This is a genomic window from Nitrosomonas sp. Is35 (genome assembly GCF_033063295.1).
In the GTDB taxonomy this organism is placed as follows: domain Bacteria; phylum Pseudomonadota; class Gammaproteobacteria; order Burkholderiales; family Nitrosomonadaceae; genus Nitrosomonas.
The window spans coordinates 1-57,671 of sequence record NZ_JAWJZH010000002.1 but is presented as its reverse complement, the minus strand read 5'-3'; the positions used below and the strand labels follow the sequence as shown (position 1 = coordinate 57,671).

The following is a 57,671-nucleotide window of genomic DNA, read 5'->3' as shown; positions in this document are numbered from 1 at the left end:
GAAGCTCCTTCTCTGCTTTCAACTTCTCAACATCAAGGAACTTAGGCGGTGATGCAATGATTCCAGCAAGTTGTTGCTGAATTCGGGCAGCTTCGGTAGCGTAGTTCGTGACGAGGTCGTCAATTGCCTTGCTGTCTGTCAGAAAGGTCTCGTCAAAATACTCGTTCAGGCTTTGAGCAAATGCGTCAGTCGTATCTTGTTGGCAGAATGGACACACTCCATCATTTACGTCGAAATATCCTATACCTCCTCGAACCCAGTCGCTGTTTCCGAGCTTCTTAATCATTGCTGCGATATCGACATCTTCTTTACCGATAACCCGCTTCTGCAGAATTGGTGCTGTTTCATACGCGAGGAGTTTGCTTGTATCGAAAGCTGGGATTGATGCCTCTTTAGTGGGGGCAGGTCCGAAGACGCTTTCCGCTTTCTTCTCCAACTCTGCCAAGGTGATGAGTGCTGCAACATTGGATGCTTGCTCCTGAAGCACTTTGCCTTTGAACTTTTCCGAACTGTTCCGGTACCCCTCGAATCCGCCTTGCAGTTTCTCATCGTACTTCTGCTTTTGCACCCAACACTTGTCCTTCAGTCCCGCCTCAAGCGTCGCCAATTCTCCTTTCTTGCCACCATTCCCTTCCGCACCCTGAAGTCCCTGAGTTAGAGTTTCGATCTTGTTTGTCAGCGCATCCAATTCACTCTTTGCCGCTGCAATCTTTGCCAGCGTATCACTTTGCTTTTCACCTAAAGTGAACACCCCTTTCAATTCTGCCGATTGTGTAAAGTTCCGTTCCACGAAATCGTGGTTGTAAACCATCGGCTGGAGTTTCGTTCCCGCTCGCCAAATGATCTTGCACGCTGGAAATTTAGTTTCTTCCGAAATTATGCGACTGATAGTGGTTTTCCCTGTGCCGTTTGAACCGAACAAATAATTGAACGCGGATAAGCCAGCCAATATCTGCGGCTCATCCCCATAAGTTGCGACCCCTTTGATTTCTATTGATTCAATCAACTTTTGTCCTTCTAAATCATTTCACCTGGTGATCACGCTTTACTTCGAATCGTAGTGATTCATTGACCGCTGTTTCCAAGAGCCGGCAATTCGAGCCCTTCAATCTCCTGCAACGATTTGCCCGCAATTCCCTGCAAGTCGCCATACATCCCAACTGTAGCCCCCATCACACGCTCAATCTGCTCTTCACGTTTGGCCCACTGTTTCATAATTGCTTTACGTTCTTTATCAAGATCTTCCTGCATAGTGGAAAACGCTTCAACAATGGCTTCCACACGCTGGCGGAAACGTGGGCCGGTGAGGTATTGATAGACCATTTCGGTTTTGGTTTGTTGGCCTTCGGATGACTGGCGTGCCAGAGCAACTTCCAGCAATGATTGGCGTAATATCATAGCTACCGGTAGAGCAGCACGCGGATGTGTGACCCAGACACCTTCGACCAATTCGAAGGTTTCAACGCCTTTCGGCAAAATCTGACTCACGATCACAGCGATTTCTGCCTTTGCAGTTCGCTGATCATCGCGCAGTTTTACCAGCCACGCGTCGCTCCAGTTCTTGGTGCGCTTGAATTCCCACAGAATGGTGCCCCCAGTTTGACCACCTGTGCCGACAACACGGTGCAGCACATCTCCGCCGTATTCTCCCTTGGGCACTGGCTCAATCGCATCGAAAGGAAATTTGCTACGCAGCAGATTCTCCAGCTCAAGTTCCTGTACTTCACCTTGTAGTTGCTGAGAACCCTGTTCAGCCCTACGCTTTAGATCTTCGATCTGCTTCTGCATCGCGGTAATGGTTTGTTCCTTTTCCATCACTTTCAGTTTCTGCTCGTCTTCAGCTTCTTTTTTGGCGAGAGTGCGGACTTCGATCAATCCGTCCTGCACTCGCTTTTCTACGGTGAGTTCCAGTTCGCGCTTGGCATCATCGAGTTCACGCTGTTTCTTGATGAGCTCAGCTTGTGCTTTCTGCGCTTCCGCCAACTTTTCGTCGCGGGATTTAAGCACTTCTTGTAATTCGGTCAGTTCACGCGCTTTGTTTTCCAGCTCGGCAGCGCTGGCCAGTTTAGCCTTCTTAGATTCTTCCGCAATCACGCGAGCACGCTCTACTTTCAACTGTTCTGCTACTTGATTGGCCACTTGGTCTTCAAGCCTGCGCTTGTCTTCTGCCAGTTGCTTTTCTTTTTCACGCATGGCTTGTTCACGCTGGATAATTTCGCTGTCTTTTTGCGCCAGTCGTTGCTCAAACTGCCTACGCGTGGATTCAATCAGCGGAGCTGCCAATGATTCGGTTAGCTTAATTTCTGTTTTGCAGTTAGGGCAGGTGATCGTTGGCTCTGTCATAACAATATTTCTCCTGTTTATAGCTATGGCTATGAAATAGTCCAGCGTATTAAAAATAATTGATCAGATCGTATACTTTGGTTCATTTTCCCTTCAATCACCGAAATCAATTCTTCACGCTGCTTGTCTACCTGATCCTGTGCATCAAAGAGTGAGCGTCGCTTCAGATTGCGCTGCGCCTCTAACGATTTGATCAGTTTTTGTCCGGAGAGCTTTTCTTCCAGAGTCAGTGCAGTTACCGCAATACGGCGCGCTTCCTTGATTTGGCGGTCAATTTCTTTAATTTCTCTTTCCAAGCCAACCTTCAAATCATCTGCCCAGCCATCCAGTTTGTCAGCTTCAGCTTCGAAGAAACGGGCATTGCGTTCTGAAATGTTGCGCTGTATTTCTAATTGGCGCTTTTGGGTTTGTGCTTCCAGAGATGTGTTCTCTAAACTAACCTGAACTTGGTTAACCACATTCCCAGGAAGTGTCAGTAGTCGTGCAGCAATTTCCTCATCCAATATTTGGCCATCATCGGTTTCCGCTGCCAAAATAAGATGATCTTCCGCTTGATCGAGTGATACAACGCTAAAAAGCGAGAGAGTTAACCAGCCGGACTTGCCAATGAACTCTTCCAGTAATGTAACCTTGCCATCGTACTGTTGATAATCAAAATGAATTTCTGCTGGAGGCAGGGTACGCATTTTGGCCTGTGCAATGAGTGTTTCAGCGAGTGGGTGATTGAGGCGATAAAGATGCGCTTCACCTGATCGCCGTGGCAGTTCATATAATCCAACTGGGATTGTTGCAGCCTGTTCCGGGAAAGGCTGTTTCTCCAGGAGGAACGAGGAATCATCCAGAAACTCGGCATGGCCGTTGAGTTCATATTGGGTAAGCTGCATCAGCAAGCGCTCGTAATGATTGAGGTAAGCTTTAGATGCCTCGTCTCGCACTTTGAGCTTTTCACGCACTTCGTCATCAAAATTATCCAATAATTGTTGGCGCGTGCGTGTCATGGATTCATTGATTTCCAAGCTCAATTCGAGCTGGAGCTGATCAAAAGCTGTTTGAATTTCTTCCTGCATACGACAGTGCTGGTAGATGGCGGCTATGCGTTTTTCGAAATCTACACCTGATTCAATAGCTCCCAATACTTCATCGCTGGCACCAAAGACACCTTCAAATAGCTTAAATTTTTCTGCCAATAATTCGAAAACCCGTTTATCGGCAGCATTCTTGCGGTTAAGGAAGTTTACAACCACTACGTCATGTTTTTGGCCATAGCGGTGACAGCGGCCAATTCGCTGTTCGATCCGTTGTGGATTCCATGGCAAATCATAATTAACGACCAATGAGCAGAATTGAAGGTTGATACCTTCGGCACCGGCTTCCGTTGCGATCATGATACGTCCCGTTTCGCGGAAATAATCGACCAGTGCCGAGCGCATATCTGCGGTACGTGATCCTGTCACTCGATCTGTACCTTTGTGACGATCAAGCCACTGATTGTAGATAACTTTGGATTGATCGTCGGTATTAGTGCCATTGAAAAGTACAATACCTTCAGAAAAAGGACTGTCTGCCAGCAAGCGCAATAAATAGTTTTGTGTACGGCGTGATTCGGTGAAGATGATTGCTTTCTCAGCTGCGCCAAGTTCTTTTGCCTTGGCAAATGCAATACCCAGCGCTTCTAGCAGCGCCTTACCCTTAGCATTATGATCGATTGAAATCGCAAGTGCGGCAAAGGCATCAAGCTCGGCAATTTCCTGTTCGAGAGCCTTACGATCATCCTCGGTGAGCAATTCGGCAGGTTCTTCTTCTGTCCATTCCTCGGCGGTTTCATCAAGTGCCTCATAGTCCTGATCCAGCTCATCTTCAAGCGATTCTGCGGATTCCTGTTTGCCCAGCTTGCGTTTGAGTCGAGTTGAAATGGAAGTCAGCGCACCCGCAATGGCAAAGGTGGATGAGGCCAATAACTTGCGTAACACCAGTGTCATCAGGGAACGTTGGCTTGATGGCAGCGCTTGTAGGTTGTCACGTTGCAGATATTCTGAAACAAGATGGTAAAGACGATCTTCGCTTTCTTCCGGAGTAAACTCTTCCACCAGCGGCAGGCGCTTGGTGTATGGGATATAGGCAGTAACCTGGCGGCGTAGCGTTCGATGGCAAACCGGCTTGAGCCGAGCCTTGAGGGTTTGAAATACTTGATCCTGATTTAGATTAGCAAATTGTTCGCGGAAACTTTTTAAATCACCGAAAGTATGCTCATCAATAAAACTCACCAATCCATAGAGTTCCAGCAGTGAATTTTGTAGTGGTGTAGCTGTAAGCAGTAGCTTATGTTTACCCGCTAATGCCAGCTTCAGCGTATTTGCTATCACATTTGATGGCTTATAAACATTGCGCAGCCTATGCGCCTCATCAATAACAACCAAATCCCAGGGTATTGCATGAACATCTGTGGCCTTACTTTTTGCAAATTGGTATGAGCAAATGATGATTTCGGATAATTCGAATGGACGAAACTTACCTTGTTTGATTGCAGCGTTATAGGATTTGGCTTCGAGAATACAGCAGGGAAGAAAGAATTTTTCAGTCAGCTCCTGATGCCACTGTTTACGCAGGTTTGAAGGTGTGATGATCAAGATACGCCGTTTACGCTCTGCCCACTTTTGGGACAGCACCAATCCGGCTTCAATGGTTTTTCCTAATCCCACTTCATCAGCCAGTAGCGCACCCTTAGAAAGCGGTGAGTTAAAAGCAAACAAGGCTGCATCGACCTGGTGCGGGTTGATATCCACTTGAGCGCTGGCTACTGCGCCTGCTAATTTCTCGGCGCTATCTGTTGAGAAACGGCGCGTTAATTCGTATGCAAAGTATTTTGCCTGGAAAGCTGTAATCATTAGCCGAAGTCCATCACCAGTTATTCCAATTCATATCGGCCAGAATGATTTAAAAGACTTTCGACTATTTCAAATATGTAGAAATGTACTGTATATCATCTAAATAATCAAATTGTTGAAGTTTATACTTGAATCTGCCAAGACAGGATGTTTGGATCATCAGCAAAAATATTTCTCTGCCATCATACCCAGACGCAACAGTTGTTCGTCGTGCTGGCTTAATACCGAAAAGTTTGATGTCGCCATTGCTATTGATTTTCCAAATACTTGGCAAATTGAGGATTCTAGTACATTTCGCACGCTATTCTCCGGCCAGTCAATTGAATACTAGGGATGGCCCTTGAGTTCATTTCATAAGAATTTGTGCCGTTATAGAGGGATAGTTTAACCACACAGCCTTCCTCAATGAACCAAGAAGAAGCCTTGCCACCACAAAAGCTACAAGATGAAGTGCTCCGCAAGGTTGGCAGAAATTTGCTGATATTTCAGCAAATCGAGGGCCTGCTTAAAATGATTCTGGGAAAATCGAAAGTGCAAGGTTATGCACGTGAATTAGCAATTAAACAGGAGCAACGAATTAACGGGATACAGAAAGACATGATGGGACAACTCATCAAGCAGTATTTTGACGAAGTATTATCTTCATCCGATGAAGAACTGCCGGGGCCGCGCGCTATGGCCGAGCCGTGGTTATCTTGCTCATTCAAAATTACCGTTGATGCTACTTTCGCTGAGAATCAGCTCGAAGCCTCTGAAATAATGCGTGAAGAGCGCAATCGACTGGTTCATCATTTCTTGTCTGATTGGCAATCCCATTCTCCTGAAGATTTACCCCTGGCCAGTAATTATCTCGATAAGCAGAGAGAAAAGATTTTGCCTGTCTGGGTGCATTTGAAATCCGTAGCCGAGACAATGCAACAAGCTAGGCGGATGCAAGCGGAGTATATGGCTTCAGATGAATTTACCCAGCAATTCGAATTATTATGCCTTCAACAAAGCCAGCTAATTCAATTGTTTTGCGACATTGCAATGCAGATTGGTCGTTCTGACGGGTGGGCTTGCCTTGCACATGCAGGGAAACTGGTGCATATGCAATTGGCCGATGATGAAGCTCATATGAAAGCAAGATATGGTCATCATTCCTTCAAAAATCAATTGATTGCACCCGGTCTGTTCGAGATGTGGGATAAACCATTGCTAAACAGAAGATCCAGGACATTCTATCGAATACGTAAATCTTGATCACAATTGAAATCGAATTGATGGGAGGAACCAATGGCTAGAAGAAAAAATGGCATTGCTGAAGACATATTCAAAATAACTGCGGCACTGCCTTGGTGGATGGGAATCGTTCTTGCTGTTGCGGTTTACGTTCTTTTGCAACCTTATGCTGTTCTTGAGACGTCACTCCAGGCAACTCCTGGACAAATCAGCCGCGCGGTTGCCGGGCAAATGAGCAGAACGTTTGCTTATTACGGCCAATATATTTTGCCGCTACTATTTTTATCCGGTGCGCTGGCTTCTTTTTTCAAACAACGTAAACGTAAGAATCTTGTCCGGATTGCCGGTAGCGGAAAAACAGATGACCCGTTGCACGATATCAATTGGAGAGATTTCGAGTTACTTGTAGGCGAGGTTTTCCGGATGCGGGGCTTTACGGTTATTGAAAATGACGGTGGCGGAGCGGATGGGGGAATTGACTTGGTACTGAAAAAAGAGGGCGAAGTATTTCTTGTGCAGTGCAAGCAATGGCGCGCCTATAAAGTATCGGTCAGTGTCGTGCGTGAGCTATTGGGTGTGATGGTTACAAAAGGGGCAGTGGGAGGATTTCTCGTCACTTCGGGCATTTTTACAGCGGAAGCACAATCTTTTGCAAAAGAGCAGAATATCGAATTGATTGATGGACCTATGCTGACGGCGATGATTGAAAAAACGCATTGGATGTTTTCAAATAAGGTAGACAGAACCAAAAAGAATATCTCGGAATCGACACCTTCTACAGCTAGTGCGGAACCGATTTGTCCTCAGTGCGGAAATTCTATGGTTAAGCGTGTTGCAAGGAAGGGAGCAAATTCAGGTAAAAACTTCTGGGGTTGTGTTGAGTTTCCAAGATGCCGAGGTGTTAGGGCAATTGGTTTGACTAGTTAAATTCCGCACTCTGCGGGTGAGCCAATTGCGTAGATTTTATTAATTTGGTATTCAAAAGAAAGGTGCCCGACAAGCAGGTTTAGCAGAAATACAACGGCCCATGGTTGATCCGGAAGAAATCCTGTCGGGTTTTAAAAAGTAAAAGCCCATTGAATCGGCTTGATGAATTGATTAAGAAATAATGGTTATGCGTGAGATGAAAGAAACCCAGCACGCAAAGGAGGAAGAAATGTGCTGGGCTGTAAGCAAGGAATGGGAAAAAGTACATTAGTAGGAGCTACCATCCGTCTACGCAAGAATTAATGCGCTGGTAGCCGCGGTCTGCAACTACGAAGATACGTAAGTGCAAATGAATCATACTCTTTACTCTTACTAGATGCAAATAATAATGATTCTCATTAAATGATTTGAGTTTCTTTCAACTATGCTGAATCGCGCAAACTTTTTTTGCGTAATTCCAGACTTACTTGCAAGTTATCGGGTATTTTTTGGTCAATTTCCTATATATGAGCCAAGAATAAGCTCTCAAAAACGATTATTTCTGAATTCAATGGAGCGATGAAGCCACACCGCAGCACTTTTTGAATTTTAGTCCACTACCACAAGGACAAGGATCATTACGTCCGGTCTTTGGATGACTTCGTTTGATGGTCTTAGCAACATTACGTTCATAAATTGCTTGCCGGTAGGGTAGCCAATAACGATAAATTTGTGCCACACAAGTTGGAATTTGCTTGGTTAGTTTTTCTCTTTGCTTCGGAGTTTGGGTCAGTAATTCTTCTTCCGGGGAGATTTCATCAAAGCCAAGTAAATGAATGGGTTTTAATATTTCCCTGTTATTGGGGTCATCGAAAAATGGCTGCCATTGTTCGCGAGACAATGTAAGCCCTTGAATATAGCCATAGGCCCAACCTTCACCATCCATATACTCTCGATTCCGGTACTTGAAAGCGGAAAGCACAGGCTCAAAACCTTCCGGGTCATCCTGCAGCATCCAGATAATGCCGTTCATGTGACGCAGGATCAGTTGTAGGATATGTTCCGCCTGTTTCATCGATACGAACCTGGGTTTATGTTCTTCGCTTGATCCCCAAATACCTGGCAACCAGTCATTAAGCGACAATGTAACAGGCCCAGACACTATAGCGGTCAAATAGCCATCCAATATATCAAGCGTCATCGTTTCATCAGAGGTAATATCCGATATTAGGAAATTGTCGAGCTCGTCCATTTCCTCTTGCGACAATGGCAGTAGCTCTTTGGGGATTTTGCTATCTTCAGGCATGGAAAAGATTTGGTTCGAGTAAATGCTTCATTCAGGTTCCGTTATCATCTCAACAGTTTATCAAACCATTAAATTGTCGGTTTCAGCTAGTTTACACTGATCAACAGCAAACCCTTCAGCTCAAATATCAGATAGATATTCTGCATATTTGAATTATAGGCAAAGACATTCGCCGGAAATTTAAGGATACCTACAAATCAACTATGATGGTTAAAGCTTGCTTGATCGCGTGCAAATATTCATTCTCAACGATTCCTTGCTTTTTGCCAATTCGAGAGATATCAATTGCACGCAATTGTTTGAGATTGATATGACGATCCATATCTAACCCATTATCATTTGTTGGCGTCAAATTTACTGCAAATGGCCAAGGCCTATGATTAGGAAGCAAAGGCGCCACAATCAACGTTTTTGATTGTATATTCACCAGATCATTTTGAATGATCACGCATGGTCGCAGTTTTTGAGTTTCAGCACCGAGAGATGAGTCCAAATCCACCCAGTAAATATCAAGTTGCTTAAACTCTGTCATTCGTTAGCCCGTCCGATAGAGCTGTGTCCCATTCTTTTAATTCATCCTGATACTCAGAATCAGCAGCTTCTTCTTGGTTTGCTTTTAGCAGAGCTTGCTTAAGATGATTCATTCGTTCCTGTTTTAGTAGCTCATTAATATATGCGCTACGATTTTCACCGGCAATACTATTAAGAAATATAAAACTCTCATCATCCAATGTAATTGTCGTTCGGTGGGTCATTATAAACTCCCGCTAAAGTGAATATATTTTTATCATACTATATGGTGATTTAGTTTTACACTCTATCAATTAGTAAAATGACATTTATATATGTGATAATGTCCTTTATCACATGTATGAATAAGTGTAAAATTCACTCATCACGATTGCATTTTGTCCTAACCAAAAATGTCGAATCTAACTTCTCTGACAAAATTTTCCTGCCCGACATTAGTCACTGCATCCGGTGAACGAGCCAGAATTCGTTTTCTGGAATTCTTTGCATCCAATATTCGAAATCCTCATACTCGTCGTGCATATGTTCGCGCAGTTTTGGATTTTTTGAATTGGTGTCAGACCGAGGCTCAGGTTGCCGCATTGATTGATATTGAGCCATTACATGTAGCCGCTTGGATTGAATTACAAACCAGACGACTATCGGCACCCAGTGTCAAGCAACATTTGGCGGCTATACGGCATTTATTTGATTGGCTCGTAATCGGCCAAATTGTAGCCACCAATCCAGCCTCGTCCGTTAGAGGCCCTGCTCATCGCGTTAAAACCGGTAAAACTCCCATTTTAGATAGTGAAGATACCCGGCAATTATTGAACAGCATCGATGTCAGCAAACCTTCAGGCTTAAGAGATCGGGCGCTGATTGCATTGATGGTTTACTCATTTGCTCGGATTGGTGCGGCTTTAGCGATGAAAGTTGAGGATGTTTATACGCAAAACAGAAGGCTCTGGGTACGTTTGCACGAAAAAGGTGGCAAACGACATGAAATGCCCTGTCACCATAATCTGGAAGAGTATTTAAGTGCCTATATTAATGAGACTAATCTGCGTGATGATCCGAAGGGTTTTCTTTTTCGTACCATTGGCCGCGGAACCGGACAACTAACCTCTTCTCCTTTAGTACAAGCCAATGCTCATGCCATGATACAAAGACACATTAATAAATCAGGTATCGCAACAAAAGTTGGCAATCATAGTTTTAGGGCTACCGGCATTACTGCTTACCTTAAAAATGGCGGAACTTTAGAAAAAGCGGCAATTATGGCGAACCACTCCAGTACACGTACCACACAGCTATATGACCGGCGCCGCGATGATATGACGCTTGATGAAGTGGAAAGAATTATGATCTAAATGTTTTTCAGAATGCACTGACGATGCTATTCATAACGATGAGCCAAAACTTTCTCTTATGCAATCACATCGTTTTGTCCAACTGCCGCTGACGGGATATACTATAACGTGCAATTGGCCGCCGGGCCTGAGTACTCGGAATGCTTCCGTAAGCGCTCGTCGCTTATCTTGCGATGGCAGGTGATGCAGCATCAGACTGATAAATGCACGGTCAAAACTTTCGTTCGGATAGGGTAGATTAATCGCCGTTCCTTGTTGCAGCAGGATAGTTTTATCTGCTTGCTTGGCTTTTCTTTGAGCGATATTCAATATCTCAGGATCTACGTCGAGTCCATACACTAATGCATCCGAATGAGTGTGTTTGATCTGCAAAGTAAGAGTGCCTGTGCCGCAGCCTATATCTAATATTTCATGACCTGGTTGAATACTGGCTTGCGCAATCAATGCAGACTTTAATGCTTCCTCAGGAAATAAGTGCCGCATGACCGGATCATACCAACGCGTCAGCCAGTGAAAATAAAACACAGGGATATAACGGGGGTCTCTCTTCATCGCGACCGTCCTCTCAATTTTTATGTTTTTAGTGAGCGCTTAATCGATATTTCCTTAACTAGTACATAAATTGCAGGAAAAATAATCAGCGTCAATATCGTCGCTGAAACCATGCCACCAACCATCGGAGCCGCGATTCGCCGAGTCAGCTCGGAACCCGTGCCACTACTCAGCATAACGGGCAGCAGACCTAGAATACTTCCGGCAATAGTCATCATGACAGAACGTATCCGAGTAACAGCGCCTTCAGTCACTGCAAAGTAAAGGTCTTCAATGGTGATTTCCTCACCTGCGGCTTGACGCTTCTCGCGCATCTCCGTCAGAGCCTGATCGAGAAACTCCAGCATCACCATACCGGACTCAGCCGCAATGCCGACCAAACCGATGAAACCTACTGCCACCGCGATACTTATATTATAGTCGAGCCAAAACATCAGCCAGATACCGCCGACCAGAGAAAAGGGAACTGATAGCATAACGATCATAGTTTCGGTCAGTCGGTTGAAATTTAAATAGATTAGAATGAATACAAGGAGAAGGGTAATAGGAATCACCACTTTCAACTTCTCTGTTGCGCGTTCCATGTATTCAAATTGGCCGCTCCAGGTTGCGTAATATCCTGATGGAAATTCTACTTGTTCAAGCACAGCTTTTTGCGCATCAGCAATATAACTGCCGATATCTCTACCTCGAATATCAACAAAGATATAGGCAGCAAGCAATGCGTTCTCTGTACGAATACTGGGTGGACCTTGGATCAACTTGATTTTAGCCAATTGACCCAACGGGATCATGATTCCATTCATGGATGGAACCAGCACTTGTGTAGCAATAGCTTGGGGGTCACTTCTAAGTTCACGTGGGTAACGCACAGTCACGCCATAGCGCTCGCGCCCTTCCACCGTTGTGGTAATCGTTTCACCCCCAAGCGCTACTGTAATGACTTCGAGCAGATCACCTACTGCTAATCCATAACGTGCAAGCGCCATACGATCTGGTTCTATATCGAGGTAATAACCGCCCGTGGTCCGCTCTGCAAATGCGCTCGTAGTGCCGGGTACAGTTTTTATAGCCGCCTCAATCTCTCTGCCTAACTTTTCTATTTCACCGAGATCATTGCCGAAGACTTTGATACCAATCGGCGTACGAATACCGGTCGCCAACATATCCGTTCTATTTTTGATAGGCATAGTCCAGGCATTGGCTACCCCAGGAATTTGTAATGCCTGATCTAATTCTGCAACGAGTTTTTCAAGCGATATATTAGGCCGCCATTCACTTTCAGGTTTTAAGTTAATAATTGTTTCTGTCATTTCCAAAGGTGCCGGATCGGTAGCGGTATTTGCACGTCCCGCCTTACCAAATACTGACGCAACTTCAGGAAAATTTTTGATAATCTTGTTCTGCGTTTGCAACAATTCTGCTGCTTTTGTAATAGAGACACCCGGGAGTGTCACGGGCATATAAAGCAATGTGCCTTCATTTAGCGGCGGCATGAACTCAGTACCTAGTTTTAGAGCTGGATAAATAGTCACTCCCAATACTGCAATGGCGATAACAAGAATGCTTTTCTTCCATTTAATAATCCAGGGGATGACCGGTTCATACAAGCGGATCAGCAGCTTTCCCAATGGATTATCCTGTTCACGCGGAATACGACCTCGGAGCAATAACAACATCAGCGCTGGAACCAAAGTAATGGAAAGTAGAGCCCCGCCCGCCATAGCAAAGGTTTTGGTAAAAGCGAGCGGTTGAAACATACGCCCTTCCTGGGCTTCAAGTGCAAATATCGGTAAAAATGACACAGTGATAATCAGCAAACTGAAAAATAGGGTAGGACCAACTTCTTGACATGCTTTGATAATTGCATTCCTGCGCTCAGAAGCAGGAGCCTGGGGCTCGAGCCTCGAAAGATGCTTGTGAGCATTTTCGATCATTACAATGGCTGCGTCGGTCATTTCAGCAATAGCCAGTGCTATGCCTGCCAAGCTCATAATGTTGGAATTGATCCCCAAATGAAACATAACAATGAATGCGATGATTACGCCAATTGGCAACATAATGATCGCAATCAATGTACTGCGGACATGCATAAGAAATGCCACGCATATCAACGCCACGATAACGACCTGTTCAATCAATACTTCATTAAGCGTTGCGATGGCTCGTTCAATTAATTCAGAGCGATTGTAAACCGACTGAATTTCGACTCCCCCCGGTAAACCAGGTTTGAGTTCGTCGATTTTTGCTTCAACATTGTGGATGACCTCTAACGCATTTTCTCCATAACGCGCTACAGCAATGCCGGAAACAGCTTCACCTTCGCCATTAAATTCGGTAATACCTCGCCGCTCATCCGGTGCCAGTTCTATGCGAGCTACATCGCGTAGCAACACTGGCATACCTTCATGGGCTTTTACAACTAGATTTTCCAGGTCGCTGATCCCGCGCAAATAGCCTTTACCGCGCACCATGTACTCGGTTTCGGTGAGCTCGATCACTCGCCCGCCAACATCGCGATTACTTTGAGCGACCACATTGATTACTGTTCTGAGGGAGATGCCATATGTTTGCAAACGCCTTGGCTCTACCGTGATCTGATAGGTTTTCTGAAATCCACCTACACTAGCTACTTCGGATACTCCATCTACTGCGACCAATTGAAAACGTAAAAACCAATCCTGGAGACTGCGTAATTCATCCAATGTGCGGTCTTTAGCGGTAACAATATACTGATAAACCCATCCTAACCCGCTTGCGTCCGGGCCGAGTGAGGGTCTGACACTTTCCGGTAATTTATTAGCTGCAAAGCTTAGGTATTCCAATACCCGTGAGCGAGCCCAGTAAATATCCGTTCCATCTTCAAAAATGACATAGACAAACGATACCCCAAATGCAGACAACCCGCGCACCACCTTGGATTTAGGCACACTCAGCATCGCTGTAGTCAGCGGGTAAGTCACTTGATCTTCGACTACTTGAGGAGCCTGTCCCGGGTATTCGGTATAGACGATGACTTGTACATCGGATAGGTCAGGAATTGCATCTACTGGAGTTTTTGAAACAGCATATACTCCCCAGGCAATGATTGAGAAAGTAGCCAGTAATACCAAAAAAACATGCCGTACTGACCATTCGATAATTTGCTTAACCATGTTAATGTTCTTGGAGAGGGCCGAGATTGTGGCCTGCAGCAGGATATATGTGAGTAATTACATATGCTCCAGGAGATTCCTCAATAAATTCAAATATTACCTTCTGTCCAGGTTTTAAAGAACTCAGCAATGAAGGATTCTTTAAGCTGAAATCCATAGTCATGGACGGCCAATTAAGGCTAGGGACTGGGCCATGCGCAAGCTTGATAACACTTCGCGAGGAGGCTATTTCTTTAATGATTCCATCCGCTTGATGAACAGTAGTTGTACTTGTTGTAGGCTTACTTGAACTGACGGGCATTAGCTCGTCTGTTTTGAAATTATGTGAAGCATGACTAAAATTGCTTATCGCCGCTTTCATATTACTTTCGGCATCAATTAGAAAATTAGCCTTAACCACCACAAATTCACCGGCTTGAATCCCACCTAGTACTTCAGTAAAACCATCCGCATGCATACCCAACTTCACCGTACGCGGTTCATATCGGCCTTCCCCTAGATCAACCAACACCATCCGACGCGCGCCTGTATCAAGTACTGCCGAATCGGGAATGGTTAATACTTTATTATCATTATGAAATGAAGCAAACTCTACGTTTGCATACATATCGGGTTTGAGTAAGCCATCTGGGTTATGAAGGATAATACGTACGATTGCCGTACGAGTCTCAGGCGTTACTTTAGGGTAAATAAAAGCAACTTTTCCAGTAAATATTTTTTCTGGATAGGCGTCGACTCTAATGGTTGCCTTTTGTCCAGGATGAATCAGACCTAAATCTTGCTCAAAAACATCTGCCAGCACCCATACTCGAGAAAGATCTGCGATTTGAAAAAGCACTTCTCCAGGTGCAAAGCGTTTTCCTTCAATGGAAGGTTTTTCCAAAACTACGCCATTGGCTAAAGATCTTAATGTGACATACTCTTTGGTAACACCACCGCGCTGTAAATGCTGTAATTCAATTTCAGAGATATCCCAATTACGCAAACGCTGTAAAGCACTTTTAGCCAATCTTTGCATAGCAGCCTTGGTATCTGTATCGCTGTTTGCAACTGCTTGCAACCCTTTCTCAGCAATAAGATACTCCTGTTGAGCCGTAATTAATTCAGGACTATAAACATCCATCAACATATCGCCTTTCTTAACCGCTTGGCCAGTCGTATTGATGTAAAGACGTTGAATCCATCCTTCAAATTTAGTAACTTGAGTATGTAACTTTTGTTCATCTGCTTGTATCGTTGCAACAGCCCTGACGGTACGGATAAGCTGGCGCATTGATGCCGCTTCAGCTCGCACCCCTAATTTTTGAATTTTTTCTGTACTAATCCTGATTAAGGATTTATCAGTTTGGGATTCTTCGCCTTCATAAACAGGCAAATAATCCATCCCCATTGGATCTTTCTTGGGAATGGGAGAAGTATCGGGCAGTCCCATCGGATTACGATAATAAAGAATCTTTTTATCAAAGTTGTTTGTTTGGTGAGAAATAGCCGCGGTTTTCGTCTGGGATTGTGTATAACCCCACCAGAAACCCGCAAAAATCGCGACTGCCAGTGTAATACGGGTGCATTTAAACAAACGACACCAAAGTCCCATAGGATTTTTTTCAACACCACAGCTGACGTGGCTTTGAACCAAATCAGAGCTTCCCAATTTTAGTCCGATTTCCAGTCCGGATTTTTGGGAACTGCCAAGCCCATCGAATCGACCATTCGCTCATCCGAGAAGTCGAACTCACCGTGCAGGTTGAAATGCTTCCAGGTGGCGACCGATCCGTTACGAATCGCTTCGATCAGTTCCGCCCTGCGTTCCTCGTTTTTTTCTGATGCAAGCTCCTGTGAGAGATAGAGGTAATTCCAGCATACAGCAGCGTTCTTGATCAGTCGTCGGCAAGCTTCGGCAATCTCCTGGTCTTCTTTTTCGCTTTGAATGAACTCCTGGTTATGACCGAAAGAAACGGCCTTGGAAAATTTGTTCGAGCCCTCGACCTTGTTGAGCTGTTTTTCGATTGCCTGCCTGAATTGAAGATCGTCACAGTATTTTAAAATAAAGAGCGTCTTTGGGATCTTCCCGAATTCCTTCAAGGCTCGGTACAGCGGGTGCTGCTTGGAGTAGGAATTTAGGCGCTTGAAAAGCTGTGAGGCGGTCGTGACCTTCAATCGGATGGTTGCGATAAAGCGCAAAACATCATCCCATTGATCCTCGAAGTAATTTTCTCGAATATAGTGGTCTGGCAGTATCAAGTATCCTTGTTCCTCGTAATGTTTTCGGTGCTTGAAAGCATAGAGTTGCTGCCGACTAACGCCCTTGATTCGCGGTGCGAACTCAAAATCCAGGAGATAGGTTGACGCAAATATGACTTCTGAGTAGCCATGTGTGTCGGTCGAATGTATGTCGCTTTTGATGACGTCGTTGTGCATCAATCCGTCGATCACGTAGGCGGCCTCCCGTTCAGCGGAGCTGATCACCGTGGAATGCCACATTAGATCGCGCATGTCGATGAACGTCACCACACTAACGCCCTTGTCTTTGCCTAAATATTTGTAAGAGTAATTGGCGTTCAGGGAATCCACTGCCACCTCGATTTTCTGCCCATCGCTGGAGGTGTGCAGCACATCGGACTGATTACGGTAGATGTTCGGCAGGCTCATCCGATTGGTCAATCGCAGGATGCGATCATTGGCGCCCTGGACGTTCTGTAGCGAGAAGTACCAGTTGACCGCGTTGTCCAGCTCGCCATCATCGATTTGCTTGGAAATTTCCGCCAGTTTGCTGTGGCCAATATCACAGCCATAACCGATAATGCCGGCAAAGAGAATCTTCTTGACTGGCCGGGCTCGTTGATACTTGATCTGCCAATGCTCAAATTCGTCGAGAAAATTTGTAGCATGATCCACTGTCGCCAACATCTCAAGCATGGAAATATATTTCCGTTCCGGGAAGAAAGTTCCAAGAGACAAGCATTCCACCTCTTCCTGTTTGGGGGTGCTGACATGGAAGCTGCCGTCAGCCCGTATCGTCAGGCAAGGATTATTGCCTGCTATCAAGTTCTGGTTGGTTTCCTTATAACGGGCATCAAGCGTTTTTTCCAGGGCTTTTAAGGTGGCCTTGCAGTCGGCAAAGCCTTCGAGCCGAGCTCGTTGCAGATATTCGGCCCGATTGGCTTCCCAATCCGCCTTCTGGATCATGTATTCATCGAGAGAGCGGAATTTTTCAGAGTGTAACAGATTCAACGCACCGGACTTGATGGTCTCGGCGACCTCGACAAAGAACAGCGCCTTGTACAACGAAACGCGAAATTTGCCATCGGTAGCGGTCAGTGCCGCGCGCTGATCCTCGGCCAGAAAGTCCACGGGAGCGCTCTTGTCAACATTGCCGTCCTGTTGCTGATAATGGCATAATGCAGCCCACAATGCAGGTTTGCTACAGTTCGGCGCAAACTGCACCTGGCGGATAATGTAGGCAACGCGATGTTGCAATTTTAGTGAACGTGTTTCCAATAACGCAAAGTAGTCTTGGCCCTGCTGAATCTTTACCGCAGATTGCTTGAACTCGTCGATTTGCTGTTCGACCTGCGCTGGCTTGGCCGATTTCTCATTCAGCACGCCGTCGATCAAAACAACTTTCTGGCTGTCGTTCAGTTTCGCATCGGCGACGATAGTCCTGATTGCCGATAGTGTCTCTTGGACGTTCTGCCGAAACTGCTCAACCAGCGTGGTGAAGGACTGGTTACGCTGATCGCGTTCTCGGAAATAGACTTCCTTTTGTTCTTTCTCTGCGGCATTGACTGCCGCTTGCACGGCGCTTAACAGGATATCAATCAAAATGTCGTTCAGCTTGAAGGTCTGATACACGATGAAGGCAATCAGGTGCAGGAAGCGGTCTTCGTCCGCTCGACGCGAAACCTGGGGAATCTGGGCCTTGATGACCGAATAGGCGTAGTAGCGGATGCTTTCGTAGCTCAAGTCCAGGCGCTGCACAACTGGCATGAGGTCAAGATACAGTGTCTGCACGGTACCCAGGTCTGCCAAATTGGCTCTAATTTTCGCTGGCCGGGTCGATTGGTTGGGCTTCTTCAGCAAGGTGAGGCGGTAACGCCAACCCTCTTCGGTGCTGTTACTGGGTTCTTTTTCCAGCAAAGTGTCGAGATTGGTGCGTTGATTTTCCGTGAGGCAGGCCTCGATGATTTTGCTGAGGGTGCGTTGGTGGCTATTAAGAGCAGCTACGATCAGGTCGGCCAGCACATTGTAGCTGGGGATCGCAATTTTCTTAACTGTCAGCACCTGAATGATTTCCAGCAGAACCAGCTTGGGTCGGAACTGGACGCGGATCAGAGCGGCAATCTCATTGATAATGATGGTCTTCGCTGCTTCGTCGAACGGGCTATAGCCGAAGTAGCTCAGGATCGCTCGCTGATGGCGGGCATAGGTTTCCTTACTATAAGACTCAATGCAAACCTCAGATGGATTGATGCCTATTTGACGGGCGACATACTCAATATCCGTGTGGTGGAACTGCCGGGCAAAGAATTTGCGCCGTGCCTTGAAGTAGCCTGCCACCACTAGAAAACAGACTTTATTAATAGGCGTCCGCAAGTTCACCATTGAATCTTCGAGCAACAAAGGCAAGGAGAAAAACCGTTTTCGCTCAGAGCTGTTGAACACCGGTGGAGATTCGAATGCTTCCTCCTCCGGGGTGTTGAAAATTTTCATTCTTGCCATGGGGCGAACTCACTAGATGAAAAATGTACAGAAATTCTTTATACTTTAAACGATCATTTATACGATAAGAAAAATTAGACAAAAATACTTGATATTCCTATCGATATGTTTATCTTATAATCTGGAATTTCAGGTATTTATCGAATAACGTAATTATGTCGACTAAAGTGACTACAGCCACTCGCAAAACGGTCGCTTATCTGCGGGTGTCGACGCTCGACCAGGATCTTGAGAAGAACAAGGCGGATATCCTGAACTTTGCCAACCATCGCGATCTGGGCAAGGTGAATTTTGTTGAAGAGATTGCCTCCGGACGAAAGCCCTGGCGAGAACGTCAAATCGCACAGGTGTTAGAAGAATTGCAGAGTGGTGATGCCATTATTGTGGCCGAACTTTCGAGACTGGGCCGTAGTATGCTCGAATGTATGGAGATTCTGGCGCTCGCTACGCGCAAGGGTATCTGTGTCTATTCGGTGAAGGGAAGCTGGCAACTGGGCCATAGTATCCAGAGCAAGATCATTGCTCTGGCATTCTCGATGGCGGCAGAAATTGAGCGGGATTTGATTTCTCAACGAACCAAGGAAGCTTTGCGCTTTAAAAAGGAACAGGGCATCACGCTGGGTCGACCCAAAGGGCCAGGCAAAAGCAAGCTGGATATTTTTCGGCCGGAAATCGAGGGTCTGTTAGCGAACGGCTCAACGCAGCGGTTCATCGCGCAGCGTTACCACACAACAGAAGCAAACTTTCACAATTGGCTCAAAAAGAATGGGTTGAAGATAACCAAAGCCCGCACGCCATCGTGAGAGCGACTTTAGAAGAAGGTGGAGGAACAAGGTTGGCTCATTAGAAGTTTACGCCTTGTAATAACTCAAAATCCTATGGGACTTTGGTGTCGTTTGTTTAAACTCACCCTTCTTGAGATGTGTCAGTGTGAGCCTGATTGCGCTCGGCTGCTCGATTCATGGCCACGATCATCATGAGCAGCATAAAAATGAGCATGATTGCGCCAAAAATCACGATCGGCAGATTATTGACGCGCCGCACGCCGGCATTTTTATCGACTCTTTGCGGAGAGGAGTTCGACGAGAAGAGTTTTGAATGGGTTGACATCCTCCTCCCCTACTCTCTCTTAACCCACAAACCTGCAGGACGAACACTGTCGGCCCGAGCAATGAAAGCTCGCGATAAGCGCGTATCGTCAATCAACAGGTTGGCATGGTACAAATTATCTGACTGATCAACGATATAACTCAACCGGATACCTGCTTTTTGTTCTTCTCGCGGTTGAGGCACAGCAAACAAGGATTGCTCAATAGATGGTTCAGCCGCTTCCTGCACCGCAAACCCGGCTATGCGGAGCTTTTCAATCAGCGTCTGACCAAAAGTGTCATTAACTACATGGCCTATCGAGAATTGTGTCGTGGCAGCTGGATATAGCCGAACAATCTGAGTTGCGGCATCAGTAGCCATGATCTGGTTCGCGTCTTGGGAGGGATTCTGAATGAAATTGCCATATTGCGTCGTTGCACAGCCATTCAGTAACATCGACACCAGTAAAAGAGCCAATAAACGGTGAGATTGATTAATTTTTTGTACCATCATCAATTCCCCCGTGAGATCATCACACGGCTTTGATTGCCCCCTACTCCGGCAATCAAAATGGCACGATCAAATACCGCATCCACAATATAGCGATCTCCTTGCAAACGATAATTAACCATGACCGTTTCATCATCACGAAACAACCCCCCTTCCCTGTTCAGTAACAACAGCGTCGGTGCTTCCGTCTGCGCCATGATGCTTGGCATCTGGATGATCGTTTTCTGCCCATCGTTATAGACTCGAACCGGCTTCCAGGCCGCACTACCATCTACCGAATACGCAAAATCCAGATTGCCGAGATATTCTCCAGTTTCTGGCATCGTGCGTGAGCGTTTGATATCGAGTGCATGACTCTCACGCGATTTCATCGCATCCCATTTAGCGAGTGCATCTTCAGGATAGGTAAAACCCACGCGGGGCATAAAATCGCGCCGATGAGATCGAAGCCGCAGGTGATAGGTGCGCCGGTTGGTCGTGACCACCAGCGAAGTCTCTAACCCCACATCGAGCGGTTTTACAATGAGGTGTTGAACCTCAGATATCCCCTGCCCTGTCACAGCCGGTTCAACCAGCCAACGGGCCTGGTCGCCCAGATGAATCGAATTGACCTGCTCACCGGCCTGCAATTCGATATCGCAGACCTGCAATACCGCACAGACGATGCTCGGTTGCTGAGAACCAAACAAGAATCGGATCGAGCCATCCGGCCCTGCTACCGGTTTGACGCCGGTCGGATTGGCCGCTTGCCATTTTTTGGCCAGACCGATGGCTGCACGTTCCTGTGGCGTGAGCTGGGGGCTTTTTTCGGTAAAGTAGGCTTCAGACAAACCATTGGCGTGAATAGGAGCGGCCCATGCAAACGTAAAGATAAGCGCACCCATAGCATTGAAAGCACTGAATACTCGCGAAAACCGTAATGAATTCATGATGAGCAGCCTCTTTAGGTTTGTTTCGACCAGGAGAAATCCTGGATATAAATTCCCAGCGGGTTGTTGCGGATCTGCTCTTCAGTCGTGCTTGGGGTCGTCGGTTTGTTGTAGATTCGAAGCAACGCTCGCATCTTGAACGGTTGCTCTGCCAAGTGGCCTTGCCGGTCATAGACTTTTTCCAGCCAATCGACCTGCCAGGTTTCCGGACTCTGTGGGATCACCGAGATGATCTCGACATTCACCGTCTGGGTTTCTGCGCGTTTGAAAGGACTGCTTAATTCGCTGCCATTGAACCACTGGTTGGCTTTTGCCGTGGCGGGATCATTATTGGACAGCATGGCATACGCTCTAAAGATGGCTTTGCGTTGCAACGCTACATCGGGTGTGACCATGCGCAGATCATTGATGAAGGAGGCTAGTGAAGCATGCACCACCCGCGGATCCGTCTCCCCCGCAATATCCGCACGCGATACCGCAATCGCTTCACCGAGCTTGTTAACCTGTACCACGTAGGGAATAAATTTGGATTGACTGCCGATCGCAATGACGCCGCCTACCGCAGCGAGTGCAATCAGTAAACACAAGAGCGCCAATAACTGCCACATCGTGCGCGAAGACTGTATCCCGCGCATGTGGTCATTCCAGGTACGCCTCGCCGATAGGTAAGGGTTTTCGTTTTCACCGGCTCTGCGGCCGCCTTGTAAAAACACATCGGTCTGCCGAATTTGCTGATCTGATTCGTTTCCAGATGCGCTTCTGAATTTAAAGAAATCACTGATCACGCTCATGCGGCCACCTCATAGTCAGATAATGTTAATCCCCTCAAAGCCAGCCATTGATGCACCCAGCCATCGCCATACTTCTGATGCAAAGCTTTAATGGTCGCAATCGATTCCTTGTCGGTCGACCCGACAAACGCCAGCGCCAATGGCCCAAGCGCCAAATCGTAGAGCCGTCTGCCATTCTCCGACACCGTGTAATACTCTCGTTTAGGCACGGCGGATGCCAGAATCTCGATCTGGCGGGAATTTAAGCCCATACGCCGGTAAAGAGCGGATGCTTCCTCATCACGCGCAAAAACGTTCGGCAGGAATATTTTGGTGGCGGTGGATTCAACAATGACATCGAGAATGCCGCTGTTAGCGGCATCCGATAAGCTTTGCGTTGCCATCAACACCAGGCAATTGTTTTTGCGCATGACTTTGAGCCATTCGCGAATTTTTGCGCGAAAGACCGGGTGACCCATCATCAGCCAGGCTTCATCGAGTATGATCGCGGCAGGCTGACCTTGTAAGCTGCGCTCGATGCGTCGGAACAAATATAGTAAGGTTGGCAGCGCATATTTATCACCGAGATTCATGAGTTCCTCGATCTCGAAAGTCGTAAACGTCGACAAATTCAACCCGTCGGCTTCCGCATCGAGCAAATGCCCCATCATCCCATCGATCGTATACTGCCGAAGGCACTCACGTATCGCCTCACTCTGGATCGTCACAACAAAATCCGATAACGTTCTGGAGCCGCTGTGATGCATGTTACTAATGGCCTGGCTGATTTCATTGCGCTGCATTGGCGTCACCGTAATACCGTTGAGTTCGACCATCATCGCAACCCATTCCATCGCCCAGGCGCGGTCACTTTTAGAATCCAGGAACTGCAACGGACAAAAGGATAACGATTCATCATCCCCCGCGACTGTAAAATGCTGACCACCAACCGCGCGCGTCAGCGGATACATCGATAGCCCCTTATCGAAGCAATAAATCGACATATCCCTGTAGCGGCGCAATTGCGCAGCAATGAGTGCTAGATGCGTGGATTTTCCCGCTCCGGTTGGGCCAAACATGAACGTATGCCCCAGGTCGCGCACATGCAGATTTAACCGGAAGGGTGTGGCGCCTTGGGTGACACAGTGCATCAGTGGCGGGGAATTGGGTGGATACATCGGACAAGGCGCTATTTCCTTGCCAGTCCAAATCGTATTGACCGGCAGCAGATCGGCCAGATTCAACGTGTTGATGAGCGGGCGGCGTACATTTTCTACCCCATGGCCCGGCAGGCTGCCCAGATACGCATCCATCGTATTGATGGTTTCAACCCTCGCGGCAAAGCCCAGATGATTGATCGCTTTTTCAACTTTACGCCCTGCTTCTTCCAATGCGTCCCGGTCTTCCATCATCAGTACCACGACACTGGTATAGTACCCCTGCCCTACCATCCCGCTATTGGTTTCAGCAATGGCCGACTGGGCATCTTCAGTCATGTTGAGGGCATCTTCATCGATATGGCTGCTCTGCAAATTGAAGACCTGATCAAAAAAACCGCGCACCTTCTGTTTCCAGCGGCGACGGTATGTATCCAGATGAGAGACCGCTTCATGGGTATCCATGAAGATGAAGCGCGATGACCAGCGATAGACGCCTGGCAATTCTGATAAAAGGTTCAGCATGCCGGGCGATGATTCAAGCGGAAAGCCTTCAATCGAGACCACTTGCATGAAATTGCGACCAATCTTAGGCACGACCCCGCCCCACATCTCCTGACCACCCAAAATCGTATCCAAGTACATGGGGTTGGTTGGCAAAGCAACCGGATGATCAAGCCCGGTGATACACAGCTGCAACCAGCTCAGGAAATCGTCATGGATGACGGTCGAGCCGTCTTCATTGACCTCTTTTTTCCCCTGGAGCCGCGATAATGTGAAGACGCTGGATAATCGGGATTCGAAATTGAGGCACTCACGCTTAAAATAGTCGAGCAGACCTTGCGTTCTGGCGTCCTCATCCTGTGCTTTGCTGTCATCGTCGAACATCAGTTCCACGAATTTGCGCTGTGCGAGTATTGGCGGCAGATAGGTCAGTGTGACAATAAAACAACTCTCATAGAGCGTGCCAATCTTCTCAAAAACCTCACGCCGTTCGGCATCGATGGCAGCAGTCACCGGATCAGGATAATTTGAAGTTGCTTTGTCAGAATAACCCTGCGAAGGCTTGCGTATCGCATCGACATGAATCATCCAGCCATTGCCCAATCGGGACAGCGCCTGATTGATACGATGCGACACGTGCTCGCGCTCAGCATCGGTGCTGCTTGCAGTATCTTCGCCTCGAAATATCCAGGCAGCCATCAGTGAACCATTCTTGCCGACGATGACGCCCTCTTCCACTACAGCCGCATACACCAACAGATCAGCAAAGCCCATCTCTCTCGATCGGTGCCGATCCAGTTTCTGTTCTTTATCCGCATCACGGATGCGGATAAACAGCATAAGTAGTAGGATGGCGCCACAGATCGCAATGAGGATGGAAATCGCGGCAATCATAAATGCTGCTTCTCCTGCAAGCCGGTATTGGTATAGAAGGGTGTGCTTCGCGCCGGATAGTATTTTTTATACTGAATCTGGCGCAAATACACATGGCGTAATTGCGGATCGTTCTTGGCCATCAATCGCAGCGTGAACAACGCAAAAAACCACAGCGCCAGCCCAAAAAATGTGGCCTTCAGTTCCATCGCCACAAAGATCGATGTGGCTGCAATCAGAATGGAAAACATCACGAGTTCTCGATCCCCGCCCATAAAAAGGTTAGGCCGGTTGCCAGATTGATGGATGGGCACAGACCTGAGCGCCATAGTCACCCTCCCCTATTGAATTATTGATTTATGGGTTTACTGGAGTAATTTCTTTAGAAATAGGCAAAACCTGGGCTGGTTCCTCCACCGTGTCAGTATCCATAGGAATCACGGCGCCCTGAAAGAGATTGCTCATGACATTGTTGGCACCCACGAGTAACGCCATCACCAGCACGATAAAAATGAGTGTTCTGAAAAAAGCGTTCAACTCACCTCCAAAGATCAATATGCCGCCCGCAACTACAATACCGACAATCGATAATGTGAAAGCGACCGGGCCAGTCACGGAGTTTCTCAAATTGGTAAGCCACGTTTCATAGGGAAGCGCACCCCCGGCACCGACTGCCGCATGCGCCTGATCTGCCGACAACGCGAAGATAGCGACAACAGCAATTAAATTGAAACAACCCAATAGCGCAAGATTTTGAATACTCAACTTCATGAAACCCACTCCTATGATTATTTACAACTTCTTGATCTGGTAATTTCCTCTTTTAAAGCCCTGTACTTCAATGATTTGTTTGATATGCCTGCCCTGCGGAGTGCGTGAAATATGTACAACGATATCCACTGCCTCGGCAATTAAGGGCATGATTTCTTTGGGAGCTGATGGATTGCGAGAAATGAGTGATTCAAGACGGGTGAGGCCCGACAGAGCATCATTGGCGTGCAATGTAGCTGCCCCGCCTTCATGGCCAGTATTCCAGGCATCGAGAAGATCGAGCGCTTCAGGCCCCCTGACCTCGCCTACCAGAATCCGGTCGGGGCGCATGCGCAAGGTAGTCTTGAGCAATTGCGTCATGTTGACATCGAGTGTGGTGTGATACTGCACAAAATTTGAAGCCTGACACTGAATCTCGCCAGTGTCTTCCAAGATGAAGATGCGCTCATCCGGATCATTCAGAACCATCTCGTGGATGATCGCGTTGATCAATGTGGTCTTACCCGATCCGGTGCCACCAATGACGAGGATGTTGCGGTGATCTCTGACAGCGTTCTTAATCACTTCAGCATGCCTACGCGTTAATACGCCGGTGTCGACATACTGCTCCAACGTGAAAATCTTGATGGCCTTTTTGCGGATCGCAAAGGTCGGAGATGCAACTACTGGAGGCAATTGACCGGCAAAGCGTGAGTTATCCAGCGGAAATTCGCCTTCAATGATCGGATTGAATCGATTGATTTCCTTGCCATGAAAACCTGCAACCGTTTTGATGACTGCTTCGGCCTGGGCGCTTTGCAGATGTCCGATGTGTTGAATTTTTTGACCGAGCTTTTCTTGCCAAATACGACCATCAGCGTTGACCATGATTTCAACTGTTTCAGGGTCTTGTAGTGCTAACAACAAGAAATTGCCTAAATCACGCTCCAACTTGCGACAAGCACGATCTTGGGTTGAGACAGGCAGACTTTCTATATTATTTGATCCCATGGACTATACTGTAAGATATCACTGACGATTATCGAACAATATAGTATTTGACTAACCTTTGCAATGGTATTCTTTAAATTATTTTTTTAATTTAGCTTTATTTTCTTTATCCCATTGTTTCGCCTCAAAAGCTTGTATATCTGTCAATATCAAATAAACTGCCTGGTATCCTCTGGGAAGATGCGTCTTAATCTCTTCATTTGAAGAATCTTCAAGATCTGACAAATCAAAATCCGTTGCTTGGAATAATGAAGGAAGTGGGACTTCTAAAGCATCCGCAATGGATTCAAGGGTTTTAATGGAAGGATTGGCCAGGTTACGCCCGATCTCGGATAAGAAAGGTACTGACAAGCCTGATTTATGAGCGAGTATTTCCTGAGTTATTCTCTTCTCTTGCATGATTCGAAGGATATTAGTGCTAACAATTTTTATATACATGAATTATTTAATTTCTAACGGTTAATAAAGAATTAATAAAGATAATTGATTTATCACTAGCTCAATCATGGTTTTAGCCAAATCTGATACAATAAAGAAATCATAAGTAACTAAACAAATGCATTAAAAATAAGAATAATTAACCCCAAAGATAAATTTGACGTTTTTCTAGTTCCTCCATTTTATAACTAAACTTAAATGTCTAAAAAGAAAGAGGTTAGCCTTCCCTCATTGGAAGCAGTCCAGGTTGTTCCCCTTGAACTTTTAGACGAAGATCCTAATCAGCCACGGCGATTTTTTGATGCAGAAGCATTGAAGGAATTGGCTAATTCCATTCGCTCACGTGGAGTAAAAACCCCAATTTCTGTTCGATTTAATGAAAAAACCGGACGCTACACAATCAATCACGGCCATAGAAGATTTCGGGCAAGCAAAATCGCAGGAAAATCAATAATTCCAGCTTATATTGACAATGACTATATTGATGACGATCAAGTTATTGAAAATGTACATCGTGAAAATCTGACTGCTCGAGAAATTGCAGACTATATTGGGCGGCAATTAGCAAAAGGAAAAACGCAAACTACGATAGCGCAAGAATTGAGTAAGTCAGTTTCGTGGGTTTCTTTACATGCTAAATTACTTAACTTGCCTGATTCTATCGCTGATTTATTTCACTCGGGCAAATGCACTGATCTATATATCATTCACCTTCTTGTTGTCTGCTACAAAGCTGACCCAATCACAACTCATGATTGGATTAATAACAATAAAGAACAGGTTATCTCTAGACGATCTGCTCAAATTTTAAAAGATTTTATCGAATACAATAAATCAAAGAATATTGAGAGAGCCAGTGATTACACAATCACTCCAATTCCCGAGGTCACCGATGAACTAAAAAGTAAAAAAGAAGCTAGCACACAGCAGGTTTTAGAACAAAAACAACTTAATAGTATTGATATCTTAAAAATATCATGGACTCGTCATTACAACAGCGAACATATAAAAACTTCTTTTGATTCACATCAAATCACATTGATTAGCAACTATCTTAATAAGATTTACGAGGATGGATGTGAATCAATCAATGATCCGATTCAATTTGCGAGATTTTTATCTCACAGCGAGCCCTTTAAAGGAGCCGGAGCGTATCAATTTATGGCTTATTTACATGGGCATGATCAAAAAGAATTCAATTTTGACGAGATTCTGAACAACGTCTATAGCATAAGATCTAACTCCATTTGAAACTATGAAACTACGAATACTAGTTATGAATGGCCAAAGACTTATTGAGAATCAGGTCGATGGCAAATGGAAAACGATTAAAGTGACAAAAGCCGAGTCTTTGAAAGGTGGCATCTATAACATCTTTATGGCCAAAGAAGCTGACAAAAGTGAAAAATCGGAAGGCATATTAGTTCACTTCACTAGCTCGGAGCTTTTTATTAAAACCCCATACGGGTTTATCAAATATGAGAACCCCGGAGATATTAAACTACCGCAAATAGGCTCTCATGTCAGTGTCGGGTACCTAGACGACAAATTATCTATACAAAATACTGCCATTAAGCATACCCATAAGCATACTTTATAATGTTACGTTATTAAAATATTACAATATCGCAATATCGCAATATCGCAATCCCTAATTCTTTCATCTACTCAGTCATTTTTTTTTTTTAGTTAAAAGTAGAGACTTTATAAATAGCAAATTTTAACTATTAGATTCCCGAATATTGTAACATCCTAATATTTAGACGTTTGAATATTAAAATAATCGACTTGACTATTAACTATTTTTCTTTGAATAAGCATCGAGTAAAACTGATAATTACTTATTTCTCCCTAAACTTACGTCAGGTTTCTTTCACAAGCCGAGAAGCGTTAATCAAGCCGAAATGCTCGCACCAAGGATCAAAATCTCGATCAGAAAAAAGCAAAGCAAATTTATTTTCTACGCAGTAAGTGGCAATTAAGGAATCGATGGTTTTTCGAACTGTAATCCCACGTTTTCTAAGCACGCGGTAATTCTCAGCAGTTTTTACCGCTAGCTCTACGGAACAAAGGGATTTTAATTCAAGTTCTATCATTAGGTTTCGTGCAATTAAATACTCGTGGTCCTCTCTAAAACCTTGCAACACCTCTGCTAGAATTAAGTCCCCTACCCCAACCACTGAACTTGACAGGAAAAAATCCAATTTATCTGTTTGTTCAGTAACCTTACCATTGAAAAAGTCGATCCAGACGCTAGTATCGACAATGATCATAAATCAGCTCTCATTTCATTGAGATCTCCCTCCCAATTTAGTTTTCCTCGATACTGTTTAATCTTTTCTTGTTTTTTAATTCTTAATAAAGTTAGCAAACCGAGCTCAACCGCTTCTTTCTTGGTTTTTACTCCCGTTAATTTAATAACTTCCTCCATCAATTTATCGTCAATAACAATATTTGTTCTCATATAAACCCCAATGTGTAGTTTTTTCTAAAATATTACACATTGAGTGTGTTCTATACAAATAATTCAATTCCATTACCTCAAAAAAATAGAGCTCTTAGTTGTCCTATTAAGTTGCAAGAGAGCGTTTAATATTTCGGTATCGGCATATTTAAGTGTTAAAGTATTACTATATTATAGTATGTTGATGTGTTGATGTGTTGATGTGTTGATGTGTTGATGTGTTGATGTGTTGATGTGTTGATGTATTAATATTAAAGTTTCATTATAGCATAATGTTTTATTGTTGTAATATCCGATTGTTAAAATATCATATTATTCATGGCATCTAGTATTTTATTATCATAATATGATGAAATTCATATAGCATGATATTTTGATATATTTATATTTTAATATTACAATATCCAATTTATATAGCTATGAGAATCTGGACTATTACTAATCAGAAGGGCGGGGCCGGCAAAACCGTGCTCGCAACTAATCTTGCGGTTGAGGGGAGCACAAAGGGACTTAAAACCCTTTTAATCGATCTCGATCCACAACAGTCAGCGACTAAATGGTGGGAAGCTAGAGAAGCTGAAGAGCCTCTTCTAATTAAATGCCTCTACAATCAAGTTATAGAGAACCTAGAAGCAGCGAAAAAACAAGGATTTGAATTGGTTATTATTGATACAGCGGGTAGGGAAGGGCTTATCCATACCGAGGCAATCGATAAAGCAAGTTTTGCGATTATTCCTTGCCAGCCATCGCTGGATGATTGCCGAAGCGCATTACCAACAGTCGATATTATAAAGAATTCGAAAATTCCATTTTCCTTTGTTATTACTCGTTGCCCAACTAGTGGTGAAGATCTGCAGGAAGCTAAAAACAGCCTTTCAGCAATTGGGCTTGTTTGTAACACGCCAACTTATGAACGTAAATGTTATAAACGTGCCTATGCGGATAACTTAAGCGTAAAAGAATATGATGCAAGCGATAAAGGAGCAGGGGAGATAACTGCAATTTTTGAATATATCCTTTCCAAGGAAGATCGGCTAGGAAAACAGATATAACTGAACGAGGAGCAATGTATGAGTAAAAGAAAAGCATCTTTAGGACTTACCACAATCATCGATGACAATATTGAACATTCTCAGGAGTTCAGTCCAGCCACAGAAACCACTATTAATGAAAATGTGAAATCCCGGCCTAATGCCAGAAAGAAACAATCGATCCCGATTTATGTTGATCCTCTTCTTCATGACGCCTTGCATGTTCTAGTTTTCTCTGAGAGGCACAAGAAAGCTTCATTTCAGTCTTTATTTATTGAAGCACTAGATCTACTTTTCAAACAACGCGGGTTGCCTTCTGTTGATGAAATAACACGGGGAGAAAAGGTTATAAATTTATAGTATTACAATACTATAATATTATAATGTCATAGTATTGTGACGCTCGTACAATACTTAAATATTCGGCTAAAACGATATCTTCAGATTCTGCGTGCTGTTCGTCAGCACATGCAAGCCGAAGAGATTGATTTATGGATCTCCCTTTTATGGAAATGGGTACGTTTGAATTGGGCAATGAGTGTTAGCCTGATTGTTCCGTTGAAAGTCAGAAATGAAGCGAGACTAGGACAAGTTGCCACCATGGCAAAACGCCTGTCGCTCGAGCATATGACGTTACAATATAAGTTTCCTAAGTATCGATATGATAAAATGGATTGGCTTCGGGAGCAGGGAGCTGACCGATGACCCATACCCCCATTCGTCCCGATTCGCTGCTGGCAGAAATCCGTACGCTAATCGAGGATGCCCGGCTTCAGGTGGCTCATGCCGCGAATGCTGGACTGACCATAGCTTACTGGCGTATTGGTAAGCGTCTTCTGCGAGAAAATTTGACCGATGGCCGGGGCGAGTACGGCCAGAAGATTCTTGCATCACTGGCACAACAATTGGAGCGAGAATATGGCAAGGGCTTCAGTTATTCAGCCCTAACACGGATGGTCCGATTTGCCGAACTGTTCTCAGACGAGAAAATACTTGTATCACTGATACAAGAATTGACGTGGACTCATTTCATTGCGCTATTGCCTCTGAAAGACCCGCTCGCACGTGAATTCTATGCCGAAATGTGCCGTATGGAACGCTGGAGCGTTCGCACCCTGCGACAGAAGATCAACGGCATGCTCTTTGAGCGTACCGCCTTGTCAAAGAACAGTGAAGAAATCGTTCGTCAGGAACTTGCCACCTTACGTGAAGGGAAGATGACCCCGGACATGGTGTTTCGTGACCCTTACCTGCTCAACTTCCTTGGCTTGTCGAGTGCCTACAGCGAAAAAGACCTGGAAACGGCCATACTTCGCGAAATGGAATCCTTTCTGCTCGAAATGGGCAATGGTTTCTGTTTCATTGAGCGTCAAAAACGCATGAGTGTCGGCAAGGACGATTTTTACCTCGACCTCTTGTTTTATCACCGGCATTTGCGCCGCTTGGTAGCCATCGAACTCAAATTGGAATCATTTCAGCCCAGCCACAAAGGGCAGATGGAACTTTACCTACGCTGGCTGGACAAGCATGAACGCACCTCTGAGGAAGAATCGCCAATCGGTCTCATCCTATGCGCAAGCGCCGATGCCGAGCAAATTGAACTCTTGCAGCTGGATGAAGCATCAATTAGGGTAGCAGAATACCTCGTCGAATTGCCACCGGCTGCGGTGCTGAGAGATCGTCTGCACCGTGCTATTGAGCATGCACGTGAACGTACCACACTGGCTGCGCCGGATGATGATCGAGCATGAGGGTAATCCCCCCAAAAATTAATCGAGTAAAGCAGTAGAATTTTTTATCGTAGACGAAGAGGAATTTTACTGATGAAGAAGCAACGATTTACGGAAAGCCAGATCATGCAGATATTGAAACAGGCAGAGGGAGGAATACCTGTGGCTGATTTATGCCGGGAGTATGGAATGAGTAACGCAAGTTTCTATAAATGGCGCAGCAAGTATGGCGGAATGGACGTTGCGATGCTTTCAGAAATGAAAGCAATGGCAGAGGAAAACAAACGGTTAAAGCGGATGTATGCGGAAAGCCAGATGCAGAATGAGCTGTTGAAGGAGGCGCTCGGAAAAAAGTGGTAAAACCCTCACAGCGCAAGATGATGGCACAGTGGGCAGTACAGGATAAGTCCGTTAGTATCGTTTTGGCGTGTGCAACATTTCGCATTTCTGAGACGTGCTATCGTTATCGGTCAATGCGCAACGATGAGAACGAGGAAATTGCCGATTGGTTAATCCGTTTGACGGCTTGCCACAAGCGCTGGGGCTTTGGTTTATGCTTTCTTTATTTGCGTAATGTGAAGGGTTTTGGATGGAATCATAAACGGGTGTATCGTATTTACCGTGAGTTGGAATTAAATTTACGAATTAAGCCGCGCAAGCGGTTAAAGCGGGAGAAGCCGGAACCATTGGCTGTGCCAGAACGGCCTAATGACACATGGTCGATGGATTTTATGGCTGATCAACTCACCAATGGCCGGTCTTTTCGAACTTTTAATGTGCTGGATGACTTCAACCGTGAGGGATTGGGAATCGAAGTGGATGTATCGCTTCCATCAGAACGCGTTACGCGCGCTCTGGATCGGATTATCGAATGGCGCGGTAAACCCAGGAAGATTCGTTGTGATAACGGGCCGGAAAATATCAGTGCCACGATTTGTTGCTGGGCAGAGAAGCGAGGTATCCAGCTTGATTACATTCAACCAGGAAAGCCACAGCAAAATGCCTATGTGGAACGCTATAACAGAACTGTTCGGCATGAATGGCTGGAGATGAATGACTTTGCAACCATTGAAGAGGCACAACTTACCGCTACACAATGGTTATGGATTTACAATAATGAACGTCCGAGTATGGCGCTTGGAGGTATAACGCCAGCAATGAAGTTGGCAGAAGCTTTTAAACTAAAACCCTCTACTGCAAACTCCTGTTAAAAATGGGGGGATTACCTGAGTATCGCGTATCCAATTAATCCGCTAATCCCTCACGTCATCGAAGCTCGATTGTCACCCAGTGAGGCTGAGCAAAACATTCTTATGCTTTACGCTTGCTAATCCGGCAGCCGAGACTTCGAGTTTTGCCTCGCAGCATATCGATATTGACGTTCGTTTCATTTGTGTCCATCTACAGCACTGGTATCACCGCGTCAACGCACGGCAGAACGTGATCGAAGAGCTGATTTCAACCAAGAGCATTATCGAGTTGTTGAGTATGGTCCCATATTCCAGCCTTGGTAAAGCTTGCCGAGCCATGAGATTGGGACTGAGAAATTATCGATTTCGGCCTCAGATAGATATAGGCTATTGAATTATTGATAATAAAGATAGTTCTTATTAATAGTCGAATATCTTAATAGTATAATATTTAAGTATTAGATTATTGTAATAAGAAGACAGAAAGATAAACTATATCAATCCTTGATTGCGCGATCATAAAATAAAAATCGTTAAGGGAGAAACACTTAATTAAACAATTGCGGCATTTTTGGTTACTCGTTGCCTAGTTCCCTTATTTTTGCTTTTTAAACCAGTAGAAATCTTCCCACGTAACCAAGCATTAAAACTAACTCTTTCTATAGAATCAGTTAACTGTCCCAGATCTTCATCCCAAGAATGAATTTTTTTCTCACCATATTCTTGAGCATATGATTTTAAATATTCTTTTATTTGTTCATTTGAAAGGGAATGAATGACTTCATCCACTCGCTGTTTCTTAAGTAATACTTCGTGATCTTGTTTTTCTTCGTTTTTTCTTTGATCCTGTAAGAGTTTGGCTTTTTCTACCTTTTTAGCTTCTTTGGCCAATTCATAATTTGTTTTTTTCTCAACATCCACACCTTCTTCAATCAGCTTTCTTATATATCCAGCCGGTTTTCCATGCAATTTTTTATTTCTGTCTTTATCTTCTACGTAATCTAAAACGGCTTTGACTCTTGGTGTGTCTTGAACCATCCAGGTCAAAATCAATCTTTCATTAAACCCATGATCTACCATTCTACGAAACAGTTCTGTTTCTTTAATCTCAGCATATTGATCTAATTGACTAATAGGTAGCAGTGTCTGCTGCGGATTATCTTCAATGGTAAATTTAATGCTCGTCACTTTCCTTTTAGTTCGACTAAACTCTGCACTTATCAATATATCTGAAACATTATTAATCTCATTGATAGATAGATTAATGATATTTCTCTTCAAGTACTTAAATTCATCGTAAATCTTAGATTCGGCACCGATGATTTTTCTGAATTTCTCAATATCCCACCATCCCGTTGATCCAACTGATTTATATCTTATACAGTTTTCATAAAGGGTGAGGGCATAACCTCCATCAAAACGTCTTTGCATTCCTATATTAATTTTTGCATAAATTTCAGGATCATATAGCCTTGATGCCAACGAATCGTCATAACGATAGGTGCAGACACCGTTATCAATCGATGCATAGGAGAGCATGGACATCACTTCCCATTTTTCCTTGCCATCTTCCATCAAATTAAATTCGACGGCCGTTGTCGTTAATCGATTAAGTGCATTCTTTAAGGTGCTAAGACTTGATGCATATTCCCACGAAAGTAGGGCATACAAATGTTTGAGGGGGATGGTATGTGTTCTTGTTGTTAATAGATCGTCATACGCATTTAACAATAAAACATTAACTAATTTCCTTTCGAGAAGGCTTAACTTACCTTCTGTATGTATTGCCGCAACATTCTTTTTTATGATTTCAGTAGGGGATCCCATAGTTTCCTTTTGTAAATCCATAGGCTTAGAATGATAACCATAAAGTGACATGTCAATTTTCGCATACTATCACTTTATTTATTCAACTGGTGATTTTTTTATCATTTACTCTATCACCTTTAATTGCCTAAACTGTCACCTTTGCAATTTACATGCAAAATCAATATTGCCTAAACTGTCACCTTTACAATAGATTCAATGATCTTTAATTGCTTAAACTGTCACTTTTCAAGTCCGTAATGCCAATCATATTGCCTAAACTGTCACCTTTTAAGGCCACAATGAAAATATCATTGCCTAAACTATCACTTTTCGCTCATCTCATTTCACGTATACTTTGATATATTATTGTTATATAGGACTTTTAATATTCGAAATAGTCTTTCAATAATCTGTTTTTTCTCTCATAACAATATCAGGATCAAATTGCCTAAACTGTCACTTTTAATTGCCTAAACTATCACCTTGCATTGCCAAAAGTATCACCTGATTGCCGGAAGTATCACTTTTCATTGCTAAAACAATCACCCAACATCATTTAACAATATGAATATAAATATCAAAAAACACCTAAACGTTTTTAAATATGTTGTTGTTTATTTAAAAAACAACAACAATCCATATTGCCTAAACTGTCACCTTTGTAAGAATTCATAGCAATCTAATCAAATTACTACGATTAAGGTAGATGCTAAGGTGATAAAAGAGGCAATGAAACTCATGATCACAGCCAGTTTTAGAGAATCACGACCGAATATTTCCTGTTTCTGAACGGAAGAATAACGAGCTTCAATTTCAGTTGAAATCTTTACTGCTATTTTTTCAAATAATTTATTCATCGCAATCTCATGCGCATTAAGTGTCATAGAAAATACTTTTTCTGCTGCGATATTTGATGAGTCTGACCATTTAAATGCTTCGAGTGCCATTTCTTCTTTAAAGGTCTTCATCGCTTTCGATAATAAATTGATGTTTTCCTTCATAATAAGCTTATTAAGCGTGTATAAAATGAGTATGGGATCATCCCTAGAAAGATAAAAACCATGCGTTTGGGCAATGAGCTTTTCAATTTCTTTTAACTCTTCGCTTTCCAGTTCAAATGATGAATTATCAAAATCAAAAGTCATGATAATGCTGCTTCCAAGTTATCCAATTGCTTAAAAATCTGAGTAGAAATAATTTTCAATCTTTGGCGCATCATAATAGTGAGTTCTTTCTTTGAGATTGCTTCAACAAACGTTAAACGTTCTTTAAGCATGTCTTTCAGATCAGAACCGAAAGTTTCCTCCTTAAAGTTAGGAATATGTATGATTGCGCTGATTTTTTTCTTGTTTTCTTGATAAACTCTCAGATCTTCGAATGTTTTTCCTTGTATGTTGATATTTCCCCAGTAAGGATTGAGCCAAACGATGATTTTTACTTCATCTGAGAAGTGCTTTATCAATTGATTGAAACCATTTAATGTATCTTGAAATGCCTGGCCACCAGTGATCACGGTATGAATTACCAAAGTATGCCCGAGCTCTTTGAGCATACTGGCAATATGGTTTGAGATGAGATAGTGAGACAATGCAATAAAGGTACTTGCTCCATTGTCGATGACGATATCCGATTCAGAAAGCGCAATTAACTCTATCAAATCATCAAACTTTCTAGCATTTATCACATCCCCATCCATAAGCTCCAACCGCTTGACATTCAATGCTTTAAATCCAGCGAATGTTGCGTTGACAGGATCAGTATCAATACACAATATACTCTTGTGATCAGCTATTTTATGCTGTGCTAAGAGGCTGGCAATAAAGGATTTTCCTACGCCGCCTTTACCCTGGAGGATCATATGTACATTAGCCATTAAATTAACTCCTTTATATCTGCTACCGGGTTATATTCGAATCGTTCAGTTGTTGGTTCAATAGTGCTGTTTGGATCTGATTTGCTCGAGTTATTTTGCTTAATTTCTGTTTTGTAAAAAATCTCCTTTTCTGGCGTTAAATACTTCTTGTTGAGACCGTGCTTATTGCAGATTCGAACAAATCGGACATAGCTGCATTCGATTCTTTTTTCATCATTCAATAATTGCCAAATGGATTTGACTGACCACCCCTCAATGATGGCCTCAGCAATTTCATTCTTTAAAGGTAAAAAAACAGCAAGTGTCCTTTTACCTCTTCTATGTTGTTGAGTTTCTGATTGGGCTGCCAGTCGGCTACTAATACTTTTCACATTTTTCCTCGGTTCATTAATGTCATTTAATGATTTTGGAGTGTCCAGCTTTTATCTACCTTTATCTTAATAATATCCTCCGAGTAGATTTAATAAATTCTAAAGTACTTATAATATAATTTGTCAAACACAATATAGTATTTATTACTGCTTGTAAATGATTAATTTATGTTAAGATCGAATCCAATAACATTTATTAAACTAAATAGTAGGGGCAAGATAGGTGAAGTAGGCCCACTTTTTCAAAGTAATCCCCTTCACTTTCCTTATTCGCATTTCATGCTCAATGGAAACTCTTGCTCTACGAGGTTTTAAGGAGAAAGAAATGAGTGTTTTAGAGAAAGTACGCAGCGACAGACGTAGGGATTTATCGCCAATTAAGGTTTACTGCACTAGCGCGCAACGACAAGTTATTGAACAAAATGCCATTAAAGTAGGTATGTCGTTGTCAACCTATCTTCAACGTGTAGGGACTAATTGCAGTATAAATGTTCAATCACATAATGAAGATGTTGAGAAGTTATTAAAAATTAATGCTGATCTTGGAAGGCTTGGCGGGCTGATCAAGCTGTGGTTAACCAATGATAGAAAAACCAAGATTGTGGGACAGGAGGAACTGCATCGTTTGTTGGGACAAATTTCGACTACTCAATCTGAATTGATTGATGCGCTTATCGAATTTAAGCGTTCATTAGATTCTAACGGATAAAAATTGATAGCCAAACATATCCCAATTAAGAAAGCCAATAAAAATAATTTCTCCCGTTTGATCAATTATCTAGTCAAAGAGAGCAGGGTGGGGGAGAGAGTCGGCAGGATTGTGGTGAGTAATTGTTATGCCGATGAAGTTATATCGGGCACTATGGAGATCGAGCACACGCAGGGTAAAAACATACGAGCTCAAGCTGATAAAACTTACCATCTCGTTATAAGTTTCGAATCAGAACAAAAGCCGGAGGATTATGTTCTCGATGATATAGAGCAAGAACTATGCAAATCCTTGGGGCTTGAAGAGCATCAGCGCATCAGCGTATCTCATATTGATACCGAACATTTCCATATCCACCTGGCCATTAATAAAATTCATCCGCAAAAATTGATTATCCATGAACCTTATCGGGATTTTTGGAAGCTTGGAAGAATTTGCGAGATGTTGGAAATCCGCCACGGTTTGGCAGTTACTAACCACCAAACCAAGAATCCGGGCATACAAAGTAAAGCTGCTGACATTGATCATCACGCTCAACTACAGAGCCTGCAATCTTACATTAGATCAAATGTGCTTGTTCCATTGCAGATGGCGGACGATTGGCAATCATTCCACCAAGTATTGAAGAATTATGGCCTGGAAATACTTGAGCGTGGTAATGGTTTTGCCTTTAAGACTATTGTTGATGATAGTAGGGACATCGTAATCAAAGCCAGCAGTGTTGATAGATCGCTTTCAAAACAAAAATTAACTAAGCGCTTGGGTCAATTTGAAATCTCAGTAGATGAAAATGTGAAGGTCAAAAGAAGGTATCAAAGAAAGCCAGGCGATGTTTCAAAAGCAGCGCTCTATGAAAAATATAAGAAAGAACGCAGTCTGATTGTAGAAGCCAGAACACACGGACTCAACAAATTAAAGCAAGAGCGTACAGAGCAATTACGTAGCCGTAAAAATTACTTTAATACAAAAATAAAATTCATGAAAGCGTCTTTTAAATTTCTTAAGCCTCTAGCAAAACGCTTGATGTATGCATCCTTGTATAGCGACTATAAAAGTGACATTGATGAAATTAATAAACAATATAGTAGACAAAAAAATGAATTAAATTTATCTTATAGGCTAACAGGGTGGAAAGAGTGGCAACAACGTAAGGGCCTAACATCAAAATCAACGAAGTTAGTTGTATCTGGTATGTCAGCTCCATTACATCACAAGAATTCTCGCCCAAAGAAAAATACTAAAGGGATGACGTTGTGATGATTAATAAAAAAAATGGAACGAAACGAGAATTAAATAATACTCGAAGCAATAACGCGGCCTGGACAATATTGTCAATGTTTTGTGGTCTAGTGATCGCAACGCAGATGTTTGCAAAAGCATTTAATTACAGCCAAACATTAGGACACAACGTCAACGGATTGTATGTCCCATGGGCTATCTTTTCATGGTATGGACAATGGGGAGAAACGTATCAAGCGCACTTTATTCAATCGGGTAGTTACGGCTTGATTGTTACCTCAGTGCTGTTATTGTTTATTGTTGTTGTGAACCAGGTTAGAGTCAATTCTTCAAAACAAAGTGCAACCCTATACGGTTCAGCTCGCTGGGCAGAAAAAAGTGACATCGAAGCAGCGGGTTTGCTCCCTTCCAAAAAGTCATGGTTTACGAAGCAAGTACCTCAAGATGATTATGTTTATGTGGGAGCCTGGGAGGATAAAAAAGGCAACATTTACTACTTAAAACATAATGGTGCTGAACATGTGTTGTGCTATGCACCTACCCGTTCTGGGAAGGGAGTTGGGTTGGTCGTTCCTACGCTACTTTCCTGGGGACAAAGTGCTGTTATTACCGATCTTAAAGGAGAATTGTGGTCGTTGACGGCCGGTTGGCGACAACAATACGCTAATAACAAAGTTATTCGATTTGAGCCTGCTGCTCAAAGTGGCTCAGCATGTTGGAATCCGCTAGATGAAATCCGACTGGATTCAGGTTATGAAGTAGGAGATGTTCAGAATTTAGCAACCCTTATTGTTGATCCTGACGGCCGCGGTCTGAATGACCATTGGCAGAAAACCGCACAATCCTTGCTCGTGGGTTTAATTTTACATGTTTTATATAAGGCCAAAAATGAATTTAGTACGGCAACGTTGTCTTGCGTGGATGATTTATTGACCGATCCAGATAACGATATTGGTGGTGTATGGGCAGTGATGGTTTCCTATCCCCATAAGAATGGAGAACCCCATCCGGTTGTAAGAGCTTCCGCTCGGGATATGGCAGATCGTCCTCCTGAAGAGGCTGGATCAGTATTGTCGAGCGTTAAATCCTACTTGTCGCTCTATCGGGACCCTGCAGTCAATAAAAATATCGGCCATTCAGATTTCCGAATTCGCGATTTAATGAATTTTGACAAACCGGTCAGTCTTTATATCGTTACCAACCCTAACGATAAAACTCGTCTTCGTCCCTTAATACGCATTTTACTCAATATGATCGTGCGCCTACTCGCTGATAAAGTCGAATTCAATGGGGGTAGGCCCGTCCAAAACTTTAAGCATCGGTTGTTATTAATGTTGGATGAATTTCCAAGTCTCGGCAAACTTGAAATTTTCCAGGAATCTTTAGCTTTCCTTGCGGGTTACGGTATTAAAGCTTATCTGATTTGCCAGGATGTGAATCAACTCAAAAGCCGGGAGATAGGGTACGGGCATGACGAGGCCGTTACTTCAAACTGCCATATCCAAGTGGCTTTTGCACCCAATCGTATTGAGACAGCAGAGCATCTATCCAAGCTGACCGGGCAAACGACTGTCATCAAAGAGCAAATTTCGACCAGCGGTAGCCGCACGGGCATGATGCACAAAAACGTTACGAGAACAATTCAGGAAACACAACGTCCTCTCATGACGCCGGATGAATGTATGCGTATGCCTGGAGCTAAGAAGAATCAACGCGGTGAAATTGTGGAAGCAGGGGATATGATTATTTATGTGGCGGGATATCCGGCAATTTATGGCAAACAGCCTTTGTATTTTGAGGATGAAGCGTTTTCCGCTCGCGCGGCGCTACCAGCACCCAGGTATAGCGATAGAACCATTGAGAAAGCAGCATTGTCATGAGGACTGTACTCGGGGTTAACCTCATTTTTCAAAGCATCAGGTTCCTGGGTTTGTTAGTCGTAGTTTTGGCAGTGTTGATTTTTGTCGCAAGTCTATGGATGCGTTTGAATCATATTTATATCAATACCACACCGAGTCTACCTTTGGGGTTTTACAAAATTATTGATGAGTCTATCCAAAAAGGCGCTCATGTGGCTTTCTGTCCGCCACAAACTGAAGCTTTTGATCATGCTCTCGCGAGAGGGTATATCGGTCGCGGTAATTGCCCAGGCGGTTATAGCTTGCTGCTCAAGCGTGTTTTGGCGATGGCAGGAGACACGGTATCAATCGATCAGGCTGGCATTGTTGTGAATGGTGTACATTTGCCTAATAGCGCTCAGTTAAAAGCAGATGCTAACCATCAGCCACTGCCGCTATACCGTTTTGAGGGTGTATTAAATGATGCAGAGTATCTGTTGTTATCCGATGCACATCCCCAGTCGTTTGATACACGCTATTTCGGCCCAATAAACCACAATCAAATCAAACATGTCGTCCAGCCCTTCTTGACTTGGAATGCAACCCACTAATAGGAGCCCATTCATGAATAAACCACGCAGTGATACTGAAACTGATAAAGAAATCCTGCAGCAAAAACTCCTCGATGCCCAGGTACCCGATTTCAAGGCTCAGTTTGAGCCACAGGAGGCAGAAATGCTCGGCGCCTTCACCGAGGATGCCATAAATGAAAAAGATGCGCTGGATAGCGCTATAGACCTCCTGGGGGCTGATCATGAGCATCTTTAAGAAATCTTTTCATGAAGAAGTCGCCGAGAATCTGATCGATCAACTCAAAAAAGGTGTTGCACCCTGGCAGAAACCCTGGAAACCAGGAGATCTGCAGGCCACATTACCTTTTAACCCAACAACTGCTAAGCGCTACCGCGGTATTAATAGTTTGAACCTGATCAGCCGGGGATACACAGATCCACGCTGGCTGACCTATAAACAGGCAGAAGCAGCCGGGGCACAGGTGCGCAAAGGTCAAAAAAGTACACCCGTGCAATATTGGTTATTTACTGATGAACGGATCAAAACGGATGAGCAGGGCGTGCCGCTGCTAGACAGTGATGCCAAGCTTATCAAGGAGCACATCCAACTTGAGCGACCCAAAGTATTTTATGCCGCAGTGTTTAACGCAGAGCAAATCGATAATCTGGCTGAGTTGTTTGTTCAAGCGCCTGACTGGGATCCATTAATTCGTGCAGAAGAGGTATTGCAGCACGCTCAAGCCATTATCCATCACGGCGAGATCGATCGCGCGTTTTACCGACCGTCTACCGACAGCATTCATCTGCCGCACAAGCATCAATTTCCAACGCCCTATGATTATTACGCAACCGCTCTGCATGAGCTAGGCCACTGGAGTGGTCACGAGTCACGTTTGAATCGTGATCTCTCCCATCCATTCGGCAGTGAAGGATACGGCCGTGAAGAACTGCGCGCCGAGATTGCAAGCATGTTACTGGGCGCAGAATTAGGGATTGGTCATGATCCAGGGCAGCATGTGGCTTATATAGGCGCATGGATCAAAGCCCTGCAGGATGATCCTCTTGAGATATTTCGTGCTGCAGCTGATGCAGAAAGAATCCGGGAATTTGTACTTGCATTAGCACATCAACAAGCAATAGATGAAACAAAAACCGTCAACATAAACCCAATCGACATAACTCAGGCTCCGTATCCTGATAAACCCATGCTGCAGCCATCCGACAAACAAGGGGAGGGGAGTATGCGTCAATATTTGGTTGTGCCATACAAAGATAAAGAACGAGCCAAACTCGCTGGGGCACGTTGGGATAGAAAAGCTAAAGCTTGGTATATGGGGGCCAATGCCGACGTGCAAGCGCTGCAACATTGGTTGCCCGAGAACGTGGTTCACCGGCCAGAACCGGCGATGGATCCGATTCACGAATTTGCTGAGCTATTGCGTGCAGAAGGCTGTGTGGTTGAGGCCAATCAACCGATGATGAATGGGCAGACCCATAGAATCAGAGTTGCCGGTGACAAGCGCAGTGAGAAATCCGGATTCTATGTTGCGCACCTGGATGGCCGCCCGGCAGGGTATTTCAAGAACAATCGAACCGGCATTGAAATACGTTGGAAAGCCAAGGGATATTCTTTAACGGATGAGCAAAAAGCTGAGTTGCTTGCCCAGGCCGCGATCAAATTACAAATCAGAGAAGCCGAACATCATGCCCAGCACATCAAAATTGCGCAAGCCATTCAGGAACTGCTCGCTATCGCTCCCAATGCTGATGCCAGCCATCCGTATCTCGCAAAAAAAAACGCGAGGGCAGGGGATTTACAGGTAGTGCCTCAGAATGGAGATGCATTACCCCCTGATTCGATCATCAAAATCGCCAGCAATGGGCAGGAAGCCAAACAATTGCGAGAAGATCATCCAGACAGCCTAGTGTTGACTAACGGCGATTTATTGCTGTCTGCGCGAGATATTGATGGCCGCATCTGGAGCGTGCAAACGATTCAAGCCAATGGCGCTAAGCTTTTTGCAGCCGGTAGCAAAAAGGAGCATACCTTCCATGTTTCAGGGAACAACGGCATGCCATGGGATAAAGCAATCGACATAGCCCGTGCCATTATCATTGCCGAAGGCTATGCCACTGCCGACACGTTGTCTCAGGCGCTGGAAATGCCTGTTATTGCAGCCTTCGATTCCGGTAATCTGCCCAAAGTAGCGCAAGATTTGCATGCAAAATTTCCTTCCAAACCCATCATTATCGCAGGTGACGATGATCGCCATCTGGAGTCGACTCAGAACAAAAATCCAGGCAAAGAAAAAGCATTGGAAGCAGTTCAATTGGTCAATGGTGTAGCGGTATTTCCGGTTTTTGCACCAGGTGAGCAAATGAAGTCTAGTCTCAGTGATTTCAATGATCTGGCCAATCAAAGTGTGCTTGGGCTTGAAGCTGTTAAGCGACAGGTAGGATCCGTTGTAGAGCGCGTGCTACGAAACACGCGCGCGGAAAACCTTCCGTCTCAGACTAAGTTAAAACAGGAAGAAAATACGCGAAAACGAGCACTTGTCAGATAATTACAGGGAGATCATGATGAATACTACTCAACCGGATATTTTTGGTAATTCATCAAACTGGGAACAACGAAAAACCACACTCGTGCGTTGCTGGTATGGGTTGCATAGCAAGCACGGCGGATACAAGCGAAGCAAACGACGATGAGAAGTTATCCACAAAACCCGTGGATGAAGATGTGGATAAGTATCTTAAATTGTGCTCAGATGAGGTTTATTTCTGATGCCTAAAAATCAGCTTGATCGAAACTGAAATAATGCCGGCATAGCATATATGATCGAAGTAAATATATTGCAGTATCATTTATTTATCAACTGATCATAGACGTGAATAAGCCCCGCGTTACTTTCAGGGAAGGCTTTTACCAATTAGATGTGCTTTTATCATGTGCGGCGGCGTTCAGTATCAGGACCATACAATTTACTTTCCCCAACCGGATGCGAAGTTACCGATAAGACTGCGTGGAGGAGGGGTCACATGGGTTACCTGGGGCAGACGCAAAAAAGAAGCCATCGGTAAATTTCCCAATGGTGGCTGGGCACAATTGAATTCCATCAAAATGGGCAAGTGGAAACCCTGGCATCCCAAGCCCGTACTGATACCCATTGAGAGTTTCCTGGAAAAAGATCACGACAAACAATCTCACTGGATAACCCTTTCATCCTGCATGACCTTGCAAGGACTACTAGCTGAAAGAAATGGCGAGCAAAGGGTCTATATTGTTACCGAGGAAACACCCCCTGAATATCAATGGATCCACGATCGCTGGCCCAGGTTGATCAAGTTGGCTGATTAACTCATCGATACTGGTGGATTTTCCCAATTGACAGCACGGAAGAGGGTGTGATTGAATAGAGTAACACTATTCAAGGAGGAGCTCTAACATGTCAACTCATGGCGGAAAACGAGAAAACGCAGGCAGACCCAGTGGTCAGGGCAAATTTGGCGAACCTACCAAAGTCATGCGCATACCCGAGAGCCAGACCGGAACCGTTAAAAATTTTCTGGAAGCGCTGCAGCGCAAGCGATCTCAGGCAGGAAGTGACTCTGCGGTGACAGAAATCAATGTGGACGAGTTTTTTACCCCGGGCATTCCCGAACAGCCCACGCTGCTGCCTCTTTTTTCGACCAAAGTTGCCGCAGAGTTTCCGAGTCCCGCTGATGATTATGTCGAGAAAAGCCTCGATGTCAGCGAATTTCTGATCGACCATGCAGCCTCGACCTTTTTTGTGACGATCAAAGGCGAATCGATGATCGATGTCGGTTTGCTGCCAGACGACAAGGTCGTAGTTGATCGCTCCAAAGCCCCTGTGCTGGGCGATATCGTACTGGCCGTGGTCGATCGGGAATTTACAATCAAAATTTATGACTATGGTGCCAATAACATGCCGCGGCTGATGCCGGCCAATTCCTCTGGTGCCTACAGACCCATTTACATTCGCCCCGATATGCAGTTTGAGATCTTTGGTGTGGTGATCGGGTCGTTTCGGCGGTTTAAGTAGGTTATTTCAGCATTTTGCACAGAAACTCTCATTTGCTTGATCATTGCCTTGCCAGGATTAACCTATGCCCCATCGCGCCATTGCGCTCATCGACGTCAACAATTTTTATGTCAGCTGTGAGCGCGTGTTCAACCCCCACCTGGAAGGCAAACCAGTCGTCGTGCTATCCAATAACGACGGTTGTGCGGTAGCTAGAAGCAATGAAGTCAAGGCGCTTGGTGTCAAAATGGGACAGCCGTGGTTTCAGCTCAAAGAGCTTGCGCGCAAACATAACATTATCGCTTACTCGTCCAATTACACGCTCTATGCCGACATGAGCAACCGCGTCATGACGATATTGAGCATGTTTAGCCCGCGCCAGGAAATTTACTCGATCGATGAATGTTTTTTGGATCTGACGGGATTTCAAAATCTAACGCCATATGGCCAGGAGATTCGCCAGACCATCAAACAATGGACGGGCCTGCCGGTGTGTGTCGGGATTGCATCAACCAAGACCCTGGCCAAGCTTGCCAACCACATCGCCAAGAAATTTGCGCAACTCGATGGGGTATGCGATTTCAGCAATATGTCTGCGCTTGAGCAAGACATCTGGTGTAAACGAATCGAAGTAGGGGAGATCTGGGGAATAGGGCGGCGTCTAGCGCCCAAGTTGCAACAATATGGTATCCAGACGGTATATGACTTGAAATGCGCATCTCCAATCATCATGCGCAACAAATTCTCTGTCGTGATGGAGAAAATCATCCGCGAACTCAACGGTATCTCTTGCATAGAACTGGAAGAAGTCGCGCAACCTAAGAAGGAAATCGTCTGTTCCCGATCATTTGGCGTGAGGGTCACGCAATTAAGTGAATTAGAAGAGGCTGTATCTCTTTATATGCGCCGTGCAGCGGAGAAACTGCGCCGTCAACGATCCTATGCCGGCGTGGTATCCGTATTCATAAACACCAGCCGATTCAACAAACCGCAAGAAAACTACTGGAATGAAACGACAATTCCGCTGCCAACTCATACTGACAGCACGATTCTTTTAACAAAAACCGCCCTGTGGGGTTTGAGAAGAATATATCGCTGGGGATTCGAGTATCAAAAAGCAGGGGTTCGCCTATCCGGGCTGGTGAATGCCCAAACAAAGCAAGCCGACCTGTTTGGATTGCTTCCCAAGGGCTACACCTCGCAAGAATTGATAGCAGTCATGGACAAGATCAACAACCGTATGGGGGGTGGCACGATTCGCCTGACATCGGAAGGTATCCAGCAGAACTGGATGATGAAGCGGGAGAAAATCAGTCAGGAGTATACGACTAACTGGGATGAACTTCTGAGCGTGTCCTAGATAGCTAACATTGAAATCAGAATAGCCTGGATCGGGCTGTTCTATGACGCTGATTCAATTCATATCTCACAAGATTTTTAAACAATGCCAATTCAAAACATTTTAGAAGGTCAAGTCAAAGATCTGGGCGGATTTTCTGTTCGGCGAATTTTGCCAAATGCCAAACAACGCATGGTAGGGCCATGGATATTTTTCGATCACATGGGACCGGCAGAATTTAAGTCTGGCGAAGGGATCAATGTAAGACCTCATCCTCATATCAATCTTGCAACAGTGACTTATCTCTTTGAAGGAGAGATACTACACCGCGATTCTCTAGGGAATCATCAGTTAATTCGCCCTGGAGAAATCAATTTAATGGTTGCAGGCAGCGGAATTACGCATTCTGAGCGTGAGAGCGATGAAACGCGCAATACGGTGCATAAACAGCACGGATTGCAGCTCTGGCATGTTTTGCCCGAAAAAGATGAAGAAACAGCCCCAGCGTTTTATCACTATGCGTATACGGATCTTCCCGCAGTGACGGTTGACGAAGTTGTAGTGCGTGTATTGATGGGTGACGCCTATGGGGTCACTTCACCCGTTATTAGCTTCTCTGAGATACTGTATATCGAAGCACAGCTACAATCTGGCCAGATACTTACATTACCTCAAACTGCTGAAGCAGCGCTATATGTTGTGGAGGGCAAGGTGTCTATACAGGATAACGAGTTACAGCAATATCAAATGATGACAATGGATAATGCTGGTGAATTGACGGTTACTGCCACCCAGGAGTCACGAATTGTTGTGATTGGTGGTGAGCCGTTAGGTGAGCGGCATATTTACTGGAATTTTGCTTCAAGCCGAAAGGAGCGGATTCAGAAAGCAAAACAGGACTGGCGTGAAGGGAGATTTGCCAAAGTAAAGGGTGATAAAATTGAATTTATTCCTTTGCCGAGTAATGACTAAAGTGATTTTTCAAATTGAGTAAGCTAAAACTCCGGAAATGTAAGTAAGCTTTTTGATGGTAGGGCTCATTTTTCTCTAAGACTTAGAAAATTAAAACTCTTTCACGTAGAATCAATAGTTAACTAATTAATTTTCATAAATTAACATGAAAGCAGTTATTTATTTCACTTAGGGATTATTTTTTAATTACTCATGAGGATTATTATGGCAGATCCAGTGTTTACTTTAACTACAACCAATCCATTTGGGCTGCGCGATTACGGCGATGCTGGCTGGTTTTATGTTAATCCCGTCTTTGCTGATATAAATGGTGATGGCGCTTTAGATGCCTTTGTAGGTGAGTACGATGATGGCTTGGCGTTTTATTGGAATATTGGCACAAGAAATAGTCCGAAATTTGATTCTCCAGTTTTAAACCCGTTTGGAGTGGGTCTTGTACGTGAGTACGCTCATCCTACATTAGTTGATATAGATGGCGATGGGGATTTAGATTTATTTGTGGGTAGAGGTGGCTATTATCATTCAGGAGAAAAATATTTTTTTGAAAATACAGGCACATCGACCATTCCAGAATTTGCTGCATCAATCATTAATCCATTTGGCCTAGTTTACGATGGCTACCGTGCCAGCCCCTCCTTTGTTGATATCGACGATGATGGCGATCAAGATGCCTTCGTGGGTGAATCGGATGGCAATACATTGTTTTTTAGAAATACCGGTACAGCTACTAATCCAGTATTTGCCGCTGCTAGAATTAATCCGTTTGGATTAAGTGATGTAGGATTCGACGCTAATCCAGCCTTCGTAGATATCGATGGTGATGGCGATCAAGATGCCTTTGTTGGTAAAGAGGACGGCAGCACAACGTTTTTTAGAAATACAGGCACAGCCAATAACCCGGTATTTGCCGCTGCCCACACTAATCCATTTGGATTGATTGATATAGGTTTGGAATCTAGTCCAAGCTTTGCAGATATTGATAACGATGGTGATCAAGATGCCTTTGTAGGTGAAAGGGGTGGAAGTATATTTTTCTTCGTAAATGGTGGTTTATTACTCGTTAGTACATCAGGAGACGATGAATTGACTGGCACACCGTCGCTAAAAGATGAGGTCACCTATGCTAACTCCTCTGCTGGAGTAAATGTTTCTTTGCTGATTACAGTAGGGCAAAATACCATTGGAGCTGGACGAGACACTTTAGTTGATATCGAAAATCTGACGGGTAGCAATTTTAATGATGATTTGACCGGAAATGAAAGTAGTAATGTTCTTAATGGAAGAGCCGGTAATGATATCCTCAGAGGATGGTCCGGCGCAGATACCATGACTGGTGGATTGGGTAATGACATTTTTTTTGTTGAAAATATCGGAGATAAGGTCATTGAGAAACTCAACGAAGGAAATGATAATGTAAATAGCAAATTGACTTATACATTGCCGATTAATGTCGAAAACCTCACTCTTAGCGGCACTACGATAATTAATGGAACAGGTAACGGATCGGCTAATGTGCTAATAGGAAATAATGCAGTCAATCAGCTAACTGGAGGAGGGGGAAACGATACTCTTGATGGAAAACTTGGTTCTAACAAACTTACAGGTGGTTTGGGAAATGATTTTTTCCGATTTTCTACCAAAGGTCACATTGATACGATAACGGACTATAACGTAACCAATGACACGATTCAGTTAGAAAATGCTGTATTTTCAGCATTAACAACTCCAGGCATCTTAGCGCCCGCTCAATTCAAGGTTGGTACTCAAGCAACAGATGCAAATGATTTCATCATTTATAACAAAACAAGCGGTACTTTGGCTTATGACGCTGATGGTAATGGAGCAGCTGCTGCCATTCAGATTGCGAAAATTGGAATTGGATTAAATCTAACCAATGCTGACATTATGGTAATTTAATAAGATTTTGCCCATACCAGGTCTAAAGTATCTATTTTATTTAAGGAAACGCCGATTAATTCATCGCACCCCAAGAGCAAAGTGAGCAGTTTAGAGATATTAGAGTCGTACAATTATTTATTGATTATTAACTAGCAGGATTGAAATATTTGGCATACTCACGATTAATGCCGCAAACTTGATCTGATAAAAACTATTAATGACATCACTTTACCTTTCCCGTCTCAAGCCTGATGAACGTCAAGTGCTGATTGCCAAATTGCATTCTTTGCAGCATGGCAATTGCTTTATATGTGAGCAAGCAATAGATCTGGAAATACATAAGGACTTTCTTGATGTTGATCACGTTGTTCCACTTAATGATCGGGGCAAAGATGATCCTGTTAATTTTGCGTTGACCCATGCTAGCTGCAATCGTTCAAAGCAGGCATCCAACCTTGAGGTTGCACGAGTGTTGCATCGCTTCAAACAACTTAAAGAGAAGCTGGCTAACGAAAATCGAAGTCCGAACCTAGGTGACTTGCTGCAAAATGCCAGCGGTGGTAATTACAAACTAGATTTCAAGTTATCAGAGAATATAATAACTTACAGTATGGGGGAGCTTGGCGATAATTCGCTCCATTCCCTGCCGGTATACCAAGATGAATTGAGTGGGTTCCGTTTCTTTTTTGCTAATATTCCGATTCAGTACCTTGCGCATGACGATCATATTAATCCACGTACTATTGGGCCCAATATCTCAAAGCTGGTAGAAGAATTCTACAAAAAGCGGCCGCAGCTTCATGTGCCGCTAGCTTGGATGAATAGTGAAAGTGGCAAAAGCGCTATACATGTTTTTGATGGTCAACATAAAGCGGCTGCGCAGATCATGTTGGGAGCAAGAGCATTACCTGTTCGAGTATTCATTGACCCTGATCATGATACGCTGATCACAACCAATACGAATGCGGGTACTACGCTCAAGCAAGTAGCTTTTGATAAATCGGTTCAACGTCATCTTGGAAGTTCTCTATATCAAGATCGTATTCAGCGTTTCCTGAAAGAGACGGGACGGCCAGAAGATGATTTAAGTTTCTCCGAACGCGACTTGGTTAATCATTTTAAGGGGCAATCGAAAGAAATCAAACGCTATATTCTTGATGCGGTTCGTAATGGTGTAACATCAGATTCTGGTAATAGGCTTCGTGACTACATAGATTTGGGCGGACGAGGGAAGGAATCACCATTGTCATATAGCACAATAGAGAAAACCTTCTATTCTTTTTTTATATACCAAGAAGTGTTGGATACACCCATCAATTTCCGAGCAGAAGAGGGTGAGAATCCCCGTATTGTTGAATGCAAGCAGATTCTGCACCTAATGAATTTAATCGCGGAGCTGATTTATATTGACAAGTTCGATCCGGAGGTTGGCACTGACAAAATTGAAAGCAAACTACAGAAAGGTGAAACCTTCGCGCACGATCATCTACGAGCGTATCGTATGAGCAAGGAGGAAATTGTTTATAACTGGCTTCAATTGGTTGGACAGGTTGCACGAACATACTTTATAACATTGGGAAGGCCAGATCCTATGGGACGATTATTCCAAATTCCATTTCCTGATCAAGTTTGGGAGAATATCCGAAAATTCCTTGAGAACCTTATGGCTATGCCGCTTTGGGTGAACACGGACCTTTCGGATACAGTGTTCGGCGGCAAACAAAATAATGGTTTTTGGAAAACTGTTTTTGAAACAGGACGAACGCCCCAGGGCATGACCGTGTTGGCGCAACCCTTAAACCTTATCGAGATGATTCGGTAATAGACTGATTGAGTATTATGGATACCTTGTTTGCAGAGACCAACAATGCTTATTTGGTTTGTACAAAAGCTCTATGAAATAAATTGTTGAACCAATCCTTCAAGTGTCATATTTTGTGCGATTGCGTTATGAGGGATCAAAACATAGCGCCAAGGCTTGCCACCATTGGCTATGGCGTAGTCAGAAGCATTCTTGCACCATTTGATAGCAGCTTCCTTTTTTGCCATAACGATCGGATCGGTCATTTGATTACTAGCCTTTGGTTCAAGCATGATGATCGCATTATTAGTTTCAGCAACAAAATCCGGCTGATATTCAGGATGATCAGCTCCTTGCTTGTAGAAAATCTGGAATTGTCCCTTTGCCGGTTTAAACCACTTGATAGCATCGCGGTCAAGAATGACTGCCAACACACGCTCTGCATCTGAAGCAAACTTCTGTATGGGATACAGGCAACGTGTAAAACCGCTGAAAACGTACTTTGACATATTGCTCTTGTCGGCGGGCGAGACACGGTAATCCGCCGCTGGCTCATTGACCGAATAGGTGTATGCGCTGGGCTTGAGTTCAACATATCCCTTGCTCACCACCACCTCATAATCCACCGTTTCTTCCCAGCTATGATCTTGCATTTGTGCATGGATAAAGCGTGCAATGTCACGCTGATAGCAACGCAAAACCTTACGTGCTTCATCCTCAGACAAATAACTGCAAAAATGCTTAACGGTCTGCGCAGCCAAGTCATACAACAAGTCTGCTTGATCATCGTAAGAAACATCATCAAAATCCATCAAGCCGCTGACGACATAATCTTCTATCCGCTTTTCTTCAATACCGCCAGCGCCCAAAGTCATTTCATCTCGCTGACTGGTACGCAGGTGCTGTATCCATAGTTCATCGGACACCGCCGGATATTTTAATGTATCTAATTTCAGAGTAAATGGTCTAAAACCAGCTTTCACTTCTCCCTTGGGCACGACTAGAATACGTGGAATATCAATTGTCTTCCGGGTAACTAATTCGACCGTTTTAGCCACAACGGCTGCAAAATCCGGCAATTCTGTCACTCCTTCGAGTTCCAACTGTATGGGTCTATGTTGTTCTTGCACTGCCTTAACGATAGCAGCCTGAACTTCCGGGTTTTTCAAATGCGCTAATGTGGGCACAGCCCTCGGCTGATTTTCCATTTTGCGGATTACCTCAAACGCAATTTGTGCCACTTTTTGCTCTTCTGGTTTGGTGAAAAGAGGCTGCACATTTTGCCCCGCAATTTGTGTACTGGCATTGATATCAGCTGGCTTTATGCCTAATTGGGCAGCTACTTGGGATTGAGAAACAATAGTTGCTGTCTTTTGATCGAGTTCATTATTATCCAGCACCACTGCCTTTAGATGAATGGCGGAATCAGGTCGGTTTGCTTCGTCGATTATTTCCTGAAACTTGTCATGGGCCACGATATTCAGCCTATCAACCGCCGTTACACCCGTGCGTTTACCATAAGGCAGCCGTAAACCACGACCGATGGATTGTTCAATCAGGGTACGTGCATTGGCAGCACGCAGCGGCACGATAGTATAGAGATTGGTTACGTCCCAGCCTTCTTTCAGCATATTGACGTGAATGACGATCTCAGTCGGCTCTTCAGGCTGTTCCACCTTCAATAGCCGCTCGATCATTTCTTCTTCATCCACACCGGTTCGGCTCGAATCAACCTGAATGACCTTGTCTTTGTAGCGCCCTTCGAAGAAACCATCGGACTGGATCAACGCCAATAACTGACCGGCATGGGTCGTATCTCGGGCAATCACCAGCAGGAATGGCTTAACAATAGGATCGCTGGTTTCTCTGGCGTAAGTTTCCAACTCGACTTTCACGCTCTCGTGCAGGCGTACACCGTCTTCCAGCTTCATCCGTTCGATTTCTTCTAACGACATACCAGCCGGATTAAAATTCTTGCGCGTAACCACGGCGGGTTCTTTCACAAAGCCATCTTCCATCGCCTTGCCCAGCGGATAATCCACGATCACATTCTTGAACGGTACAGCTCCTTTGGTGCCTTCCACGAACGGTGTGGCCGTCAACTCCAACCCCAGAATCGGTTTCAGCTCGTTAATTGCCCTGATGCCAGCACTGGCGCGGTATCGATGCGATTCATCCATCAAAAGTACCAGGTCGGGTAGTCCGGCCAGATAATCAAAATAGCTTTCGCCGATATATTCAGATAATCGTTTGATACGCGGAGCTCTGCCACCACGTACCTCAGAATTAATTTTTGAGATATTGAAGATATTGATACGTATGCCGCCGAATAGCGTACCACTTGACGGATCATGCTGATTGTAATTGTCACCCGTGATAATGGCAGGTGTATCAATAGCAAATTCCGAAATACCCTTGAACACATACTTCGGATGCGTGCGGTCACTGAAATCCGTGATCAGTTTGTTGTAGATCGTCAAATTAGGTGCCAACACAAAGAAATTGCTGATGCCGTGCGCCAAATGGAGATAACTGATAAATGCACCCATCAAACGGGTTTTACCGACACCTGTAGCCAGTGCAAAGCACAGTGACGGAAACTCGCGTTCGAAATCTGTGACGGATGGAAATTCACTACGAATAATCTCCAGTGTTGCCAGAAGATCTCTGTCTTTTCTTGGCGGAGCAATCTCAGTGATTCGATCCAGAATTTCCAGCGAACGGCGTTGCGGCGCACGCAAACTCAATCGTCCGGCGATGGCGTTGACATGACGATTCATCGTGGTTTTTGTTCTCCGCTTGGCTTTATATGCACACATTTGCCATCGCGCAAAACAACAAGTTCAGTATTCGTGCTGGCTGCTAGTTGTCTCGCCCGCAGAGCAGCGCGGCGGATTGCAACCAATGAACCCGCCAAATCTGGATCTTTTGCCAACTCAATACTTTTTTGGTTCATGACTTTTCTCCCCAATTAATCAGCACCGGCTCATCGCCTGCATTGTCATACAACGCCCAAGCATCCACTTCATCACGATAAACTTGTTCAAAATTTCTTAACCCCGCTGCAAAACGTCTACGGATAACTTCACTCGGCACATCATGACCCCCCTGGCGCACACGTTCCGCCACACGATCAATGGCCATTTGTGAATTCGGCAACGACAAGAAAAACAGCGTGACATGATAACCAGCTTCGCGCCAGCGGCGAATCCGGTGCGCATAAGTCAACCCAGAAAGCGTAGTCTCAAAGGCAAAACTTTCACCGTGTTCTTCAAGCTCTTTAATACTTTCCAGCATAATACGGGCTGCCTTCATTGCAGCCACATCCGGTGCAAATGGCGACAAACCCGCCGCGATCAAATCAGCATTTACGAACTTTGGGCAACCTGCTTCATTGGGCAAAAATTCCCGGGCGAAAGTCGTTTTTCCAGCTCCATTTGGCCCGGCAATAATGATAATTTTCTTCATGACAAAGACCAACAGGAAAAAATGGGATGTTTGAAGTTTTCACTCACTTGCAGCGCAATTTTTGAATAAACTGGCGCAGGTGATTTAACAGTTACCGCAGAATGATCTAATTTCTTCACAACAATCATTCCATTTCCTCACCAAACAACAACCTGCCTTGCACAGAATTCGCGGCATTTTGTCCTTTGGTTCTGGTTTTCTCTTTTTCAACTGAAGGAGGAGCTTTGGGAAGATTTTCAACTCGTAGCGAATAATCATCGTGCCCCCATTCACAACGTGACAGCACCTGCTTAGGGATTTTCTTCACGGTGAGATTCAGATACTCGCCACGGCCACGAAAAGCAGTACACAATACTAATAAACTTCGCTCCGATCCCACTTCATCGGAAAGCTGCTGCAACTGTTCGTGGTTCAGGTTTGCCGTGGTGACGTAGATAAAATCCCGCTCGGTGGAATGCCCGTGTATCCAGTAATGCACTCCAGAAGGTGCATAGGTGAATCCTTCCAGCTTGCATAAGGCTTGCGCCAGCATCTCAGCGTTGTATTCCTTGTTGATGACCCACTGCCCGTAGGCATCCTGCTGCAACAAGCTGGGTGCGAGTTTGTAATAGCGGAAACCGCCGCCGCCTTGCCAATTTACTGCTTCGCTAATGCCACCTTGGTCTTCGCCGTCAATAACCTTTTGCAGGCGCGGGATGATGTGCGTGTGGCAATGATCACCCAGCTCCACCATGATCCAGCGGCGGCCCATCTTGTGCGCGACCGCGCCGGTGGTGCCGGAACCGGCGAAGGAATCGAGGATGAGGTCGCCGGGGTTGGATGCGAGTTCCAAAATGCGATAGAGAAGTCTTTCAGGCTTTGGCGTATCAAATGATTTTTCGCCTCCGAATATTCCTTTAAGCTCAGCACTCGCGTTCCGTGTGCTTCCGGCAAAATCGTACGGCCACCATGTCTGATTTACCACGCCCTCTTTAACTTCCGACAGGTACTTCTTTTCCATCGGAAACTCGGAGTTGCCATCCTTTCCCCAGTAGATTCTTCCTTCCACTTCCAACTGCTTCAATTTATCTGGGGGTCTCCGCCAACTGCTGCCTTTGGGAGGCCATACCTCTCTACCAGCCTTGTTGCGTAGCGCGTAATAGTCACGGTCGCGATGCTCTGCCCGAGTCAAGGGTGTGCCGAGCCAAGGGCCATTGGGATCATTGTCGGGATTTTTGTATGTTGCAATTTGTTTTTCATTCCGACTCAACAGATTTGGGCTAAACGCTTCAGATTTCCGATAGGCAAGTATGTGATTGTGCGTCTGTGCAATACCAGTGCTGTTATTGCCTGGCGTGTCCTTTGACTGCCAAACTAAATTCGCCAAAAATTCGCACCGTCCGAAAATTTCATCGCATAGCACCTTCAGGTAATGCGCTTCGTTGTCGTCAATTGCAATCCACAACGAACCATCATCAGACAGCAACCGCCGGATAATCTCCAGTCGGTCGCGCATTAGCGACAACCAAATTGAATGTTCCACTCCGTCATCGTAATGGGTGAATGCGCTGCCGGTGTTGTAAGGCGGATCAATAAACACGCATTTCACCTTGCCAGAATACTCCGCCTCAAGAGCCTTCAATGCCAACAGGTTGTCACCAAAGATCAGCCGGTTGTCGAAGATATCGCCATCCGTCACCCGATGCTTCGCGTGATAACTCTTCGCCGGGTCTTCCAGCAAGATACGCGGCTCCAGCTTAGGCCGATTCTCTTTGCCAATCCAGGTCAGTTCGAGTTTCTGCTTCATGCTTTAGTGACCTCAATATCGCTTCCATCTGTGAATGAGTCACCCATCATCATCCTGTAATGTGCATCATGCCCAGATTTCTCGAAGATCGCTTTGAAGACTTTCAAGTAGGAATCAACCATTGTTTCATCAACTGTAATGTAAAGGTCGTCATGTGCGTAATGCGACCCATCATGTACCCACGAGCAGAGTGACTTGCAGATAATCTTCTCTCTTCCTTCGAACATTGCACACAGATGATCAAAATCAATACCCCCTAGAATTTTGAAGTAGTTTTCGAGAATACGGCGAAGCGTGTTTTGTATTGCCAGATTTGAGCGTCCAGATTTTCGAACTTCTGCCCACAGCAACTCATATGACGTTTTGATGGGGTTGGTCGAGTGCTTCTCGACCTTTGAAGCCAACCCTGGCTTGCGGACGATCCAAAATGTTTCTTCGTTCATGGCTACATCTTTTCGCTTAGGATTGTAGGTGACTTCCTTGTGGAAGTAGACATTGTGCGTGAGAACGAATATTTGCTTGATGTGACCGCTTCC

At 44.5% G+C, this 57,671-nt stretch carries 54 protein-coding genes (1 of these 54 running past the window's edge); 24 read left to right on the top strand and 30 right to left on the bottom strand.

Features of this window, described 5'->3' with window-relative positions; all coding sequences use genetic code 11:
* The 3 genes from R2083_RS15355 to R2083_RS15345 form a co-directional block, all read right to left on the bottom strand.
* Positions 1-1,006 carry part of the coding region annotated (locus tag R2083_RS15355) for an AAA family ATPase (protein ID WP_317539063.1) on the bottom strand (this coding region is incomplete at its 3' end). 689 nt of the annotated region lie to the left of the window's left edge, so 1,006 of the 1,695 annotated nt are shown.
* Positions 1,007-1,065: 59 nt separating this feature from the next.
* Positions 1,066-2,343 (bottom strand): DUF2130 domain-containing protein, encoded by a 1,278-nt coding sequence (locus tag R2083_RS15350; RefSeq protein ID WP_317539062.1) that lies wholly within the window; start codon positions 2,341-2,343, stop codon positions 1,066-1,068.
* 29 nt (positions 2,344-2,372) lie between these two features.
* Positions 2,373-5,228, bottom strand: coding sequence for an SNF2-related protein (locus tag R2083_RS15345; RefSeq protein ID WP_317539061.1), 2,856 nt, complete (start codon positions 5,226-5,228; stop codon positions 2,373-2,375).
* Positions 5,229-5,633: 405 nt separating this feature from the next.
* Between R2083_RS15345 and R2083_RS15340 the strand changes: the two genes are divergently transcribed.
* On the top strand, positions 5,634-6,470 hold the full coding sequence (locus tag R2083_RS15340) for a hypothetical protein (RefSeq protein ID WP_317539060.1): 837 nt from the start codon (positions 5,634-5,636) through the stop codon (positions 6,468-6,470).
* 33 nt (positions 6,471-6,503) lie between these two features.
* On the top strand, positions 6,504-7,376 hold the full coding sequence (locus tag R2083_RS15335; protein ID WP_317539059.1) for a restriction endonuclease: 873 nt from the start codon (positions 6,504-6,506) through the stop codon (positions 7,374-7,376).
* Between the two features lie 547 nt (positions 7,377-7,923).
* Here the strand turns inward: R2083_RS15335 and R2083_RS15330 are convergent.
* From R2083_RS15330 to R2083_RS15320, 3 genes are all read right to left on the bottom strand, one after another.
* Positions 7,924-8,661 (bottom strand): UPF0149 family protein, encoded by a 738-nt coding sequence (locus R2083_RS15330; RefSeq protein ID WP_317539058.1) that lies wholly within the window; start codon positions 8,659-8,661, stop codon positions 7,924-7,926.
* A 190-nt stretch (positions 8,662-8,851) separates the two neighbouring features.
* Positions 8,852-9,193 (bottom strand): type II toxin-antitoxin system PemK/MazF family toxin, encoded by a 342-nt coding sequence (locus R2083_RS15325; RefSeq protein WP_317539057.1) that lies wholly within the window; start codon positions 9,191-9,193, stop codon positions 8,852-8,854.
* Positions 9,180-9,416, bottom strand: coding sequence for a CopG family transcriptional regulator (locus R2083_RS15320; protein WP_317539056.1), 237 nt, complete (start codon positions 9,414-9,416; stop codon positions 9,180-9,182). The genes R2083_RS15325 and R2083_RS15320 overlap by 14 nt, the downstream gene beginning before the upstream one ends.
* A gap of 168 nt (positions 9,417-9,584) precedes the next feature.
* Between R2083_RS15320 and R2083_RS15315 the strand changes: the two genes are divergently transcribed.
* Positions 9,585-10,544, top strand: coding sequence for a tyrosine-type recombinase/integrase (locus R2083_RS15315; protein ID WP_317539055.1), 960 nt, complete (start codon positions 9,585-9,587; stop codon positions 10,542-10,544).
* Between the two features lie 30 nt (positions 10,545-10,574).
* Here the strand turns inward: R2083_RS15315 and R2083_RS15310 are convergent, their stop codons facing one another.
* Genes R2083_RS15310 through R2083_RS15295 form a run of 4 tightly spaced genes read right to left on the bottom strand, consistent with a single transcriptional unit; the run spans position 10,575 to position 18,970 of the window.
* A complete protein-coding gene (locus tag R2083_RS15310; RefSeq protein ID WP_317539054.1) occupies positions 10,575-11,096 on the bottom strand; it encodes a class I SAM-dependent methyltransferase in 522 nt (173 codons plus the stop codon).
* A gap of 20 nt (positions 11,097-11,116) precedes the next feature.
* The gene (locus tag R2083_RS15305) at positions 11,117-14,251 is read right to left on the bottom strand and encodes a CusA/CzcA family heavy metal efflux RND transporter (protein WP_317539053.1); all 3,135 of its coding nucleotides are present in this window, start codon (positions 14,249-14,251) and stop codon (positions 11,117-11,119) included.
* Between the two features lies 1 nt (position 14,252).
* On the bottom strand, positions 14,253-15,845 hold the full coding sequence (locus tag R2083_RS15300; RefSeq protein WP_411172559.1) for an efflux RND transporter periplasmic adaptor subunit: 1,593 nt from the start codon (positions 15,843-15,845) through the stop codon (positions 14,253-14,255).
* A gap of 59 nt (positions 15,846-15,904) precedes the next feature.
* Positions 15,905-18,970, bottom strand: coding sequence for a Tn3 family transposase (locus tag R2083_RS15295; protein ID WP_107803771.1), 3,066 nt, complete (start codon positions 18,968-18,970; stop codon positions 15,905-15,907).
* A gap of 155 nt (positions 18,971-19,125) precedes the next feature.
* On the opposite strand from R2083_RS15295, the gene R2083_RS15290 reads away from it, so the two are divergent.
* Positions 19,126-19,773: a recombinase family protein gene (locus R2083_RS15290; protein ID WP_107803772.1), complete on the top strand. Its 648-nt coding sequence runs from the start codon at positions 19,126-19,128 to the stop codon at positions 19,771-19,773.
* Between the two features lie 103 nt (positions 19,774-19,876).
* Here R2083_RS15290 and R2083_RS15285 read toward each other — a convergent pair whose 3' ends face one another.
* The 9 genes from R2083_RS15285 to R2083_RS15245 form a co-directional block, all read right to left on the bottom strand.
* Positions 19,877-20,080, bottom strand: coding sequence for a hypothetical protein (locus R2083_RS15285; protein ID WP_317539051.1), 204 nt, complete (start codon positions 20,078-20,080; stop codon positions 19,877-19,879).
* Between the two features lie 9 nt (positions 20,081-20,089).
* Entirely contained in the window at positions 20,090-20,572 is a 483-nt protein-coding gene (locus R2083_RS15280) for a conjugal transfer protein TrbH (protein WP_317539050.1), read from the bottom strand.
* The gene (gene trbG, locus R2083_RS15275) at positions 20,572-21,453 is read right to left on the bottom strand and encodes a P-type conjugative transfer protein TrbG (RefSeq protein ID WP_411172557.1); all 882 of its coding nucleotides are present in this window, start codon (positions 21,451-21,453) and stop codon (positions 20,572-20,574) included. Before trbG ends, R2083_RS15280 begins: the two co-directional genes overlap by 1 nt.
* A gap of 59 nt (positions 21,454-21,512) precedes the next feature.
* Complete coding sequence (locus tag R2083_RS15270; protein WP_317539048.1) at positions 21,513-22,289, bottom strand: VirB8/TrbF family protein; 777 nt, start codon at positions 22,287-22,289, stop codon at positions 21,513-21,515.
* On the bottom strand, positions 22,286-24,823 hold the full coding sequence (locus tag R2083_RS15265; protein ID WP_317539047.1) for a VirB4 family type IV secretion/conjugal transfer ATPase: 2,538 nt from the start codon (positions 24,821-24,823) through the stop codon (positions 22,286-22,288). The genes R2083_RS15270 and R2083_RS15265 overlap by 4 nt, the downstream gene beginning before the upstream one ends.
* On the bottom strand, positions 24,820-25,131 hold the full coding sequence (locus R2083_RS15260; RefSeq protein WP_317539046.1) for a conjugal transfer protein TrbD: 312 nt from the start codon (positions 25,129-25,131) through the stop codon (positions 24,820-24,822). The genes R2083_RS15265 and R2083_RS15260 overlap by 4 nt, the downstream gene beginning before the upstream one ends.
* 28 nt (positions 25,132-25,159) lie before the next feature.
* Positions 25,160-25,573, bottom strand: a complete 414-nt coding sequence (locus tag R2083_RS15255) for a TrbC/VirB2 family protein (protein ID WP_317539045.1) — start codon at positions 25,571-25,573, stop codon at positions 25,160-25,162.
* Positions 25,574-25,594: 21 nt separating this feature from the next.
* Complete coding sequence (trbB, locus tag R2083_RS15250) at positions 25,595-26,563, bottom strand: P-type conjugative transfer ATPase TrbB (RefSeq protein ID WP_317539044.1); 969 nt, start codon at positions 26,561-26,563, stop codon at positions 25,595-25,597.
* Positions 26,564-26,641: 78 nt separating this feature from the next.
* Positions 26,642-27,001 carry a helix-turn-helix domain-containing protein gene (locus tag R2083_RS15245; RefSeq protein WP_317539043.1) on the bottom strand — a complete coding sequence of 120 codons (360 nt, stop codon included), beginning with the start codon at positions 26,999-27,001 and terminating at the stop codon, positions 26,642-26,644.
* Positions 27,002-27,199: 198 nt separating this feature from the next.
* Between R2083_RS15245 and R2083_RS15240 the strand changes: the two genes are divergently transcribed.
* Together R2083_RS15240 and R2083_RS15235 are read left to right on the top strand one after the other, a co-directional pair.
* Positions 27,200-28,252 (top strand): ParB/RepB/Spo0J family partition protein, encoded by a 1,053-nt coding sequence (locus tag R2083_RS15240; RefSeq protein WP_317539042.1) that lies wholly within the window; start codon positions 27,200-27,202, stop codon positions 28,250-28,252.
* A gap of 4 nt (positions 28,253-28,256) precedes the next feature.
* Positions 28,257-28,601, top strand: coding sequence for a KfrB domain-containing protein (locus tag R2083_RS15235; RefSeq protein ID WP_317539041.1), 345 nt, complete (start codon positions 28,257-28,259; stop codon positions 28,599-28,601).
* Positions 28,602-28,863: 262 nt separating this feature from the next.
* Here R2083_RS15235 and R2083_RS15230 read toward each other — a convergent pair whose 3' ends face one another.
* A complete protein-coding gene (locus tag R2083_RS15230) occupies positions 28,864-29,274 on the bottom strand; it encodes a PIN domain nuclease (RefSeq protein WP_317539040.1) in 411 nt (136 codons plus the stop codon).
* Positions 29,271-29,465: a type II toxin-antitoxin system VapB family antitoxin gene (locus R2083_RS15225; RefSeq protein WP_317539039.1), complete on the bottom strand. Its 195-nt coding sequence runs from the start codon at positions 29,463-29,465 to the stop codon at positions 29,271-29,273. The genes R2083_RS15230 and R2083_RS15225 overlap by 4 nt, the downstream gene beginning before the upstream one ends.
* Positions 29,466-29,884: 419 nt before the next feature.
* Here R2083_RS15225 and R2083_RS15220 point away from each other — a divergent pair, with 419 nt between their 5' ends.
* From R2083_RS15220 to R2083_RS15440, 6 genes are all read left to right on the top strand, one after another.
* Positions 29,885-30,517: an AAA family ATPase gene (locus R2083_RS15220; protein WP_317539038.1), complete on the top strand. Its 633-nt coding sequence runs from the start codon at positions 29,885-29,887 to the stop codon at positions 30,515-30,517.
* Between the two features lie 18 nt (positions 30,518-30,535).
* A complete protein-coding gene (locus R2083_RS15215) occupies positions 30,536-30,856 on the top strand; it encodes a hypothetical protein (protein ID WP_317539037.1) in 321 nt (106 codons plus the stop codon).
* A gap of 108 nt (positions 30,857-30,964) precedes the next feature.
* On the top strand, positions 30,965-31,201 hold the full coding sequence (locus tag R2083_RS15210; protein WP_317539036.1) for a hypothetical protein: 237 nt from the start codon (positions 30,965-30,967) through the stop codon (positions 31,199-31,201).
* On the top strand, positions 31,198-32,247 hold the full coding sequence (locus R2083_RS15205) for a YhcG family protein (RefSeq protein ID WP_317539035.1): 1,050 nt from the start codon (positions 31,198-31,200) through the stop codon (positions 32,245-32,247). The genes R2083_RS15210 and R2083_RS15205 overlap by 4 nt, the downstream gene beginning before the upstream one ends.
* A gap of 72 nt (positions 32,248-32,319) precedes the next feature.
* Positions 32,320-33,437, top strand: a protein-coding gene (locus R2083_RS15200; protein WP_411172554.1) for an IS3 family transposase whose coding sequence is annotated in 2 segments (ribosomal slippage) — positions 32,320-32,581 and positions 32,581-33,437 — 1,119 coding nt in all. Because the reading frame shifts where the segments join, the coding sequence is not laid out codon by codon here.
* A 79-nt stretch (positions 33,438-33,516) separates the two neighbouring features.
* Positions 33,517-33,810 (top strand): DNA polymerase beta superfamily protein, encoded by a 294-nt coding sequence (locus R2083_RS15440; protein WP_411172552.1) that lies wholly within the window; start codon positions 33,517-33,519, stop codon positions 33,808-33,810.
* A gap of 158 nt (positions 33,811-33,968) precedes the next feature.
* On the opposite strand, the gene R2083_RS15195 is transcribed toward R2083_RS15440, so the two are convergent.
* From R2083_RS15195 to R2083_RS15180, 4 genes are all read right to left on the bottom strand, one after another.
* Positions 33,969-35,294: a replication initiation protein gene (locus tag R2083_RS15195; RefSeq protein WP_317539033.1), complete on the bottom strand. Its 1,326-nt coding sequence runs from the start codon at positions 35,292-35,294 to the stop codon at positions 33,969-33,971.
* A 614-nt stretch (positions 35,295-35,908) separates the two neighbouring features.
* A complete protein-coding gene (locus R2083_RS15190) occupies positions 35,909-36,370 on the bottom strand; it encodes a hypothetical protein (RefSeq protein ID WP_317539032.1) in 462 nt (153 codons plus the stop codon).
* Entirely contained in the window at positions 36,367-37,098 is a 732-nt protein-coding gene (locus R2083_RS15185) for a conjugal transfer protein TraL (protein WP_317539031.1), read from the bottom strand. The genes R2083_RS15190 and R2083_RS15185 overlap by 4 nt, the downstream gene beginning before the upstream one ends.
* Positions 37,098-37,469, bottom strand: coding sequence for a TraK family protein (locus tag R2083_RS15180; protein WP_317539030.1), 372 nt, complete (start codon positions 37,467-37,469; stop codon positions 37,098-37,100). The genes R2083_RS15185 and R2083_RS15180 overlap by 1 nt, the downstream gene beginning before the upstream one ends.
* A 325-nt stretch (positions 37,470-37,794) precedes the next feature.
* Between R2083_RS15180 and R2083_RS15175 the strand changes: the two genes are divergently transcribed.
* The 12 genes from R2083_RS15175 (at position 37,795) to R2083_RS15120 (ending at position 51,902) form a co-directional block, all read left to right on the top strand.
* Positions 37,795-38,178 (top strand): plasmid mobilization protein, encoded by a 384-nt coding sequence (locus tag R2083_RS15175; RefSeq protein ID WP_317539029.1) that lies wholly within the window; start codon positions 37,795-37,797, stop codon positions 38,176-38,178.
* Between the two features lie 3 nt (positions 38,179-38,181).
* Positions 38,182-39,435, top strand: coding sequence for a TraI/MobA(P) family conjugative relaxase (gene traI, locus R2083_RS15170; RefSeq protein ID WP_317539028.1), 1,254 nt, complete (start codon positions 38,182-38,184; stop codon positions 39,433-39,435).
* Positions 39,435-41,297, top strand: coding sequence for a type IV secretory system conjugative DNA transfer family protein (locus R2083_RS15165; protein ID WP_317539027.1), 1,863 nt, complete (start codon positions 39,435-39,437; stop codon positions 41,295-41,297). The genes traI and R2083_RS15165 overlap by 1 nt, the downstream gene beginning before the upstream one ends.
* Positions 41,294-41,866 carry a conjugative transfer signal peptidase TraF gene (traF, locus tag R2083_RS15160; protein WP_317539026.1) on the top strand — a complete coding sequence of 191 codons (573 nt, stop codon included), beginning with the start codon at positions 41,294-41,296 and terminating at the stop codon, positions 41,864-41,866. Before R2083_RS15165 ends, traF begins: the two co-directional genes overlap by 4 nt.
* Before the next feature lie 13 nt (positions 41,867-41,879).
* The gene (locus R2083_RS15155; RefSeq protein ID WP_317539025.1) at positions 41,880-42,083 is read left to right on the top strand and encodes a conjugal transfer protein TraD; all 204 of its coding nucleotides are present in this window, start codon (positions 41,880-41,882) and stop codon (positions 42,081-42,083) included.
* Positions 42,070-44,391, top strand: a complete 2,322-nt coding sequence (locus R2083_RS15150) for a zincin-like metallopeptidase domain-containing protein (protein WP_317539024.1) — start codon at positions 42,070-42,072, stop codon at positions 44,389-44,391. Before R2083_RS15155 ends, R2083_RS15150 begins: the two co-directional genes overlap by 14 nt.
* Positions 44,392-44,774: 383 nt before the next feature.
* Entirely contained in the window at positions 44,775-45,185 is a 411-nt protein-coding gene (locus R2083_RS15145) for a hypothetical protein (RefSeq protein WP_317539023.1), read from the top strand.
* An 88-nt stretch (positions 45,186-45,273) separates the two neighbouring features.
* A complete protein-coding gene (locus R2083_RS15140; RefSeq protein ID WP_317539022.1) occupies positions 45,274-45,891 on the top strand; it encodes a translesion error-prone DNA polymerase V autoproteolytic subunit in 618 nt (205 codons plus the stop codon).
* Positions 45,892-45,955: 64 nt separating this feature from the next.
* Positions 45,956-47,230 (top strand): Y-family DNA polymerase, encoded by a 1,275-nt coding sequence (locus R2083_RS15135; RefSeq protein WP_317539021.1) that lies wholly within the window; start codon positions 45,956-45,958, stop codon positions 47,228-47,230.
* An 84-nt stretch (positions 47,231-47,314) separates the two neighbouring features.
* A complete protein-coding gene (locus tag R2083_RS15130; protein WP_317539020.1) occupies positions 47,315-48,181 on the top strand; it encodes a pirin family protein in 867 nt (288 codons plus the stop codon).
* A 204-nt stretch (positions 48,182-48,385) separates the two neighbouring features.
* A complete protein-coding gene (locus R2083_RS15125; protein WP_317539019.1) occupies positions 48,386-50,098 on the top strand; it encodes a calcium-binding protein in 1,713 nt (570 codons plus the stop codon).
* 199 nt (positions 50,099-50,297) lie between these two features.
* Positions 50,298-51,902 carry an HNH endonuclease signature motif containing protein gene (locus R2083_RS15120; RefSeq protein WP_317539018.1) on the top strand — a complete coding sequence of 535 codons (1,605 nt, stop codon included), beginning with the start codon at positions 50,298-50,300 and terminating at the stop codon, positions 51,900-51,902.
* Between the two features lie 71 nt (positions 51,903-51,973).
* On the opposite strand, the gene R2083_RS15115 is transcribed toward R2083_RS15120, so the two are convergent.
* The 5 genes from R2083_RS15115 to R2083_RS15095 form a co-directional block, all read right to left on the bottom strand.
* The gene (locus tag R2083_RS15115) at positions 51,974-54,661 is read right to left on the bottom strand and encodes a DEAD/DEAH box helicase (RefSeq protein ID WP_317539064.1); all 2,688 of its coding nucleotides are present in this window, start codon (positions 54,659-54,661) and stop codon (positions 51,974-51,976) included.
* On the bottom strand, positions 54,658-54,837 hold the full coding sequence (locus R2083_RS15110; protein ID WP_317539017.1) for a hypothetical protein: 180 nt from the start codon (positions 54,835-54,837) through the stop codon (positions 54,658-54,660). The genes R2083_RS15115 and R2083_RS15110 overlap by 4 nt, the downstream gene beginning before the upstream one ends.
* Positions 54,834-55,349 carry a zeta toxin family protein gene (locus R2083_RS15105; protein WP_317539016.1) on the bottom strand — a complete coding sequence of 172 codons (516 nt, stop codon included), beginning with the start codon at positions 55,347-55,349 and terminating at the stop codon, positions 54,834-54,836. The genes R2083_RS15110 and R2083_RS15105 overlap by 4 nt, the downstream gene beginning before the upstream one ends.
* A gap of 124 nt (positions 55,350-55,473) precedes the next feature.
* A complete protein-coding gene (locus R2083_RS15100) occupies positions 55,474-57,135 on the bottom strand; it encodes a site-specific DNA-methyltransferase (protein WP_317539015.1) in 1,662 nt (553 codons plus the stop codon).
* Positions 57,132-57,671, bottom strand: a 540-nt coding sequence (locus R2083_RS15095) for an AAA family ATPase (protein WP_317539014.1), incomplete at its 5' end; no start/stop codon positions are given. The genes R2083_RS15095 and R2083_RS15100, both read right to left, overlap by 4 nt.

Excerpts from the sequence above, each read along its gene's own strand:
- trbG (WP_411172557.1), bottom strand. The coding sequence starts at position 21,453 with ATGGGTGCGCTTATCTTTACGTTTGCATGGGCCGCTCCTATTCACGCC.
- R2083_RS15120 (WP_317539018.1), top strand. The coding sequence starts at position 50,298 with ATGACATCACTTTACCTTTCCCGTCTCAAGCCTGATGAACGTCAAGTG.
- R2083_RS15245 (WP_317539043.1), bottom strand. The coding sequence starts at position 27,001 with ATGTATATAAAAATTGTTAGCACTAATATCCTTCGAATCATGCAAGAG.
- R2083_RS15290 (WP_107803772.1), top strand. The coding sequence starts at position 19,126 with ATGTCGACTAAAGTGACTACAGCCACTCGCAAAACGGTCGCTTATCTG.
- traF (WP_317539026.1), top strand. The coding sequence starts at position 41,294 with ATGAGGACTGTACTCGGGGTTAACCTCATTTTTCAAAGCATCAGGTTC.
- R2083_RS15270 (WP_317539048.1), bottom strand. The coding sequence starts at position 22,289 with ATGAGCGTGATCAGTGATTTCTTTAAATTCAGAAGCGCATCTGGAAAC.
- R2083_RS15135 (WP_317539021.1), top strand. The coding sequence starts at position 45,956 with ATGCCCCATCGCGCCATTGCGCTCATCGACGTCAACAATTTTTATGTC.
- R2083_RS15235 (WP_317539041.1), top strand. The coding sequence starts at position 28,257 with ATGAAACTACGAATACTAGTTATGAATGGCCAAAGACTTATTGAGAAT.
- R2083_RS15315 (WP_317539055.1), top strand. The coding sequence starts at position 9,585 with ATGTCGAATCTAACTTCTCTGACAAAATTTTCCTGCCCGACATTAGTC.
- R2083_RS15175 (WP_317539029.1), top strand. The coding sequence starts at position 37,795 with ATGAGTGTTTTAGAGAAAGTACGCAGCGACAGACGTAGGGATTTATCG.
- R2083_RS15310 (WP_317539054.1), bottom strand. The coding sequence starts at position 11,096 with ATGAAGAGAGACCCCCGTTATATCCCTGTGTTTTATTTTCACTGGCTG.
- R2083_RS15280 (WP_317539050.1), bottom strand. The coding sequence starts at position 20,572 with ATGATGGTACAAAAAATTAATCAATCTCACCGTTTATTGGCTCTTTTA.
- R2083_RS15335 (WP_317539059.1), top strand. The coding sequence starts at position 6,504 with ATGGCTAGAAGAAAAAATGGCATTGCTGAAGACATATTCAAAATAACT.
- R2083_RS15225 (WP_317539039.1), bottom strand. The coding sequence starts at position 29,465 with ATGAGAACAAATATTGTTATTGACGATAAATTGATGGAGGAAGTTATT.
- R2083_RS15130 (WP_317539020.1), top strand. The coding sequence starts at position 47,315 with ATGCCAATTCAAAACATTTTAGAAGGTCAAGTCAAAGATCTGGGCGGA.
- R2083_RS15115 (WP_317539064.1), bottom strand. The coding sequence starts at position 54,661 with ATGAATCGTCATGTCAACGCCATCGCCGGACGATTGAGTTTGCGTGCG.
- R2083_RS15185 (WP_317539031.1), bottom strand. The coding sequence starts at position 37,098 with ATGGCTAATGTACATATGATCCTCCAGGGTAAAGGCGGCGTAGGAAAA.
- R2083_RS15195 (WP_317539033.1), bottom strand. The coding sequence starts at position 35,294 with ATGTCACTTTATGGTTATCATTCTAAGCCTATGGATTTACAAAAGGAA.
- R2083_RS15155 (WP_317539025.1), top strand. The coding sequence starts at position 41,880 with ATGAATAAACCACGCAGTGATACTGAAACTGATAAAGAAATCCTGCAG.
- R2083_RS15265 (WP_317539047.1), bottom strand. The coding sequence starts at position 24,823 with ATGATTGCCGCGATTTCCATCCTCATTGCGATCTGTGGCGCCATCCTA.
- R2083_RS15215 (WP_317539037.1), top strand. The coding sequence starts at position 30,536 with ATGAGTAAAAGAAAAGCATCTTTAGGACTTACCACAATCATCGATGAC.
- R2083_RS15145 (WP_317539023.1), top strand. The coding sequence starts at position 44,775 with ATGTGCGGCGGCGTTCAGTATCAGGACCATACAATTTACTTTCCCCAA.
- R2083_RS15330 (WP_317539058.1), bottom strand. The coding sequence starts at position 8,661 with ATGCCTGAAGATAGCAAAATCCCCAAAGAGCTACTGCCATTGTCGCAA.
- R2083_RS15260 (WP_317539046.1), bottom strand. The coding sequence starts at position 25,131 with ATGGCGCTCAGGTCTGTGCCCATCCATCAATCTGGCAACCGGCCTAAC.
- R2083_RS15125 (WP_317539019.1), top strand. The coding sequence starts at position 48,386 with ATGGCAGATCCAGTGTTTACTTTAACTACAACCAATCCATTTGGGCTG.
- R2083_RS15100 (WP_317539015.1), bottom strand. The coding sequence starts at position 57,135 with ATGAAGCAGAAACTCGAACTGACCTGGATTGGCAAAGAGAATCGGCCT.
- R2083_RS15305 (WP_317539053.1), bottom strand. The coding sequence starts at position 14,251 with ATGGTTAAGCAAATTATCGAATGGTCAGTACGGCATGTTTTTTTGGTA.
- R2083_RS15320 (WP_317539056.1), bottom strand. The coding sequence starts at position 9,416 with ATGACCCACCGAACGACAATTACATTGGATGATGAGAGTTTTATATTT.
- R2083_RS15110 (WP_317539017.1), bottom strand. The coding sequence starts at position 54,837 with ATGAACCAAAAAAGTATTGAGTTGGCAAAAGATCCAGATTTGGCGGGT.
- R2083_RS15105 (WP_317539016.1), bottom strand. The coding sequence starts at position 55,349 with ATGAAGAAAATTATCATTATTGCCGGGCCAAATGGAGCTGGAAAAACG.
- R2083_RS15345 (WP_317539061.1), bottom strand. The coding sequence starts at position 5,228 with ATGATTACAGCTTTCCAGGCAAAATACTTTGCATACGAATTAACGCGC.
- R2083_RS15205 (WP_317539035.1), top strand. The coding sequence starts at position 31,198 with ATGACCCATACCCCCATTCGTCCCGATTCGCTGCTGGCAGAAATCCGT.
- R2083_RS15295 (WP_107803771.1), bottom strand. The coding sequence starts at position 18,970 with ATGGCAAGAATGAAAATTTTCAACACCCCGGAGGAGGAAGCATTCGAA.
- R2083_RS15285 (WP_317539051.1), bottom strand. The coding sequence starts at position 20,080 with ATGTCAACCCATTCAAAACTCTTCTCGTCGAACTCCTCTCCGCAAAGA.
- R2083_RS15300 (WP_411172559.1), bottom strand. The coding sequence starts at position 15,845 with ATGGGACTTTGGTGTCGTTTGTTTAAATGCACCCGTATTACACTGGCA.
- R2083_RS15230 (WP_317539040.1), bottom strand. The coding sequence starts at position 29,274 with ATGATCATTGTCGATACTAGCGTCTGGATCGACTTTTTCAATGGTAAG.
- R2083_RS15140 (WP_317539022.1), top strand. The coding sequence starts at position 45,274 with ATGTCAACTCATGGCGGAAAACGAGAAAACGCAGGCAGACCCAGTGGT.
- R2083_RS15150 (WP_317539024.1), top strand. The coding sequence starts at position 42,070 with ATGAGCATCTTTAAGAAATCTTTTCATGAAGAAGTCGCCGAGAATCTG.
- R2083_RS15255 (WP_317539045.1), bottom strand. The coding sequence starts at position 25,573 with ATGAAGTTGAGTATTCAAAATCTTGCGCTATTGGGTTGTTTCAATTTA.
- R2083_RS15350 (WP_317539062.1), bottom strand. The coding sequence starts at position 2,343 with ATGACAGAGCCAACGATCACCTGCCCTAACTGCAAAACAGAAATTAAG.
- R2083_RS15240 (WP_317539042.1), top strand. The coding sequence starts at position 27,200 with ATGTCTAAAAAGAAAGAGGTTAGCCTTCCCTCATTGGAAGCAGTCCAG.
- R2083_RS15340 (WP_317539060.1), top strand. The coding sequence starts at position 5,634 with ATGAACCAAGAAGAAGCCTTGCCACCACAAAAGCTACAAGATGAAGTG.
- trbB (WP_317539044.1), bottom strand. The coding sequence starts at position 26,563 with ATGGGATCAAATAATATAGAAAGTCTGCCTGTCTCAACCCAAGATCGT.
- R2083_RS15210 (WP_317539036.1), top strand. The coding sequence starts at position 30,965 with ATGCAAGCCGAAGAGATTGATTTATGGATCTCCCTTTTATGGAAATGG.
- R2083_RS15190 (WP_317539032.1), bottom strand. The coding sequence starts at position 36,370 with ATGACTTTTGATTTTGATAATTCATCATTTGAACTGGAAAGCGAAGAG.
- R2083_RS15220 (WP_317539038.1), top strand. The coding sequence starts at position 29,885 with ATGAGAATCTGGACTATTACTAATCAGAAGGGCGGGGCCGGCAAAACC.
- R2083_RS15165 (WP_317539027.1), top strand. The coding sequence starts at position 39,435 with ATGATTAATAAAAAAAATGGAACGAAACGAGAATTAAATAATACTCGA.
- R2083_RS15325 (WP_317539057.1), bottom strand. The coding sequence starts at position 9,193 with ATGACAGAGTTTAAGCAACTTGATATTTACTGGGTGGATTTGGACTCA.